A 55,294-nucleotide genomic window follows, 5' to 3' on the forward strand; every position below is an offset into this window, starting at 1 on the left:
GCCCGCATGCAGACGAACACTCCGCCACGGAGCACGAGGAGCACGGTCCGACTGACGCGCCGGGGCCGTATCGTCCTGATCGCGACCGGAGCCGTCGTGGCCGGCACCGCCGTGGCGGTGCCGCTGCTGTCCCCGGCGGACGAGGGCGACAGCCGTCCCAGGACCCTGGCCGTCCCGGCGGGCCGGCGGGCGAGCCAGGTCTACGCGGCCGTCGACAAGGCGCTCGCCCTGCCCGCCGGCACCACCGGGAAGTCCCTCGCGAAGGCCCGGCTGAGACTGCCGGACGAAGCCGGGGGCAACCCCGAGGGCTACCTCTTCCCGGGAACGTATCCGCTCGACGGGAAGACGACGCCGGAGCGGCTGCTGTCGGCCATGGCCGACACCGCCGGCAAGAAGTTCAACGGCGCCCCGATCGCCGCCGGCGCGCAGCGCAACGCGATGAACGTCTACCAGGCGGTCATCATCGCGAGCATCGTGCAGGCCGAGGCCGCCACCGAGGCCGACATGGGCAAGGTGGCCCGGGTGATCTTCAACCGCCTGGAGCGGGGCATGCCGCTGCAGATGGACTCCACCGTCAATTACGCGCTGGGCCGCGCCCCCCGCGGGACGCCCCGGGGCGACACCCGCGTCGAGAGCCCGTACAACACCTACCAGCGCATGGGACTGCCGCCCACGCCCATCGCCAACCCCGGCGAGGAGGCGCTGCGCGCCGTGATCAACCCGACGCCGGGCGACTGGCTGTACTTCGTCACGGTCAGGCCGGGCGACACCCGCTTCACCGCCGACCACGCCGAGCACCGGCGCAACCTCGCCGAGTCCGACCACGGCCGCCGGAGTTCGCCCGCCCCCCGCTGACCCGGCGGGACCTCACGCGGCGGCGGGCTCCCCGGCCAGCAGCCTCCTGATGTCCCGCACGGCCGCGCGGCCCGCCCGGTTGGCGCCGACGGTGCTGGCCGAGGGGCCGTATCCGACGAGGTGGATCCGCGGGTCGGCGGCCACCCGCGTCCCCTCCATGCGGATGCCGCCGCCCGGCTCGCGCAGCCCGAGCGGGGCCAGGTGGGCGAGGGCGGGCCGGAACCCGGTCGCCCACAGGATGACGTCGGCGGACACGTGCCCGCCGCCCTCCCACGCGACCCCGTCGGGCGTGATCCGGTCGAACATGGGCTGCCGGTCGAGCACTCCGTCCGCGATGCCCTGCCGGATCGCGTCGTTCAGCGGCAGCCCGGTCACCGACACCACACTCCTCGGCGGCAGCCCCCGCCGCACCCGGTCCGCCACGAGCGCGACCGCCGCCCGGCCCGCGTCCTCGTCGAAGGGCCCCTCGCGGAACACCGGCGGCCGCCTGGTCACCCAGGTGGTGGCGGCCGCGTACGGCGCGATCTCCAGCAGGTGCTGGGTGCCGGACGCGCCCCCGCCCACCACGACCACCCGCAGCCCGGCGAACTCCTCGGGCCCGGTGTACTGCGCGGTGTGCAGCTGCCGCCCGCGGAAGGTCTCCTGGCCCGGGTAGCGCGGCCGGAACGGCCGGTCCCAGGTGCCGGTCGCGTTGATCAGCGCCCGCGCCGCCCAGTCCCCGGCCGAGGTCTCCACGACCAGCCGCCCGCCGGTCCCCTCGCGCACGGCGCGCACGTCGACGGGGCGCCGTACCCGCAGGTCGAAGGTCTGCTCGTAGGCCGCGAAGTACTCGGCGACGACCTCGGAGGACGGGCGCGCGGGATCGGCGCCGGTCAGTTCCATGCCCGGCAGGGAGTGCACGCCGTGCACCTTGCCGTAGGTCAGCGACGGCCAGCGGAACTGCCAGGCGCCGCCCGGTCCGGGGGAGTGGTCCAGCACCACGAAGCCGCGCCCCGGCTCGAACCCGGAGCGCCGCAGGTGATAGGCGCCGGCCAGACCGGCCTGGCCGGCGCCTATGACGACGACCTCGGTGTTGTTCACATGTCCGCCAACCCCGCCGGGGCCGTGGATCTTCCCGCGGGGTCGGCGTCCGCCCGCGGCCGGCAGCGGAACACCGGCCCGGACGGGTCGTGCCCCGGGCGGTCCCGAACCGGCCGCCTCGGCCCCCGGCGGAGGCGCGCGGTCGTGTCAGGAGCCCTCCGAAGGGCGGGCCGGGGTGGTCGACGGCGGCAGGTCGCCGTTGAACCGGGTGTCGGTGAAGTCGCCGAAGTCGACCTTGCGCGGGATGAGCTCCAGCTCGGCGAACGTGTCCGCGATCTCCTGCTCGGAGGCGATGAGCGGCTCGTCGACCGCGACCGCGATCCGGGTGGCGTAGGTCCGCTTCACCGCGGCCAGCGCCACGTCCTCGGGCAGCCCGGTGTCCTCCGCCCAGACCTTCGCCCACTCCTCCTGGTGGCCGTACACCCACGCGTAGGCGCGCCGCAGCCGTTCCAGGTAGTCCTCGACGGCGGCGGCCTTCTTCTCGTCCCGCAGCGCGCTCGGCGCCGCCACCTGGAAGGTGAGCCCGTTGGTCACCCCCTCGCCGGTGGTCAGGACCCGGCCCTGCTTCGCCTTCAGCACCTGCGAGGTGTACGGGTCCCACACCGCCCAGGCGTCGACCTTGCCGGAGGTGAACGCGGCGAGCGCGTCGGCGGGCTGGAGGTACTCGACCTCGACGTCGCCGAGGCCCAGCCCGGCCTTCTCCAGGGACGCCACCAGCTGGTAGTGCGCGGAGGAGCCCTGCGCCACGGCGACCGACCTGCCCTTCAGCTCGGCGGGCTCCCGCAGCGGCGAACCGTTCGGCACGAGGACGGCGTCGCCCGCGGACGTGCCGTGCCACGCGGCCACCACCGAGATCCTCGAGCCGGCGCCGGCCGCGAAGACCGGCGGCGTGTTGCCCACGCCGCCGATGTCGACGGCCCCGGCGTTGACGGCCTCCAGCAGCGGCGGACCGGAGGTGAACGTGGACCACTCGATCCTGTAGTCGAGGTCCTTCAGCTCCCCGGCGGCCCGCAGGACGGCCTCCGAACCGCCCTTCTGGTCACCGACGGTGAGCGTGACGGAGCCCCGGCCGTCGGTCCCGTCGCCCGGGGAGGCGGTGGCGGCCGGGTTCCCGCCGCAGGCGGTGAGCAGGAGGGCGAGGGGCAGGAGCAGGGCGGCGGGGACGAGGCGTCGTCGCATGGCGGATCCGTTCGGGTAGGGGGAACCGGAGGTCGGACGGGGCGCGGGGAGTTCAGGCGGCTTCGGCGGCGGTCTCGACGCCGAGGCGTTCGAGGAGCCCGGCGCGCAGGCCGGCGAAGCGGGGGTCGGTGATGTCGCGGGGGCGGTCGAGGCCGACGCGCTGCTCGTGCGCGATGACCCCGCCGTCCATGACGAGGACGCGGTCGGCGAGCAGCACGGCCTCCTCCACGTCGTGGGTGACGAGGAGGACGGCGCATCCGCGGCGCTGCCACACCTCGCCCACCAGCCGCTGGGCTCTGATCCGGGTGAGCGCGTCGAGCGCGCCGAACGGCTCGTCGAGCAGCAGCAGATCGGGCTCGCGCACCAGGGCGCGGGCCAGGGAGGCGCGCTGGGCCTCGCCGCCGGACAGCGTCTTGGGCCAGGCGTCCGAGCGGTGGGCGAGGCCCACCTCGGAGAGCGCCTGCTCGGCGACGGCCCGTTCGGGTCTGCCGGGCAGGCCCAGCAGGACGTTGCGCCACACCTTCTTCCACGGCATCAGCCGCGGCGCCTGGAAGGCGACGGCCCTGCGGCGGGGCACCAGGACGGTGCCCTCGATGTCGCGGTCGAGGCCGGCGAGGACGCGCAGCAGGGTGGACTTGCCGCAGCCGCTGCGGCCGAGCAGGGCCACGAACTCGCCCGCCCGGATGTCGAGTTCCAGCCGGTCGATGACGGCGCGGCCGTCGAAGGAGCGGGTGAGCCCCTCGACGTGCACCGCCTGCGGGATCACCGGCCGGTGAACGTCGGTCGCCATTGCAGCAGCAGCCTTTCGAGGGAGCGGACGACGAAGTCGGCCAGCAGGCCGAGGAAGGCGTAGACGATCAGGCAGACCACGATCACGTCGGTGCGCAGGAAGTCCCGTGCCTGCACCATGAGGAACCCGATGCCGGAGTCGGCGTTGACCTGCTCGGCGAAGACGAGCGCGAGCCAGGCGATGCCGAGCGAGTAGCGCAGCCCGGTCATCGCGCCGGGCAGCGCGCCCGGCAGGACGACGTGCCGCACGAGTCCCCACCGCGACAGCCCGAGGGACTCCCCGGCCTCGATCAACTGGGCGTCCACGCCGCGGATCCCGGCGTAGACGTTGAGGTAGAGCGGGAAGGTCACGCCGAGCGTGATGATGGCGACCTTCGGGGCCTCCCCGATGCCGAACCAGATGATGAACAGCGGGATGAGACCCACGAACGGCACGGTCCGCAGCATCTGCAGCGGTGCGTCCACCAGGTCCTCGCCGACCCTGAACAGGCCGGAGAGCAGGGCGAGTCCGGTGCCGACGACCAGGCCCAGCAGCAGCCCGGCCGCGACCCGCCGGAGCGAGGTGCCCATGGCGGACGGCAGGGACCCGTCGGCGATCAGGTCCCCGGCGACCTGCGCGATCCGCCCCGGCGAGGCGAGCACGTCGGCGGTCAGCACACCGGTGCCGCTGAGGAGTTGCCACAGCGCCAGCAGCAGCACCGGGCCGGTGGTGCGGCGCAGCCAGCGGGGCACGCGGGCGCGGCGGGAGGAGGCGGGGTCGAGGGGCTGGAGGCCGGGGGAGGAGCCGTCCTCGGGGACGGGGGGCGCACCAAAGGCGCCGGATGCGCCTATGGGTGAGATGTCCGGCTCGGGGGAGCCGGGCGGGGCATGGCCGATGCTCATGAGTGCTCCACGAGGGGGTGGGCGGCACAGGGGGACCGCGCCTCGCCGCCGCGGCCGCCCGTCCGGCCGGAAGCGGCCGGCGGGCGCGCGGGGCGGCGGGCCGGAGGCGGGGAAGGAAGCGGGAGAACGGGTGGGAGAAGGCGTCAGCGGCCGCGGCGACACGCGGCGGAGGCCACCCGCAGCAGGTCGATGTGACCGCGCGTGGTGAGCAGGGCTGAACGCGACATGCCGCCGAACGTAGCCAGCTGACAGGTGCACGGTCAACGGGTGTCTCGTGAAGTGGAACGCCGTGTCACATCCCGGACGGCCCCTTCCGGCCGGAACCCGGCGCGTACGTCACCATGGGAGCATGTCAGACGCCTTCACCACGCGAGTCCTGGACATCACGACCGGTTCGACCGAGACCGTCTTCGACCTCACCCGCGACTGCGAGTCCTTCCTGCGGGAGGTGGCGGCCGGCCGCGACGGACTCCTCAACGTCTTCGTCCCGCACGCCACGGCGGGCATCGCGATCATCGAGACGGGCGCCGGCAGCGACGACGACCTCCTGGCCGCCCTGCACACCCTCCTGCCCGCCGACGACCGCTGGCAGCACCGCCACGGCAGCCCCGGCCACGGCCGCGACCACGTCCTGCCGGCCCTCGTCCCGCCGCACGCGACGCTCCCGGTGCTCGGCGGCCGGCTGGAACTCGGCACCTGGCAGTCGGTGTGCCTGGTGGACACGAACGTCGACAACGCCGACCGTCAGGTCCGGTTGTCGTTCCTCGGATAGGGCTCCGTCCGCCGCCACCGCGGGAGCGGCCCCGGGCCGCGGCGGCGCGTGATCAGTGGTGGCGCTCCGCGCCCGGTGCCTCGGGCGGGCCGGGAGCGGCGACGGCGCGCAGGGCGTCGAGCAGGCCGCGCAGGGCGGGCTGCGCCAGGGCGACCCGCCGTACCACGGCGGAGATCACCCTGAGCGGCGTGGGGTTGCGGACCTCGCGCACGACGACACCCGGATGGGTGTTCCGCAGCCCCAGCAGGGGCATCAGGCCGATGCCCAGACCGGCCGCCACGAAGCCCTGCGCGGTGGCGTAGTCCTCGCTCTGGAGGGCGAACTCGGGGCTGAACCCCGCCGTGGCACAGGCGTCGAGCACCGGGGCGAGGCAGGGGCCGGGCGGCTCGCTGCCCACCCACCGCTCGCCGGAGAGCCGCGCGAGGTCGAGGACCGGCTCGGCGGCGAGCGGATGGGACGCGGGCAGCACGGCGGCGTAGGGGTCCTCCAGGAGGCGTACCAGACGGACGGCGGGGTCGGCCGGGTCGCGGTCCTGGACGACCACGGCCAGGTCCGCCGAGCCGCGCACGACCGCCTCCACGGACTCCTCCCGGTCGGCCAGTCGGAGCTCGACCCGGACGTCGGGATGCGTGTCCCGGAGCCGGGCGAGCGCGGGGGCCATCAGCGGGGAGCCGACCGTGGCGAAATAGCGGACCGACAGCCGACCGGTGCGCCCGGCCCGCAGGTCGGCCAGCGCGCTCTCGGCCCGGGCGACCGCCGCGCCGATCAGTTCGGCGTGCTCGGTGAGCAGCAGGCCCGCGGCCGTGGGCCGCACGCCCCGGCCGACCCGCTCCAGCAGTTTCGCCCCGGCTTCCCGCTCCAGGGCCGCCACCTGCTGGCTCACGGCCGACGGCGTGTACCCCAGGTGCGCCGCGGCGGCCGTCACCGTGCCGCTGGTGACCACGGCGCGGAGCACTTGCAGACGTCTCACATCAAGCATGCAGCAGAGCTTAACGATCCGTGCAAAATCTTTTGCTTGTCCTCAAGAGGCGCTCGATGCACCGTCATAGGGCCGAGCAGGGAACCGAGCAGGGGAGAAGCGTGTGAGCGGCCGGGTGCGGAGTCTGCTGGGATGGGGACGGCTGGGGCTGCTGGCCCTGCTGTGGGGGTCGACCTTCCTGTGGATCGAGCTGGCTCTCACGGGCCTGTCCCCCCTCCAGGTGACCGCCGCGCGCTGCGCGCTGGGGGCGCTCGTCCTCACGGCCGCCTGCTACGGCACGGGGCGGCGCCTGCCACGGGGCCGCGGGGTCTGGGGCCGTCTCGTCGTGGCCGCGTTCTTCTGCAACGCCCTGCCGTTCGCCCTCTTCGGCCTGGGCCAGCAGACCGTCGACTCGGGGCAGGCCGGTGTGCTGAACGCGACGACCCCGCTGTGGTCCCTCGCCCTCGGCCTCGGCACGGGCGCGGAGCGCCCGCTGCGTCCGGTCCGCCTGGCCGGGCTCCTGCTCGGCTTCGGCGGAACGGTGGTGATCTTCGCCCCGTGGCAGCGGTCGGGCTCCCTCGGCTGGGGCGCCCTCGCCGTCCTCGCCGCCGCGGCCAGCTACGCCGTCGCGTTCGGCTACATGGGCCGCACCCTCGCCGGCAAGGGGATCCCCACCCTCTCCCTCTCCGCCGCCCAGCTCGTCTGCGCGACCGGACTCGCCGCCCTGGCCCTGCCGGCCGACGGCCTGCCACCGGTCCGGGCGGATCGCACCGCCCTGATCGCGGTCGTCGTCCTGGGCGTCCTGGCCACCGGCCTCACCTTCCACCTCACCTACCGGATCATCGCGGACGAGGGCGCCACCGACGCCGCCGCGGTCGGATACCTGCTGCCGGTGGTCTCCCTGGCCCTGGGCGCGATCGTGCTCGGGGAGGACGTCGGCCTCCGGGTCGGCGCGGGGATGGCCGTCGTCCTGGCCGGTGTCGGCATGACGCGCCGCGGCAGCGGCCGGCCGCCGGGCCCTGCCGCCGGGAGCGCCGGGGCCGGCTCCGCCACGGCTGTGGGGGCCCGGTGACGCGCCCCGACTCCCCGTGGCGGGAGCCCGACTTCCGCACGCTGTTCACCGCGTCCGCCCTCAGCCAGCTCGGCGCCAACGTCAATTACGTCGCCGTGCCCCTGGTCGCGGTGGCGGCGCTGGACGCCGGGCCCGGCCAGGTCGGAGCCCTGTCCACCCTGAGCACGGTGGCCTTCCTGCTCATCGGGCTGCCGGCCGGGGCCTGGGTGGACCGGCTCAGCCACCGGCGGGTACTGATCACGGCGGACCTGGTCAGGGCCCTGCTGTTCGCCTCCGTCCCGGTGGCCTGGTGGCTCGGCGTGCTCTCCCTGGGGCAGCTGTACGCCGTGGTGCTGGTCACCGGCTGCGCCACCGTGTTCTTCGACGTGGGAGCGCAGAGCGCGCTGCCCCGGATCGTCGACAGGAGCGGGCTGGTGCGGGCGAACGCGGACATCGGCACGCTGGTCGCGGCCGGGAACGTGGTGGGGCGCAGCGCCGGCGGCGCCCTCGTCGCGCTGCTCACCGCCCCGGGGGCCGTCCTCGTCGCCGCGGGCGCCCATCTGGCCTCCGGCCTGGGCCTGACCGCCGTCCGGCGCACCCGCCCGGCGGCCGGACCGCCGTCCGGGCCGGCCGGCCGGTTGCGCACCCGGATCGCCGAGGGGGTGCGGCACGTGGCCGGCGACGAGGAGCTGCGGGCGCTCGCCCTGACCGCGGCGCTGGCCAATCTCGGCTCGGCCGTCGTCAACACGATGCTGCCGATCCGGTTCGTGCGCGGGCTCGGCCTCTCCACCACCGCGCTGGGACTGTTCTGGGGCGCGGGCGGTGTCGGGCTGCTGGTCGGCGCGCGGTGCGCGCGCTTCGTCGCCGCCCGGCTCGGACACGGCCGCACGCTGGGTGTCGCCGGGCTGTGCCTGGCGCCGTCCGGACTGCTCGTCCCGCTGGTCGACCGCGGTCCCTGGCTGTTCGTGGCCGGTGCGGGGTGGTGCCTGGCCATGTTCAAAGTGGGAATGGACAACGTGGTGGGTGTCAGCCTGCGTCAGCACATGACCCCCGACGCGCTGCTCGGCCGCATGAACGCCACGTTCCGGTTCCTGCTGACGGGTGCCCTGGCGGTCGGCGCCGCGGTGTCCGGCGCGCTCGGCGAGCTGATCGGTGTCCGGGCCACGCTGTGGGCGGGCGGTGCGATCATGGCGGTGGCCTTCCTGCCCGTCTTCCTCTCGCCGCTTCGCGCACGGCGCTCCCTGCCGGAAGCGCCGGCCCGGGGCGCCCGGGAGGAGGAGCGGAAGCCGCTCTGAAGCGATGACCGCCCCGTTCGCGCCCCGGCCCGGTGCGGGGCCGGGGCGCCGGGCGTCAGCTCACGGTGCAGGCGGCGCCGTTGAGGGTGAACGCGGTGGGGCTGGGATTCGCGCTGCCCCGGGAAGCCGTGAAACCGAGGGTGACGGAACCCGCCGCGGGGACGGCCGCGGTGTACGGGGCGGAGGTGACGGTGACCTCCGCGCCGTCCTGCGTCGCCGTGCCGCCCCACAGGCTGGTGACGCGCTGGCCGTCGGGGAAGGTCCAGCGCAGGGTCCAGCCGTTGATCGCCGACGTGCCGGTGTTGCGGAGGACGATCTCGCCCTGGAAGCCGCCGGGCCACTGGCCCGTCACCTTGTAGCCGACCGCGCAGGCGGCCTGGGAACCGCCGGAGGACGTGGTCACCGCCACCGTGCCGGACCGCTGCGAGCGGTTGCCGGCGGCGTCGCGGGCGTAGACGGCGAAGGTGTACGGGGTGGCCGGGGCCAGGCCGGTGACGGTGGCGGAGGTGCCCGTCGTGCTGGTGACGACGGTCTCCTCCCCGCCGCTCACCCGGACCACGTCGTAGCCCGTGACGCCGGTCGCGTCGGTGGCGGCGGCCCAGCTCAGGGTGACGGACGAGGACGTCACCGCCGAGGCGGCGGGGGTGCCGGGGGCGGTCGGGGCGGTGGTGTCGCCGCCGGAGGCGGAGTAGACGGCCGCTTCCCTGGCCGTGGCGGCGATGCCGTTCGGGCCGTTGAAGATCCGCTGCCCCCACGAGGTGAGCCGGTCCGGGTCGAAGTTCGTGACCATGTCCAGGTACTCGACCCCGCCGCCGTTGCCGCTCCAGGACCAGCCGAGGTAGCCGAGGCCGAGCTGCTGCGTCACCGCGAGGATCGCGTCCTCGTCGGGGTTGCCGTCCGAGTGGTCGTGCCCGAACTCGCCCACCACGATCGGGAGTTTCGCGGCGACGAAGCGGTTCAGGTAGTCGCCGACCTCGGCTGCGGTGTCGAAGACGCCGTACATGTGGATGGAGAAGACGGTGTTGCGGTCCGGGTCGGCGGCGAACACCGAGGCGGCGTTGTCGCGCATGGTGAACGCCCAGTCCTGGCCCCAGTTGGGCGCGTCCGCCATGATCGTGTGGTCGAACCCGGCGTCCCGCAGCTTCCGGATCGCCGCCTTGGTGTCGGCGGTCCAGGCCGTGTGGTTCGTGTTGCCGTACGGCTCGTTGCCGATGTTGACGATGACGTAGTCCTCCTGGCCCGCCAGGGCGCTGCGCACGCTGATCCAGTAGTCGGCGGCGCGGGACAGCGTGACGGCTCCGCTCTGCTCGCCGTAGCCCGTGGTGTCGTGCACCTCCAGGACGCAGATCAGCCGGTTCTGCTTGCACTGGGCCACGACGTTCGCCACGTCGGCGGTGTCGTTGCGGGTCCAGCGGTCGCCGCTGGAGAGGACCACGCGGACCGTGTTGGCGCCCTTGGCCTTGATGTGGGCGAGGGAGCTGATCCGGTCCGGATACCAGGTGTGCGCGTGGTTGACGCCGCGCATCACGAAGTCGTTCCCGGACGCCTCCAGCAGCCGGCCGTTCTCGACGCGGAAGCCGGTGGGCGCCGCGTGGGCCGGGGCGCCCAGGGCCAGCAGGGGCAGGAGCAAGCCCAGCAGACCGGCCGTGACGGCGGCCAGGCGGGGGAGGACGACGGTGGGGGATCTCATGGCGGCTCCAGGGGAAGAAGCGGAAACGGTCTCAGGAAGCGGCGGCCCGCGCCGTGCAGCCGACGGCCGCCGCCGGGGTGCCGGCCGTGCTCGATGTGGTGGCGACGAATCCGAAGACGGCGCTCGCTCCCGGCGCGAGGGAGCCGTTCCACGGCGCGTTGACGACCGTGGCCGTCCCGTCGGCGGCCGTGCCGAGGCCGCCGTTCCAGACCTGCGTCACCCGTGCGCCGCCGGCGGGTACGACGGTGGCGGTCCAGCCGGAGACGGGTGCGGCGGACGCGTTGGTCACCGTCACCTCGCCCTGGTAGCCGCCCTGCCAGGCGGCGACGGCCCGGAACGTCGCGGAGCAGGCGGGTTCGCCGCCGCCCGGGTCACCGGGGCCGCCCGGCGACCCCGCGTCGAGCAGCGCGGCCAGGGCCGGGTACCAGCGGGCGGCTATCTTGTCGTCGCCGGAGGCGTCGGGGTGCACGCCGTCGTAGGTGTCGGCGGCCGTGCTGAAGCCCGTCCACTGGTCGACGACGGTCACCGGGGAGCGGCCGGTGCTCGTCGCCCGCGCCCAGCCGGGAATCCGCGCGTTGAGGTCGACCACGCGCTGGGCGCACGCCGCGCAGGTGGCGGGGTTCATGGGGATGAGCTGCGCGACGAGGACCTTCATGTCGGGGTTGGAGTCCCGCATCTGCTGCACCAGCCTGGTGTAGGCGGCGAGGATGCGGTCCGGGGCGACGTCGCTCCAGACGTCGTTCGTCCCGAAGTGCATGACAACGATGTCCGGCCGGGTCGCGGCCAGCCGTGCCGGAAGCAGATTCCGGTCGGCCACGTGGGTCACCAGCTCGCCGCCGTGACCTTCGTGGTCGCCGTCGTACTCCTGGCCGCAGCCCTGGGGGCCGAGGGTGCCGACGAAGTCGACGTCCGTGTACCCGGCGTTCCGCAGCCGGTTCCACAGCACCGCTCGCCAGCAGCCCGGCGAGCCGGTGATCGAGTCGCCCAGCGGCATGACGCGCACCGCCTCCGCCGCCGTCCCCGTCGCCGGCGCGGCCGCGGCGTGCGGGGCGAGCGTCGTCCAGAGCGGCAGGAGGAGGGTGGCCAGCAGGCCGAGGACCGGGAGGGTCCGTGAACGTGTGGGGCGGGTGCTGCGCATGGTGGTCCCTTCTCCGAACGAGATATGGGAGCGCTCCCACAAGACATCAAGCCATCGTTGTCATTTACGCGTCAAGACTGCTGCGGCGGGCAGTGTGCCGGGACGGGGGAACGAGGAGCGGACGCGGCCGGGGCGCGCGGACGGCGCCGGCGTCCGCGGCGGGCACGCCGTCCGTCGCCGTCCGGTTCCACGCCGGCCCGCCGCGCCGCTCCCCGACCCGCCCGGCGGCCCGCGCCCCCCGCGCGGGAAGGACGCCGCCGGCGGACGAGGAGCCGCGGTGGGCGGGGAGCCCGGCTTCCCCGCACCTCCCACCAGAGGGTTTGCCCGAGCGGAGCGGACTGTGCAAGCCTCTTCCGTCATCTCTCCGAAAGGACTGGTCGTGACGCTCGGCATGGTTCTCGGCGACTCCTCCTCCCGCGCTTCGACGCGGGAGCGGCCGCCCCGTCTGCCCTGACCCGCGCACCCGTGCCCGGCACGGGCCGTTCCTCCCGCTCCTCGTCGAAGTGCTCTTCGTGCCCCCCGCACGTTCGATCACGAGGAGTACGTGGTGTCCACGATCCACTGGACCGAGGCGAACACCCCCCGTTCCGCCCGCTGGCATTCCGAGAACGCGACGCCGCCTCCCCGCCGGGTCGCCGGCGCGGACGACCGGACGAGAGCCGACGTCGCCCACCGCCTGGCCTGCGAGGGCACCGCCCTGCTGTGGCGGGGCGACTTCCACGGCGCACGCCTGCTCCTGCGGGCGATGGGCCGCCGCATCGACCGGAAGCCTCCCCGGCGGGGCGACGGCCCGGCGGAGTCCTTCCACCTGTACCGCCGGGCCCGCGGCCACCGTGCCCGCGTGCTGGGCAGGCTCCTCGTCCTGCTGGACGAGAACCACCGCCTGGACCTGCGCAGAGCCCCCGATGTGCGCCAGGCGTGCACCGAGGCGTACGGGCCGCCGTCCGAGCCGAAGGCGGTCTCGCTCACGGAACTGCTGGGCGTGATCGGAGCGCACCAATGGCGCATGAAGGGCGTGGAGATCCCGGCCCTCGACGCCCGTGTCATCCGCACTACGGCGTGTTCTCCCCGGTCAGGGGCGAATACGTCGACCTCGTCGCACAGGCGCCGCTTCCCGCGCCGGCGGGCCGCCGCACCGCGTTCGACCTCGGGACGGGCACGGGGGTGCTCGCCGCCGTCCTGGCCCGCCGGGGGATCGACCACGTCGTGGCCACCGACATCAGTCCGCGTGCCCTGGCCTGCGCGCGTGACAACGTCCGCCGGCTGCGCCTCGCCGGGCGCGTCGACGTCGTGGGGCCCGGCCTGTTTCCCGACGGGCGCGCGGACCTCGTCGTCTGCAACCCGCCCTGGATCCCGGCCCGGCCCACCTCCACCCTGGAGCAGGGCGTCTACGACCCGGGCGGCAGCATGCTCCGCGACTTCCTGGCCGGACTCGCCGCCCACCTCGCACCGGGAGGCGAGGGGTGGCTGGTCCTGTCGGACCTGGCCGAGCGCCTCGGACTCAGGACGCGTGGCGAGCTGACGGCCGGCATCGAGGCGGCGGGCCTGCGCGTGGTGGACAGGATCGACACCAGGCCGCGGCATCCACGAGCGGGAGACACCGCCGATCCCCTGCACGCCGCCCGCGCCGCGGAAGTCACGTCGCTCTGGCGTCTCGCCGGCGGATGACGTCCGGCGCCGCCCGGCCGCCGGTCAGCGGCCGGGCGCTCCCGCGCGCAGGCCGTCCATGACCAGGTCCAACAGCCGGGCGGCGCGCGGCTGCCAGTCGCCGCGGGGGTCGATCTGCCACAGGCCGCCGATGGCGAGCAGGAAGTCGTCCCCGCTCACGCCCGGGCGGATGGTGCCGGCCTCCTCCGCGGCCCGGAGCAGGAGTTCGGCCGCGTCGAGCAGCGGGGTGTGCCCCGGCTTCGCCGGGCTGCCCGGTCCGCTGGTGGCCTGGCGGATCGCGTCCGCGAGACCGGCCTTGGCCATGGCGAACCGGGCCAGGTGGTCCATCCACGCGCGCAGGGCCTGGTCCGGTGCCCGAGTGCCGAGCAACTGGGTGGCGCTTTCGGCCACTTGCTGCATCTCGTGACGGTAGATCTCCAGGACGAGCGCCTCGCGGTTGGGGAAATTGCGGTAGAACGTGCCCTGTCCGACGCCCGCCTTCCTGGCGATCGCGCTCAACGGCGCGTCGGCGCAACGGGTCAGTTCGGTCAGCGCCACTTCCAGGATGCGTTCGCGGTTGCGCTGCGCGTCCGAGCGCACGGGCGCGGCCTTCCTCTGCTGCACTCGTCCTCCTCGCGGGCTCTGGCCGAATCCCGTGCTTGATAACCGGACAACTGTCCGTTACGTTTCCGGTGAGCGGACAGCTGTCCGGTTGCGTCCACGATAGCGGTGGACGCGCCCGGCGCCGGCCGCCGATGGCCCTCGTCACCGGCGTTCTCCCCGCATCTTTCTGCTTCCGGGCCGAGACCGCCACGCACAGCCCCCTTCGCCCACCGAGCCGTCCCGCCGAATGGTTTCCCGACCTGGCCGATGCGCCCGACTCGTCCGACCCGCACGGCACTTCCGACACCTGACGATTCCCCGACTCGTTCGACTCCTTACGAATCCCGTGACGCTTGAGACTCCTGCGACCTGTGCGACTTCTGCGACCTGTGCGACTCCTGCGACCTGTGCGACTCCTGCGGCTCTCCTGAGCCCTCCGTCCCGTCGCCCCGACCCGTCTGCCCGCCGGACCGTCCCTCCGGCGCCCTCCGGCCACGCGAAAGAAGGCTGACCATGGCCCCAGCCCCCACCTCGACGTCCAGCGCCGTCACCCTCCACGTCAACGGCGAGAAGTACCCGCTCTCCGTGGACCACCGCACCACCCTGCTCGACGCCCTGCGCGAGCGGCTCGACCTGACCGGCACCAAGAAGGGCTGCGACCAGGGGCAGTGCGGCGCCTGCACCGTCCTGGTCGACGGCCGCCGGACCGTGGCCTGCCTGCAACTCGCGGTGGCCGCCGAGGGACGGGAGATCACCACCGTCGAGGGCCTGGCCGAGGGCGAACGGCTGCACCCGGTGCAGCAGGCCTTCCTCGACCTCGACGGCTACCAGTGCGGCTACTGCACGCCCGGCCAGATCTGTTCGGCCGTCGCGGTGATCGAGGAACACGCGGCCGGCTGGCCGAGCGCCGCCACCGGCGACGTCCGGCCCGAGGCGGGAGTGCCGCCGCTGACCGCCGAGGAGATCCGGGAGCGGATGAGCGGCAACCTGTGCCGCTGCGGCGCCTACGTGAACATCGTCGAGGCGGTCGCCCGCGCGGCCGGGGCGCAGGCGGCACGGACCGGGGAGACCGCGGCATGAGGGAGTTCGCCTACCAGCGCGCCCACGACACCGCCGACGCGGTCGCCCTGCTCGGCGCCGACCCGCAGGCCCGGTTCCTCGGCGGCGGCACCAACCTCGTCGACCTGATGAAGACGGGCGTGGAACGGCCCGCCCGGCTCGTCGACGTCCGCGCGCTGCCGCTGGACCGCATCGAGCCGACGCGGGACGGAGGCCTGCGCATCGGCGCCACCGTCACCAACGGCGACCTCGCGGCCCACCCCGAAGTCCGGCGCCGTTACCCGGCGTTGGCGCAGGCCGTCCTGGCCGGTGCCTCCGGGCAGCTGCGCAACATGGCCACCGTCGGCGGGAACCTGCTCCAGCGCACGCGCTGCGGCTACTTCACCGACGTGACCCAGCCGTGCAACAAGCGCGTCCCCGGCAGCGGCTGTCCCGCGATCGAGGGCGAGCACCACAACCACGCCATCCTCGGCGCCTCCGGCCACTGCGTGGCCGTCCACCCCTCGGACATGGGCGTCGCGCTGGCGGCCTTCGACGCCGTCGTGGCGTACGAAACGACCGACGGGCCGGGGGAGTTGCCGCTCGCGGACCTCTACCTCCCGGTGGGCGACACCCCGCACCTGGAGACCGCCCTGCCCGCCGGGGCGCTGATCACCGGCGTCACCCTGCCGCCCGCCCCGGTCGCCGCCGTCTCGCGCTACCGCAAGGTGCGCGAGCGCGCCAGTTACGCGTTCGCGATCGGCTCGGTCGCCGCCGCGCTCGACGTGCGGGACGGCGCCGTGCACGACGTACGCCTGGCCCTCGGGGCGGTCGCGTCCCGGCCGTGGCGGGCCCGCGCGGCCGAACGCGTCCTGAGGGGGGCGCCGGCCGACGCCGGGACCTTCGCCGCCGCCGCGGACGCCGAACTCGCGGCCGCCGAGCCGCTGCCGCACAACGGATACAAGGTGACCCTGATGCGCAACCTGGTGGTGGCCGTGCTGACCGAACTCACCGAGGAGGCCGCCCGATGACCACGCTCGCCACACCGGCGGTGAAGGGCTCCGTCGGCACCGCGCACACCCGCGTGGAGGGCCGGGACAAGGTCACCGGAGCGGCCCGCTACGCCGGCGAGATCCCCTTCGCCGACCTCGCCCACGGCTGGCTGGTGCTGTCCACCGTCGCCCGCGGCCGGATCCGCTCGGTGGCGGACGCCGACGTGCTCGCCATGCCGGGCGTGCTCGCCGTCCTGCACCACGGGAACGCCCCGCGCGTCAGCACCGACTACGCCGGCATCCTGGGCGGGCCGCCGGACCCGACCGCGGCGGTCTTCCAGCACGACCGGGTGCCGCACCACGGCTGGCCGGTGGCGCTCGTCGTCGCCGAGACGCCCGAACAGGCCAGGGAGGCCGCCGAGGCGCTCGTGGTGACCTACGCGCGCGAACCGCACGACACCGAGCTCTCCGGCGACCGCCCGGACGCCTACGCGGTGGAGTCCGGGCCCGGGCCGGCGGTGGCGGAGAAGGGCGACCTGGAGGCCGAACTCGCCGCCTCCGCCGTCGTCGTGGACGCCGAGTACACCACCCCCGAGGAGCACCACAACCCGATGGAGCCGCACGCGGCGACCGCCCGGTGGGACGGCGGCCGGCTGGAGGTCGTCGACTCCAACCAGGGCACCGGCTGGGTCGCGACCGAGCTGGCGCGGATGTTCTCCCTGGACCCGTCGGCGGTGCGGGTGCGCTCCGAGCACGTCGGCGGCGGCTTCGGCAGCAAGGGCCTGCGCGCGCACCAGGTGGCCGCCGTGATGGCCGCGACCGTGCTCCAGCGGCCGGTCCGCGTGGTCATGACCCGCCGTCAGATGTTCTCGCTGGCCGGACACCGCAGCCCGACCGTGCAGCGGGTCAGGCTCGGCGCCGACCCCGACGGGCGGCTGCGCGCCCTGGAGCACCGCTCCGTGAGCCGCACCTCGACCGTGTACGAGTTCCTCGAACCGGCCGCCGGACCGGCCCGGGTGATGTACGACGCCGCCGCCCACCGCACGGCCAACCTGGTCGTACGGCTCGACGCGCCGTCCCCGACCTGGATGCGGGCGCCCGGCGAGGCGCCGGGGTCGTTCGCGCTGGAGTCGGCGCTCGACGAGCTCGCCGAGAAGACCGGCGTGGACCCGATCGAGCTGCGCGTCCGCAACGAGCCCGAGCGCGGCCCGGTCTCCGGGCTGCCCTTCGGCGGCCGCAACCTGATCGCCTGCTTCCGGGAGGGCGCGCGCCGGTTCGGCTGGGCGGAGCGGGACCCGCGCCCCGGCCTGCGCCGGGACGGGCGCTGGCTGCTCGGCACCGGCACGGCGGCGGCCTCCTTCCCGGCGCTGGCCCTGCCGTCCACCGCGGCCGTGACGGCGGAGGCGGACGGCACCTTCACCGTGCGGATCAACGCGGCGGACATCGGCACCGGCGCCCGGACCGCGCTCACCCTGATCGCCGCCGACGCGCTGCACACGGCACCGGACCGGGTCCGGGTCCGGATCGGGGACAGCGACTTCGGCCAGGCGTGGATCGCCGGCGGCTCGGGCGGCACCCGCTCCTGGGGGTGGGCGGTGACGGCCGCGGCCGAGGAACTGCGGCAGCGGCTCGTGCCCGGCGCCGGCATCCCCCCGGAGGGCATCACCGTACGGTCCGACACCACCGAGGCCGTCGGCGCCCTCGCGCAGAAGGAACGGCACTCCTTCGGCGCGCAGTTCGCCGAGGTCGCCGTGGACACCGCCACCGGCGAGGTGCGGGTGCGGCGCATGCTGGGCATCTTCGCCGCGGGCCGGATCGTCAACCCGCTCACCGCCCGCAACCAGTTCGTCGGCGGGATGGTGTGGGGCATCTCCATGGCCCTGCACGAGGAAGCGGTCCGGGACCGCGCCTCGGGCGGCCACTACGGCGCCGACCTCGCGGGCTACCACGTCGCCACGCACGCCGACGTGCCGCGCGTCGAGGCCGACTGGATCGACGACGCCGACCCGGACGACCCGGTCGGCATCAAGGGCATCGGCGAGATCGGCGTCGTGGGCGCCGCGGCGGCCGTCGCCAACGCCGTGTGGCACGCCACCGGGGTCCGCCACCGCAGCCTGCCGATCCGTCCCGACCGCGTCCTGCAGGCGGGGGCCCCGCGTGCTTGACATCGCCCGGGACCTGAGCCGCTGGATCGAGGAGGGCCGGGAGTTCGCCGTCGCCACCGTCGTGGCGGTCGGCGGCAGCGCGCCGCGCGGCCCGGGCGCCGCCCTCGCCGTGGACGGCGCGGGCACGGCCGTCGGCTCGGTCTCCGGCGGCTGCGTGGAAGGCGCGGTGTACGACCTGTGCGTCCAGGCGCTGCGGGACGGCGAGACGGTCGTCGAGCGGTTCGGCTACAGCGACGAGGACGCCTTCGCGGTCGGGCTGACCTGCGGCGGGGTCGTCGAGGTCATGGTCACGCCGGTCCGCGCGCACGCGCCGCTGCGGGCGGTGCTCGGCCCGGCGCTGTCGGCCGCCGCACGCGGCGGGCCGGCGGCCCTGGCCCGGGTCGTCCGCGGCCCGGCCGGACTCCTCGGCCGCGCGCTGCGGGTGCGCCCCGACGGCTCGTACGAGGGCGGCCTGGGCGGCCCGGCGGAGCTGGACCGGACGGCGGCGGCCGAGGCCCGGGCCCTGCTGGAGGCCGGCCGGACCGGCACCGTCGGCCTCTCGGAGGACGGATCGCGCTGTCCCGGCGGCGTCACCCTGCTCGTCGAGTGCAGCGTGCCGCCGCCCCGCATGATCGTCTTCGGTGCGATCGACTTCGCGGCGGCGCTGGTGCGCGCGGGCAAGTTCCTCGGCTACCACGTCACGGTGTGCGACGCCCGCCCCGTCTTCACCACGCGGGCCCGCTTCCCCGAGGCCGACGACGTCGTCGTGGACTGGCCGCACCGCTACCTGCGGCGGACGGCGACCGACGCCCGCACGGTGCTGTGCGTGCTGACCCACGACGCCAAGTTCGACGTCCCCCTGCTGACGGAGGCCCTCCGGATGCCGGTGGCGTACGTCGGAGCGATGGGCTCGCGCCGCACCCACGCCGACCGCGAGCGGCGGCTGCGGGAGGCCGGACTGACGGACCGGGAGCTGTCCCGGCTCAGGTCGCCGATCGGCCTCGACCTCGGGGCCGGTACGCCCGAGGAGACGGCCCTGTCGATCGCGGCGGAGATCGTCGCGGTCCGGCGGGGCGGGACGGGCGCTCCGCTGACCGGCTCGGGGACGCCGATCCACCGGCGGGGGCAGGAGCAGAGCACCGTGGCGGCGTGACCCCGGATGCGGACCCCGCACGTCCGACCACCTGCGGATCCGAGGGCACCGGCTCCGGTGAAAGGCGCGCGACGGGGTACGCGCAGGGACGGCCGCCGTCATGGTCGGCGATGGCGGCGGCCACCCGCGTCCGGCGGCACGACCCCCCCCGGGCGGGCCGGGTCCGCGTGCCGGCGGGGGCCGGTCCCGCCGTCCGGCCCGGGCACGGGCGGCCCGCTCCCGCGCCCCCTCCTCCCCGCCTTTTTCCGGCGGATTTCCCGGTGCGACCGTTTCCCCCGCCCGGGGGACGGGCACCCGGGAATCCCCCGTCGAAGGAGGATGCCGTGAGGATCGACGAGTTCCTGGCCCGGGTGCGCGACAACGGGGAGTACCACAGCCAGGAGGAGGCCGAACAGGTCAGCACGGCGGTCCTGCGGGTGCTCGCCTCCCGGATCACTCCGGAGGAGGCCGCCGATCTGGCGGCTCAGCTGCCCGCTCCCCTGGACGACGTGCTGCGCCCGGAACGCGGGCACCCCGAGACCTTCGGCCGCGAGGAGTTCCTGCGGCGCGTGGCCGAACGGACCGGGGCCCGGCCGCGCACCGCCGAGTGGGACGCCTGCGCGGTGCTGGCCACCGTCGCCGAGGCGGTCTCCGCCGGGCAGGTCGACCATCTCCTGGAGCAGCTGCCCCCGGACTTCGCCGAACTGTTCGGCCGGCTGCAACCGAGCTGACCACCGCGTATGGCACCGGCCGATCAGGGCACTCGGCCCCCGACCAGGACGGACGGTCCCGAGGGAGGCTGCCATGACGGACGGCGACCAGAGCTATGACGAGGGGAGCGAGGAGCCCCGCGGCGGATACGCCACGCTCGCGACGACCTTCGCGGCGGGCGCAGTCCTGTTCGCCGCGGTGGCGCGGCACCGGGGGCTGCGGCTGCCCGACCGGGTGCCGCCCTGGGACGTCGCCCTGCTGGGGACGGCCACGTTCAAGGCGTCCCGGCTGCTGACCAAGGCCAAGGTCACCAGCTTCCTGCGGGCGCCCTTCACCCGCCGCGAGGGCTTCGGAGAGGGCGGCGAGGTGATGGACACCTCCCGGGGCAGCGGCCTGCGCCGCGCCGTCGGCGACCTGCTGTCCTGCCCCTTCTGCACCTCCGCCTGGGTGGCCGGCGCCCTCGTCGGCGGCTACGCGTCCGCACCGAGGGCCGCCCGGCTGGTCTGCGCGGGCCTGACCGCGGTCACCGTCGCGGACTGGCTGCAGTACGCGTGGAGCTGGACCGGGCAGAAGGCCGAGGGCTGAACCCGGTGACCGAGGTGGCCGTCCTGGTCGGGCTGCAGGCGTCGGGCAAGACGACCTTCTACGAGCGGTGCCTGAAGGGCCGCTACGCCCTGGTCAGCAAGGACCTGTTCCCGCGCGGCGCCCGCAACAAGCAGGCCCGCCAGATGCGGCTGGTCGAGGAGGCGCTGGCCGCCGCGAGACCGGTGGCCGTCGACAACACCAACCCGTCCCCCGAGGAGTGGCGCCCCCTGGTGGAGGCCGGGCACGCCCACGGCGCGACCGTCGTCGCGTACTGGTTTCCCCCCGACCTCGCCGGCTCCCTGCGGCGCAACGCCCGGCGGACCGGCCGCGACCGCGTCCCCGACGTCGGCGTCCACGCCACGTTCGGACGACTGCGCCGCCCCTCGCCGGACGACGGCTTCGACGCCGTGCGCGACGTCCGCTTCGACGGACACGGAGGCTTCGACGTCCGCGCGCCGGCGCCCGGGGACGCCCCGGACTCCGCCGGGTGAGCGGCTCCGGGACGGCCGGCCGCCGGACGGCTCAGGACTCGGTCCCCACGGCGCGGCCCGTGGGGAGCAGTTCCCGGATGTCCGCGGGCAGCGTGCTCGCGAGCTTGGTCATCTGCTCGGGCGAGACGAAGGCGTCCAGCACGTTCAGCACCACGGCGGAGCGCTGGAGCGCCGCCTCCTCGGTGATGCCGGCGCGCCAGGCGATCCGGCCCGCGAACGCGGTGAGGTCGAAACGCTCGCCGGAACCGCGCGGCTGCTCGGCCCCGGCCGTGTCCGCCGGCCGCGCCACCCCGGCCAGTTCGTGCGGCAGCTGCGCGGCCAGATGGTCCGCCAGCCCTTCCGGGAGGCGCTCCGCCAGGGTGCGCAGCACGGCCGACACCGTCCGCTCGGCCTCGTCCCGGCCGATCGGACGGCTCTGCTCCTGAACGGTGCGGATCAGGTCGTCGTACTTCATGCGCGTCCACTCCCGTCGCCGGAACCGGTGCTCCACCGCCCCGGGTGTCCCGCCGGGGCACGGTGACACCGTCCGGGGCCCCGCGGGGGCCCCGGGAGCCTCAGACGGACGCCTGGTCGCTGTCCTTCAGCGCGCCCCAGCCGTGCCAGCGCTCGACCTCGATCCGGGCGCTGACCCGGGCGCGGACCCGGTCGGGGTAGGGCTCGGAGGTGTAACGCCGGGAGATGCGGTCGATGTCGGCCAGGTCCTCGTCGTCGTAGATCTCCACGGCCCGGCCGATCAGCGTGACGTGCGTGTACCAGTCGTCCTTGTCGAGGACGGTGAGCGTCACGCGCGGATCGCGGCGCAGGTGCTTCAGGCGCACCCGGCCCTCGTCGAAGTTGATGAGCACCCGGCCGTCGGCCCACTCGTACCAGGTGGGGGTGGAGACCGGTGTGCCGTCCGCCCGCAGGGTGGCCATGACGCAGGGATTGGGGCGCCGCAGCAGCGCGTCGGCCTCGGGCGGCAGGGGCGGCTTGGACATGGGGATCCTCCGTGTTCGGGAAAGCGGGACCGGGGCGGCGGGCCCCGGTGGACAGGGCCTCGGGGCAGGGCGCCGAGGGCCGGGGAACGGGGTCTTCAGGACGCGGGGGGCTCGTCGAAGCTGGCGAAGTAGGCGGCGGCCATGTCCTCGTCGCCGTGGCCCCGGGCGGCGGCCCGCGCCAGCCGCTGCGCGCCCGCGGCGGCCAGGTCCAGGCGGACGCCGTTGCGCTCGCCGGCCTCCACGATCAGCCGGGCGTCCTTGGCCGCGGTGGCCACCGCGAACTGGGCCGGCGACAGCCGGCCGTCCAGGACGAGTCCGGCCTTGGCCCGCAGGTAGCCCATGTCGAGGGGGCCGCCGGCGATGAGGTCGAAGAAGCCGTCCGGGTCCACGCCGAGGGCCTTCGCCAGGGCGAGGACCTCGCCGGCCGCGTTGGTGGCGGCGATGACCCAGCTGTTGGCCACCAGCTTCAGCCGGGTGGCGCTGCCCGCCGCCGCGTCCTCGCCGGTCCACACGGTCCGGGCGCCGACGGCGTCGAGGACGGGCACGACGGCGGACCGGTGCTCCTCGGGGCCGGCGGCGAGCACGGTCAGCTGTCCGGCCTCGGCGGGCCGGCGGGTGCCCAGGACCGGGGCGTCGAAGAAGACGAGCTGCCGCTCGCGGGCGAAGGCGGCCAGCTCGCCCACCGCCTCGACGCCCGCGGTCGTGGACTGCACCCAGGCGGCGCCGGGGCGCAGCGAGGCGGCGGCCTGCCGCATGACCTCCAGGGTGGCGGGACCGTCGTAGAGCATGGTGAGCACCACGTCGGCGCCCTCGACCGCCTCGGCGGGGGTGGCGGCGACGTGCGCGCCGTCGGCGGCCAGGGGCTCGGCCTTGTCGCGGGTGCGGTTCCAGGCCCGGACGGCGTGGCCGGCGCGGGCGATGTTGCGGGCCATCGCGGCGCCCATGATGCCGGTGCCCAGGACGCTCACGGTGAGCTTGTCGGTCATGACGTCGGCTTTCTGTTCCACGGCTTCCCGGTTTCCCGATCTCTCGGCTTCGTGCCTTCTCGGCGCGCGGTCGTGCTGTCGATCAGCCTGCCACCCGCTCGCGGGCGGCGCGCACCGGGCCCGCCGGCCGCGCCCGGTGGCCGGGGTCCGCCGGGCCGGCTCCGCCGCGGGCCGCCCGATCCGGGGTCTTCCGGGTGCGGATCCGCGCCCGGGAGCCGGGCAGGCCCGCACCGGCCGGGCGTGCAGCACGTCGAGCCGCTCCCCGGGCACCCGTCCCGCCGGGCCGTCCGGGACAGCCGCCCCGGCACGCCCTCGGCCGGGGCCCGGACCTCGGCGACGTGCCACGCCGGTGCATCCGGCCGGGCCCCCGCGACCGCGGTGCGTCCGCGTCCCGCCCGCGCTCGCGCCGCGGGTGGCCGCCGGGGTGCGGCCGCGCGTCGCGGGTCAGGCGTCCCGGTCGCGCTCGGCGTGGAGCTTCTTGATCCGGGCGGCCTCCTTGCGGACCTCGGCCTGGGTGGCGCGCTCCCGCTCCAGCCACTCGGGGCGCTCCCGCTTCAGCGCCTCGATCTGCTCCGTGGTGAGGGGTTCGGTCACGCCGCCCCGCGCCAGCCCCGAGATGGAGACGCCCAGCTTCGCCGCGACCACCGGCCGGGGGTGCGGGCCGTCGCGCCGCAGCTCCCGCAGCCACTCGGGCGGGTCCGCCTGCAGCGCGTCCAGCTCGGCGCGTGAGACGACACCCTCCCGGAACTCGGCGGGTGTGGCCTCGAGGTACACACCCAGCTTCTTCGCCGCGGTCGCGGGCTTCATCGTCTGGGTGCTCTGGTGCGACGTCATGCCGTCCAGGGTATCGAGCGGGTGCGCGACCCCCGACCGCGGCCGGTAACCTGGCCGGGTGACAGCCTCGGAAGAACCCCCCTCGTTCCGGCTCGCCTACGTCCCGGGGGTGACGCCCGACAAGTGGGTGCGCGTCTGGAACGAGCGGCTGCCCGACGTCCCGCTGGCCCTGGCCCAGGTGCCCGCCGCCGAGGCGGGCGGGCTGCTGCTGGACGAGGGCGCCGACGCCGGCTTCGTCCGGCTGCCCGTCGACCGGACCGTGCTCAGCGCGATCCCCCTCTACACCGAGACGACGGTCGTGGTCGTCCCCAAGGACCACCTGGTGACGGCGGCCGACGAGGTGTCCGTCGAGGACCTCGCCGACGAGATCGTGCTGCACCCCCTCGACGACGTCCTCGACTGGGAGCGCCTGCCGGGACGGCCCGCCCTGGAACGCCCCGCCACCACGGCCGACGCCGTCGAACTGGTGGCGGCCGGGATCGGCGTCCTGGTCGTACCGCTGTCCCTCGCCCGGCTGCACCACCGCAAGGACCTCACCCACCGGCCCGTCCGGGACGCCCCGCAGTCGAGCGTGGCGCTGGCCTGGCCCCAGGACGCGACGACGGACCTCGTGGAGGACTTCATCGGGATCGTCCGCGGGCGGACCGTCAACAGCACCCGGGGCCGCAGGCCGGCCCCGTCCGAGGAGAAGCCGAAGGGCGCCGGCCGGGACACCGGCCGGCGCAAGCCGGCGGGCAGGTCGGCGGCAGGCAAGCCGGCCGGCGGAGCCCGGCGGACGGGCGCCGGCGGCGCCCCCCGGGGCGGGAAGCGCGGCCGGCCCCGCCGCCGCTCGTAGTCCCGCCGGGGCCGCGCGGCCCCGGCCCGCGGACGGAGCCCGGCGGTCAGGGGGCGTACGAGGCGGCCCGCGCGGTCCTCACCACCTGCTCCGCCTCGGCCCGCCCCAGCAGCCCGGCCGCCGCCCACGCGTCCACCGTGGCCCGCACCCGCGCCACCAGCGCGCCCTTGCCGCCGAACGGCGCCCCGGCCCAGATCTCGTCCAGCAGCGTGGTGCCGTCCTCCTTCACCGGGTTGGCGACGCCGGAGTCGGTGCCGCCGAGGACCACCGCCGGTTCGGTCCGCCGGAAGTAGGCGTGCGCCGGCTCCTCCGTGCCCTCCAGGAACGGCGCCAGCTCGATGCCGTCGAGGGTGTGGTGGAGCGGTCTGCCGGGCACGGGAGCGAGCGTCGGCAGCAGGTCGCCGGACAGGCCGGCGTTGCGGTACAGGCCGAACTCCAGCAGACGCGTGGCCGGGTCGCGGGCGACCAGGTTGACCGGGCCGAGGAACAGGGTCTGCAGGGACGGGTCGTCCAGCGCCTTCTCCACCCGCAGCCGGAAGGGCAGGGACACGCGCACGGTGTCCCCCGCGCGCCAGGTCCGGGACACGGTGAAGTACGTGCCCGGCTTCGGCGTGCCCGGCACCGCGCGCCCGTTGACGGTCACCCGGAATCCGGCGGTCGCCCACGCCGGCACCCGCAGCCGCAGCGCGAACCGGGCCCGGGCGCCCCCGAAGGCGAGCGTGCTGCCCTGCTCCCTCGGATAGTCCGTGGTCTGCGTGACGGTGACGCCCTTCTCGGCCCAGGTCAGCGTGGACGGGCTGTAGAGGTTGACGTACAGGGCGCTGCCGTCGGCCTGCGCGAAGTACACCGAGTCCTGGTACTTGGTGGCGCTCTCCAGGCCGGTGCCCTCGCAGCAGGTCGTGCCCTGCTTGGGCGTGTAGTCGCGCACATGGCCGGGCGCCAGCCCGATGAAGTACGTGACCAGCGGCCTCTCCGCGTCCGGCCGGTCCTGCTTGGAGCCGAGCACCTGGTTGTACAGGGCCCGCTCGTAGTAGTCCATGTACGCCGGGTCCTGCTCGTGGAAGAACAGCGTCCGGCTCAGCTTCAGCAGGTTGTACGCGCAGCAGGTCTCGGCGGTCGTGGCGCCGATCGTGCCCGCGATCACGCCCCGGGCCCGCCAGAACTCGCCGGTGCTGGTGCCGCCGATGCCGTACATGCGGTGCGGTACGACCATGCCCCAGAAGTTCTTCGCGGCGGTGAGGTAGCGCTCCTCGCCCGTCGCGTCGTACAGCCGGACCAGGCCGGTGAAGATCGGTATGTGCTGGTTGGCGTGCAGGCCGTCGAGGACGTCGGTGTCCGCGGCGCAGGCGTCGATGAGCCGGTCCAGGTCGAACAGACGGGCCAGCGCGAGGTGCTCGGCCCTGCCGGTGAGGGCGTGCAGGTCGACGATCGCCTCGACGATGCCGCCGAACTCACCGCTGGAGAAGATCCCCCACATCCGCTGCAGGGTGGCCGCGGGCAGCTTCGACAGCCGGGAGTGCATCCAGTCGCACATGCCGGACGCGAGGTCCAGCGCCCGGTCGTCGCCGAGGGCGAGGTGGGCGTCCAGCAGGCCGCGCAGGATCTTGTGCGCGGTGTAGTAGGGCGCCCACACCTTGGTGTAGTCGGGGCTGGTCCGCGACTCCAGGTCGATGAACTGCGTCTCCGGGTACGCCGCGAGGAAGCCGGGGTGGCTGGGCCCGCCCCAGGTGCGGCGCAGGGTGGCGGTCAGGCCCCGGCCGGAGGCGTCGGCGAAGGTCCCGCCGGACGTCTCGTCGAAGGCGTACGACGCGAGGTCGCCGCGCCCCGCCGGGGTGTCGGCGGGACGGCGCTCCTGCAGGCGCGCCACCTCCGCGGCCGTCAGGACGCGCGACCAGACGTCGAACCCCCCGAAGGCGCCCGCGAAGACCGGGTCGGCGGAGTAGCCGGACCGGCCCAGCCAGTGGTGGGTGAGCGTGCCGAGGGCCGCCGGGGTCAGGGTCATCGCCTCGTTCCGCGCGACGGCGGTGCCGTCGACGTAGAGGGTGCCGGTGCCGCCCCCGATCGTCACGGCCAGATGACTCCACCGGTCCAGCGGCAGCGCGGCCGTGCCGTCCAGGCCCTGCTCGCCGCCCGCGCCCGAGGCGGTGACGGCGAAGCGCGGCGCGCCGTTCGCGCCCCGGGCGGCCAGGTACAGGTACCGGGTGGTGCCGTCGCCGAAGTCGAAGACACGGGCCCAGGCGCCGTCGTGGGCGGGTCTGACCCAGGCGGCCAGCGTGATCGCGGCGGCTCCGCCCGGCACGGCGGCCGGCAGGTCGACGTACCGGTGGGAGCCGCGCACGTTCTCCACGGCCGTGGAGAACCTCCCGGCGACGTTCAGGACGGCCGGATCGTGCCGCAGCGCCTCGCGCACCTCGGCCAGCGCGCCGACCATCGTGCGGATCTTCTCCGCGAAGACCCGCTCCCCCGTGCTGCGGTACGCCTGCGCCAGCATCGTCAGGAAGTGCCCGGTGTAGTGCCCGCGGAGGTTGCCGTTGGCCTCGCCGTCCAGCCCCTCCCAGCCGCCGGGGGCGACCGCGCCGAGCGTGGGGAGACCGGCGTTGGCGCGGAAGACCTGCAGCAGCCGGTCGACGTCGTAGCCGCGGGCGTGGTCGAGCATCAGCCGCCGTTTGTCGGCGAAGACGCCCCGGCCGAGCGTCACGTCCTCCAGCCGGAAGGGGCGCACGGTCCAGGCGGGCGGCGCCTCGGGCGCGGCGGCGCGGGCGCGCCCGGCCGCCGCCGGGGGGAGGGCGGGCGCGGCGGACGCGAGCGCCGCCGCGCGGAGGAGGAGTCGTCTGGAGAGGGGCGGTGCCATGGGTGCTCCTCTGCTGTTCGATATAGCGAACAACGTACGAATTAGCGACCAGACGATAGGGAGGGGGCCGGGGGGCGTCAACGGGTCGGGAGCGGCCGGTTCCGGCCGCTCGGTCCACCGGCCCCCGCCGGAGGGCGCCGCCGGCGGGCACCGCCCCTGGTGGCCGGCGGTGCCCGCGTCCCCGTCGCCGGCCGGCGGCCCGGGCCGGATCAGGCGGAGCGCAGCAGCCAGTCGTGGGCGGCCCGGGCCGTGAACTCCCGCTGGCCGCCGCGCAGCAGCAGGCCGGCGGTCGCGAACTCCGGTGCGTCGGCCTGCTCGGCGACGTACGGGATCGCGATGCAGCGCATCCCGGCGGCGTGCGCGGCGACGGCGCCCGGAGCGGCGTCCTCCAGCACCACGCAGTCGGCCGGGCGCGCGCCCAGCCGGCGGGCGGCCTCCAGGAAGACGTCGGGGGCGGGCTTGCCGTGCGCGACCTCGTCGGCCGAGACGACCGTGGTGAGATACGCGTCCAGGCCCGTGCCGGCCAGGACCGCCCCGATGGCCTCGGGCGACGAACCCGAGGCCACGGCCATCGGCACCCCCTCGGTCGCCAGCAGCTCGACGAACTTGCGCATCTCGGGATAGGCCGGGGTGGAGGCGCGGGCCAGCTCCAGATAGCGGCGGTTCTTGGCGGTGAACAGCTCCTCCACCGAGGCCCGCAGCCCGTACCGCTCCTTCCAGTCGGCGACCGTCTCCCGGGTGCTGATGCCGACGTACCGCTGGTGCTCCGTCCAGGAGAAGTCCGGGACGCCGTGCTCGGCGAGGACCTGCCGACTCGCTTCGTAGTAGTTCGGCTCGCTGTCCACGAGTGTTCCGTCAAGATCGAAAAGGACCGAGAGGGTGCCGAGTTCGCTCATGACCTCAGCATGTCAAAGGCACGCGCGGTCAGGTGCCGCATCCGGGACCCGGGCGCCGGGGACGTCACTTCCGGACGGTGCGGCCGATCGACTCCACCAGCGGCAGCAGCCGGTGCGGGACGCGCTCGCGCAGGGCCACCTCGGTGCGGGTGCGGACCACGCCGGGCAGGCTGATCAGCTTCTGGATGACGTCCTCGAGGTGGGCGTTGTCGCGCGCCACGACCCGGGTGAGCAGGTCCCCGCCGCCCGTGATGGAGAACGCCTCGACGATCTCCGGGACCTCGGCGAGCGCGTCCCCCACGTCGTCCAGGTGCCCCTGGGTGACCTCGATGTGCACGAACGCGAGCACCGGGTGGCCGAGCGCGGCGGGGGAGAGGGCGGGACCCGTGCCGGTGATCACCCCGTCGCGTTCCAGGCGGTCCAGGCGGGCCTGCACCGTGCCGCGGGCGACGCCGAGGATGCGGGCGTACTCGCGCACGCTGGTGCGCGGCTGCTCCAGCAGCAGCCGCAGGATGCGGGTGTCCAGCTCGTCCACGGCCACGGCGGCCCGGCCTCCTCGCCTCTCGACGATCACCGGCGACTGTACCAACGGCTCACCGGGGCGGGAGCGGTCCGGCCGTCCGCCGTGAGCCGTTGGCTCGCCCGTGGCCCTCCTGGAAAGGAATTCACTGTGCCAATGGCTCATTGAAAAAGAGAGCCCTTGAGCCACTGGCGGCAGGAATGCTGATATGGACGCGTCGATGGCGCTGCGGATCCCGCGGCGCCTTTCTCATGCCGGATCCATGTCAGAGCCGGGCCGGGCCGTACCGGTGCCCGGCCGGCGCCCGAAGGGGGCGGTAAGCAGTGCTGAAAAGGGTGTTCACGGCTCCGGACCCGGGGCGGACGCGGCTGCGCTTCGCCGCGCGGGCCGTCCTCGGCATCGGGCTGGCCGTCGTCGTCTGCGGCCTGGCCGGACACTCCCTCGCCGGTGTCGTCACCGGCGGGCTCGCCGCGCTGCTCGCCCTGTTCACCGTCACCGACGCGACGGTCCGCGGCCAGGCGGTCACCACCGCCCTGCTCCCGGCCGTCGGCCTGCCCGTGCTGGCCGCCGCGGCCGGACTGCACGACCACCCGGTCGCCCGCGACCTCGTCTTCCTCGCCGTGGTCGGCGCCGGCGTGTACGCGCGGCGCTGGGGCCCGCGCGGGCACAGCCTCGGCGTCTTCGCGTTCATGACCTTCTTCGTGGCGCAGTTCCTGCACGCGACCACGGACCGGCTGCCCGAGCTGTACGCCTCCGTCCTCCTGTCCGTGCTCGCCGCCGCCGCGGTGCGCTTCGGACTGTGGTGCTACGAGCGCCGGCTGCCGCCGCCCGCCGTGCCCGCCTCGCCGCCCGGCGGCACCGGCCTCGCCCGGGTGACCACCCGCCAGGCGGTCCAGGCGACCGCCGGCGCGGGCTTCGCCCTGGTGGTGGGCCAGCTCGTGTCCGGACAGCGCTGGTACTGGGCCGTCGGCGCCACCTGGTGGATCTTCGTCAACACCACCTCGCGCGGCGAGACCCTGGTCCGCGGCTTCCGCCGGGTCCTCGGCACCGTCCTCGGCATCGGTCTCGGCCTGGTCGTCGCCCTGCCCGTGCAGGGGGCGGCCGTGCCGACCGCCGTGCTCGCCGCCCTGTGCGTCTTCGGCATCTTCTACACGGCCGCCGTGTCCTACACCTGGATGATGCTCTGCGTGACCCTGCTCGCCGAGCTGCTCTACGGGTTGCTCGGCGTGCTCGACCCCGGCCTGCTCGCCGTCCGGCTCGCCGAGACCGGCGTGGGGGCGCTCGGCGCCGCGCTGGCCGTGCTCTTCGTGCTGCCCGTCACCACCCACGCCGTCACGGACGCCTGGATCCGGCGGGCCCTGCGCTGCGTCCGCGCCTGCGCCGCCGAGACCGCCGCCCGCCTGGCGGGCTCCCCGACCGCCGACCCGGCGACGCGCCTGGCGGAGCTGGAGCAGCTGCTCGGCCGGGTACGGCTCTCCGTCGCCCCGCTGGTGCACCCGCTGAACCCGATGCGGGAGCGCAAGCGGCGCGCCCGCCGGGTGCTCGCCCTGCTCGACGACTGCGCCCGGGAGATCCGGGACCTGGTCGAGATCGCCGAGGGCCGCGGGGCGGCGGCCGAAGAGGGGCAGGGCCGGACCGGCGGACGCCGCCACGACCGCGTCCCGGTGGCCTCGGGCGCGTCCGGACCCGCCTGACCGCGCCCGGCACGGGCCAGGGCTGCGGTCCCCGCGCGGCACCGGTCCCCGGGCAGTCCTGTACGGGGGCCGGAAGGCCGTACGGGGTGGTGGAGGGCATCGCCCGGCCGGGGCGCGCGTCCGTGGCGCCGCACGGCTCGCCGGGACGGCTGCCGCCGGAGGCGATGCCGCTGCCGCCCTGGCCGAACCCGTGCCGGACCGCCCGCGCGGCCCCCGGACGCGCCCCGTGGGCCTCCTCGGGCCCCGTCGGCCGGCGCCCGGGAATCCCGCCGGAAGGACCGTCTCCCCAGCCTGGTCTAGACCTAACTGCTACCGTCGGCCCCACAGCACCGGACGAGAGGGGACAGCGGTGGCGAACGGCGGCAGGCGGCGACGGGCGTTCGTCGGATCGTTCACGGCGGCCGGCGGCCCCGGGATCGTGACGGCGGCCGTCGCCCCCGACAGCGGGGCGCTGACCGTCCTGAGCAGCGTGAACGGCGTGCCCGACCCCTCGTACCTGGCCCTCGCGCCCGACGGGGACACGCTCTACGCGGTCAGCGAGACGGCCGAGGGCGCGGTGGCCGCGTACCGTGTGCCCGGCGACCGGCCCGAGCCGGCCGGACCGCCCGTGTCCGTCCACGGCAGCGGGCCCACGCACCTCAGCCTCTTCGCCGGACACGTCCTGACCGCCAACTACGGCTCCGGCAGCGTCACCGCCGTCCCCGTCCGCGCCGACGGCACCCTCGCCCGGACCGCCTCCGGGGTCCTCCGGCACACCGGTTCCGGCCCGCACACCTCGCGCCAGCGGGGCCCGCACGCCCACCAGGTGCAGCCCGACCCGAGCGGACGCTGGGCCGTCAGCGTGGACCTCGGCACCGACTCGGTACGGGTGTGCACGCTGGCCGACGGCACCCTCCGCGTGCACCGGGAGATCGCGCTGCGGCCCGGCTCCGGCCCCCGGCACCTGGCCTTCCATCCGGGCGGCGGGGCCGCGTACGTGCTCAACGAACTCGCTCCGACCGTCACCGTCTGCCGCTGGGACGCCGCCGACGGCTCGCTGCGGCCGCTCACCGAGACACCGGTGCTGCCGGGCGCCCCGGCCGGCGACGCCTATCCGTCGGGCATCGCCGTCTCGCCCGACGGCCGCTTCGTGTGGACCGCGACCCGCGGCGAGGACGTCCTGTCCGTGTTCGCCGCCGAGGGGGACGGGCTGCGGCTGCTCGCCACGGTGCCCTGCGGCGGCCACTGGCCCCGGGCGATCACCGTGGCGGACGGCTTCCTGTACGCGGCGAACGAGCGCTCCGGGAACGTCACCTGGTTCGCGCTCGACCCCGCGACCGGCACACCGCGGCGCGGCGGCTCGGTCGAGGTGCCCGCGGCCTCCTGCGTGGTCCTCGGCTGAACCGGCCCGCACCGTCCCGGCCCGCTCGGCGGCGGACGCCTCCTGCGGAGAACCCGCGCACGGCGAGGAACTCCTGCACGGCGGAGAACTCGCGCACGACGAAGGGCCCGCTCCCGGAGCGGGCCCTTTCGGGTCGTGCGGCGGTCGCGCCCGCGCGCGTTCAGCGGGCCGGCACGCCCTGCGGCTGCTGCGGGGTGATGCCCAGCGCCGTCGTGTACTTGGCCAGGGCGAGCTTGCCGATGGCCGGGTACGGACCGAGCGCCTCGGACGCGGGGCAGTCCGCCTCCTTGGCCGCCTCCTCGATCAGGGACGCGTCGATCTCGGGGCCGATCAGGTACGGCGCCAGCGCCAGCTGCTGCGAGCCCGCCGAGCGCAGCTGCTCGGCCACGGAGGCGATCGAACCCTCCTGGTCCAGGGCCGCCGCCATCACCGGCACGGCGAGGCGAGCGGCGAGCAGCATGCCGGTGATCCCGGCCGCCTGCACGGCCTCCTCGCCGCCCACGGAGGCCAGGATGATGCCGTCCGCGGCGGTCGCCACGGTGAACAGGCGGGCCCGGTCGGCGCGCGCCAGCCCGGCCTCCGACAGGCGCACGTGCAGGGCCTCGGCGAGCAGCGGGTGCGGGCCCAGCACATCGGTCAGCTCGGCCGCGACCCGGCTGTCCATCACGGCCTGGCGGACCTGGCGCAGGAGCGCGCTGTCCGGGCCGGCCAGCAGCGGCACGACGACGGCGACGGGACCCTCGGGCTCCTTCGCCTCCAGCCCGGCGGCGAGCGCCTGCTCGTAGCGGGCGGTGCGCTCGTCGGCGGCGCGCGCGAGCACGGACTGCAGGGTGGGGAAGTCGGCGCCGTCCCCGTCGAGGTACCCGATGCGGGCGTCCAGGCCGGGCAGCTCGGAGCGGGCGATGCTCACGACCTCCTCGGCGAGGCTGCGCGTGGCGCTGCTGGGCGTGCCCGGTACGGCGAGGACGAGCGCGGGCGCGCCCTCGGGAGCCACCAGGGGTTCGGGACGGCGGTGCCGTCCGGGCTGGCGGGGGCGCGGCATTCGTACTGGCAGGCCGGACGCGGGCCCAGTGGGGGAGCTCATGGCGCCGCATGTTACTGGCTTCCTGGGCTCTCTTGTTCGGGGAGGGTGCAGGTGAGCGGTATCCGTCCGGTTTTGTCTGATGAGGTACGTCCGGATTGGGCGATGTGCGGGCCGTGAGCGGTCATCGGGAGGAATCACCCCGGGGAGCGGGGGAGGGGCGGGTGGGACCGGCGGGTGGCCGACGAGCGGATCGGGCGCGGGACGGGACGAGCGGAGGCCGACCGGGGGCGGGCCGGGGACCGCCCGAGGCCGGCGGGGGATCAGGGGGGCCGGTCGCCGGGCGCGGTGACCACGTGCAGCATCGCCGGGTCGTCCGGCAGGGTGAGCGCACCGGACGCCAGATCCGTCGCGATCCGTACGGCGCCGTGCAGCGGGTCGCCGGCGGCCGCCACCCGCCGCGCGTGCGGCAGCCGCCTCGCCAGCTCCTCGTCCAGCGGTGCGGCCAGAGGGGCGCCCATCCGCAGCAGGCCGCCGGTGACCGCGATGCGGGGCTCGTCCCCGGCCGGGCAGACGGCGGCCATCGAGTCGGCCATGTGCCGGGCGGCCTGCCGCAGGATGTCCGCGGCGACCGGGTCGTCCCCGGCGCAGGCGGCCACCTCGGGCGCGAAGGACGCGAGGACGGCGGGGCGGTCCGGGCGCGGGTACAGCAGGGCGGGCAGCCCCGGGACCGGCCCGAACCGCTCCTCGGCGCGGGCCAGCAGCCGGGCCGAACCGCCCTGCCGTCCGTCGTGGGCGCGCAGCGCGGCCTCCAGTCCGGCCCGCCCGATCCAGGCGCCGCCCCCGCAGTCGCCCAGCAGATGCCCCCAGCCGTCCGCGCGGCGCCAGCGGACCAGGTCGGTGCCGATCGCGATCAGCCCCGTGCCGGCGGCGACCACGGCACCGGGCCGTGCCCCGAGAGCCCCGGCGTACGCGGTGACGGCGTCGGCGGCGAGCGCGACGGTCCGCACCCCCAGCTCCCGCGCCAGGGCCCCCGGCAGCTCGGCGCGCAGGGCGTCGCCCAGGGTGGCGAACCCGGCGGCCCCCACGACGACCGCCGCCGGCCGCACCACCCCGGTCTCGGCCGCCAGCGCCCGTGCCAGGGGCAGCAGCCGTTCCCTCAGGTGCCCGGGATCGATCCCCCGCGCACCCGTGCGGACGGGCTCCGGGGACGCGCGCCGGGCCAGGGGGCCCCGCCCGAGGGTCCCGGCGACGACCCGCAGACCGGAGCCGCCCGAGTCCACGGCGAGGTAGCCGGAGCCGTCCCCGGCCCCCGCCCCGGTCACGGCAGGCGCCAGTCCACGGGCCGGCCGCCCTGCCGGACCAGCAGGTCGTTGGCGCGGCTGAACGGGCGGGAGCCGAAGAAACCGCGGTCGGCGGACATGGGGGAGGGGTGGGCGGACTCCACGGCGGGCAGGTCGCCGAGCAGCGGACGCAGATTGCGGGCGTCGCGGCCCCACAGGATGGACACCAGCGGCTTGCCGCGCGCGGCCAGGGCGCGGATGGCCTGCTCGGTGACCTCCTCCCAGCCCTTGCCGCGGTGGGCGCCGGGGCTGCGCGGGGCCGTGGTGAGCGCCCGGTTGAGCAGCAGCACGCCCTGCTCGGTCCACGGCGTCAGATCACCGTTGGACGGCTGGGGCACGCCCAGGTCGGCGGTCAGCTCCCGGAAGATGTTGACGAGGCTGCCGGGCAGCGGACGCACGTCGGGCGCGACCGAGAACGACAATCCCACCGCGTGCCCCGGGGTCGGGTAGGGGTCCTGTCCGACGATCAGGACGCGGACGTCGTCGAAGGGCTGCTGGAAGGCCCGCAGGACGTTCGGGCCGGCCGGGAGGTAGGTGCGTCCCGCGGCGATCTCCGCGCGCAGGAAGTCCCCCATCGCGGCGATCCGCCCGGCCACCGGTTCCAGGGCCTTCGCCCAGCCCGCTTCGACGATCTCATGCAACGGTCGTGGTGCCACGGGCGTCACCCTACTGCCGTCCGGGCGGCGGTGATCGACCGGTGGCCGGGGCCGGTCCGCGCACCCGCCCGGCGATGCGCCCGGCGAGCGGCCGGCCGGCCCGTCCGGGGACGTGCCGGGCGGCTCATGCGACGACCGCGGCCCGCACGCACAGCACGTCCGGCAGGTGCGACACGAGCAGGTGCCAGCTGTCGCCGTCGTCGGCCGACGCGAACACCTCGCCGTTGCGGTTGCCGAAGTACACGCCGGCCGGGTCCGCGTCGTCGGTGCACAGGGCGTCGCGCAGCACCGTGCCGTAGTGGTCCTCCCGGGGCAGGCCCGCCGACAGCGGCTCCCAGCTGCCGCCCGCGTCCGCCGTCCGGTAGACCCGGCACCGCCGGCCGGCCGGCACCCGGTCCGAGTCGGCGTTGATCGGGAACACGTACGCGGTGCCGCCGCGGTGCGGATGGGCCGCCGCCGCGAAGCCGAACGTGGACGGCAGGCCCTCGCCGATGTCGGTCCAGTGCGCGCCCGCGTCGTCGCTGCGGTACACCCCCCAGTGGTTCTGCAGGTACAGCCGGTCGGGGTCGGCCGCGTCCCGGACGACCTTGTGCACGCACTGGCCGAACTCCGGGTGCGGATCCGGCAGGAACACCGCCGAGACGCCGGAGTTGGAGGGCGCCCAGCTCGCGCCGCCGTCGGTGGTGCGGAACACGCCCGCGGTCGAGACGGCGACCGTCACGGCCTTCGGGTCGCGCCGGTCGGTGAGCACGGTGTGCAGGCCCTCCCCGCCGCCGCCCGGCATCCACCGGGACCGCGTGGGGTGCTCCCACAGGGGGCGGACGAGCGCGAAGCTCTCCCCGCGGTCCTCGGAGCGGTACAGCGCGGCCGGTTCCGTGCCCGCGTAGACCACGTCCGGCTCCGCGGCGGCCGGGTGCAGCTGCCACACCCGCTCCAGCGACGCCCCCGTGTCCTCGGGGAACCTGACGGCCGGCCGGGGCGGTTCGGTCCAGGTCCGCCCCAGGTCGTCGGAGTGGAACACCGACGGGCCCCAGTGCGAGCTGTCGCCGCCGGCCAGCAGCCGCGGGGTGTCGCCGCGGGTGTCGACGGCGACCGAGTACACGGCCTGCGCGGTGAAGCAGGGACTCTCGTCGAACGTCCAGGCGCCGTCCCGCCGGCGCCCGATGAAGAGGCCTTTGCGCGTGCCCACGGCGAGCAGTACCTCGGTCATGCCGATCACCTCCGCGACGTCCTCGTCGACGTCTTCGTCCCGGACACCGGCCAGTCTGCACCCCGGCACTGACAGTCACCTCCGGACGGAGCGTCGGGGCAGGTCACAGCGGTGCCGGCACCCGGTCACCGGGCGGCGCGGTCCGCGGGGCCGTCCGGCGGCCGTACGGAGCGCCGTGCGGGGACGCTCGGTACGGCCGCCTTCACCGTGGGGGGATCACTCGCGGGTCCCCGGGGGGATCACTTGTAGGTGATGTCGGAGGAGGCGTACTTGCAGTAGGTGCCGTCGGGACCGCTGCCGTTCGTCGTCGGCTCGTCGCCGTCGTCGTTGCCGATGTACTTCTGGCAGGGGACGATCTTCCTGCCGCTGTCCCCGACGATGGTGACGGCCCGCAGGGTCGCGCTGTCGCCGTAGTTGGTGTTGATGCCGACGAGCCGGCTGCCCTTGTACGTCGCCTCGATCGTGTTGAGGTTGATCGTCCGCTTGTACTGCGTGGAGCAGTTGCCGCACGAGCGGACGAAGGTGCCGAAGTTCTGCACCGCGAAGTTCGACACGTTGAGCGTGCCGGCGCCGTTGAACTGGAACACCTTGTCGCTGGCCTCCTTCGCGCCGCCGCCGGAGACGGTGTAGACGTTGGACGACGAGGAGCCCTTGAAGGTCGCCGCGTCCTCGCCGACGTCCTCCCACCAGACGTTCTGCAGCGTGCAGCTGCCCTCGCAGTGGATGCCGTCCGCGGCGGGGGAGCCGATGATGACGTTCTTCAGGACGGTGCCGGCCGCCAGCTTCAGGATGGGGCCCTGGTCCTCGTCCTGGCCGCCGCTGCCCAGGTCGCCGGTGCCGTAGAGACGGGTCATCCCGTAGTCCTTGGTGCCGGACAGGGAGATGGTGGAGGAGACCGCCTGGCTGCCCTTCGCGGTCGGCCAGGTGGCGGCGCTCGCCGGGGAGGCGTTTGTGGTCATGATCATGCCAACGGAGAGGCCGAGGGTGGCCAGTGCTCCGGTCAGCGCGCGCCTGCGGGCGCGCGGGGGAGTCGCAGAAGTCATGTCCCGATTCCTTCTGTCCTTGTCGAGCTGTCGGGGGTGTCGTGGCTTTCCGGCGCCCGCGTCCCGCGTCACCGGGGCGACGGCGGAGGGGGCGGGCCGGCCGGGTGGCCGTGGGGCGGGCCGGCGGGAGCGCCGGCCCGCGGGGATCCCGGTCACGGCTCCGCCGGGATCCCCGCCGCGCGGGCCGGCGTGTCCGCCGACGGCGCCGCCGCGGTGCGCGGCGGCCGCGGCCCTCGTCGGGCGGAAGGCGTTCCGAAGGCGTCCGGCGGGGAGCTTCGCGCGTGTGTACGTGGGGGGTGGGCGCGCATGCGGGTGGGTCCCTCCGGGATCGCCTACGGGTCATGTACGTGAACTTCGTACGCCATGGTGCTTGCCGCGCGGAGCAGGGTGACCGGGATGGAGCCCTCTCGGATCCGAAGAGTGCACTTCTTCGGGGTGAGAAGGGTCCAACGGGCGTCGGCGCCAAGCGTTCGACGGCCCCGACGGGTCACGCTGCTGAACGGACGGTAGAGGGCAAGCGCTTTCTAGTCAACGCCTCGCGCAACGGGTCCCCGATCGCCCCCGGTCGGCGCGGCCGACCGGGTTCGCGGGGTGGGAGCGCTTCCATGACGGCCGTGTCCATGTCACGATGCTCGCCCGGGCGTTTCCCTTCCGTCGCCCGGTCGCCGCACCACGTCCCGGAGCCGCGACCAGAAAGGGACAGGACGTGCACCCCACCCCCCACACCCCCGCCCGCGGACCGCTGCGCCCCCTGCTCGCGGCGCTCCTCGCGGCACTGGCCCCGCTGCTCGCCGCGGCGGCCCTGGCCGCGCCCCCGGCCGCCGCCCGCGCCCAGGCGCCCGCCGCGGCGCTCACCGAGGTCACGGACTTCGGCGCCAACCCCAGCAACCTGCGGATGCACCTGTACGTGCCGGACAGCGTCACCGAGAACCCGGCGGTCCTGGTGGCCGTGCACTACTGCACGGGCTCCGGCCCGGCGATGTACTCTGGCACCGAGTACGCCTCCCTGGCCGACCGCTACGGCTTCATCGTCGTCTACCCCTCGGCCACCCGGGCCGGCAAGTGCTTCGACGTCTCCTCGCCCCAGGCGCTGCGCCGGGGCGGCGGCAGCGACCCGGTCGGCATCAGGTCGATGGTCGACTGGGTCGTGCGCGCCCACGGCGCGGACACCGGCAGGATCTTCGCCACCGGCATCTCCTCCGGCGCGATGATGACCAACGTGCTGCTGGGCAACTACCCGGACGTGTTCGCCGCCGGGGCCGCCTTCGCGGGCGTCCCGTTCGGCTGCTTCGCCACGACCGACGGCTCGGAATGGAACAGCGCCTGCGCCGGCGGCACCGTGACGCGCACCCCGCAGCAGTGGGGCGACCTGGTCCGGGGCTCCTACCCGGGCTACAGCGGCCCCCGGCCCCGGATGCAGCTGTGGCACGGCACCCAGGACGACGTGCTGCGCTACCCCAACTTCGGGGAGGAGATCGAGCAGTGGACGAACGTCCACGGCGTCGGCCAGGTCCCGGCCGCCACCGACACCCCGCAGCCCGGCTGGACCCGCACCCGCTACGGCGGCACCGGTGACCGCGCCCCCGTCGAGGCGATCAGCCTCCAGGGCGTCGGCCACAACCTCTACGCCCCCGGCATGGGCGCCCGCGTGCTCGCCTTCTTCGGCCTGGACGCCCCGGGCCCCGCGCCCCAGCCGCCGGCCGGCGCCTGCAGGGTGACCGTGGCGACCAACGCCTGGAGCACGGGCCTGACCGCCTCCGTGACGATCACCAACACCGGCACGGCCACGGTGAACGGCTGGAAACTCGGCTTCACCCTCCCCGCCGGGCAGATTGTCACCGGCGGCTGGGGCGCCACCTACACCCCGGCCTCCGGCGCGGTGACGGCCACGAACGCCGCCTACAACGGCACGCTCGCCCCGAACGCGAGCGTCACCGTCGGCTACCAGGCGAGCCACACCGGCGACAGCACGGCGCCGCGCGCCTTCACGCTCAACGGAACGGCCTGCACGACCGGTTGACGGCCCGCGCGCCCCCTCCGGCGCACGGCCGGAGGGGGCGCCCGGGGTCAGACGGACCGGTGGTACTGGTCCGGCACGTGCACCTCGCCGCCCAGCTCGCGCGCCACGTGCCGCGCCCACGAGGGGTTGCGCAGCAGCTCGCGCCCGAGGAGCACCGCGTCGGCCTCCCCGTTGACCAGGATCTTCTCGGCCTGCTCGGCCTCGGTGATCAGGCCGACGGCGGCGACCGGCAGCGTGGTCCCGGCCTTCACCCGCGCGGCGAAGGGCACCTGGTAGCCCGGGCCGGTGGGGATGCGGACACCGGAGACGTTGCCGCCGGTGGAGACGTCGAGGAGGTCGACGCCGTGCGCCTGGAGGTCGCGGGCGAAGCGGACGGTGTCGTCGGGCGTCCAGCCGCCCTCGTCCAGCCAGTCGGTCGCCGAGATCCGGAAGAACAGCGGCTTGTCGTCCGGCCACACCTCCCGCACCGCGTCGACGACTTCGAGGGCGAAGCGGGTGCGGTTCTCGTAGGAGCCGCCGTAGGCGTCGGTGCGGTGGTTGGAGTGCGGGGAGAGGAAGTTGTTGATCAGGTAGCCGTGGGCGCCGTGGATCTCGGCGACCTCGAAGCCGGCGGCGAGGGCCCGGCGGGCCGCGTCCGCGAACTGACCGACGATCTCCTGGATCTGGCCGGCCGTCAGCTCGGCGGGCACCGGGTGGCGCTCGTCGAACGCGAGCGCGCTGGGCGCCAGCGGCTGCCAGCCCAGCGCGTCCGGGCCGAGCGGCGCGCCGCCCGTCCAGGTCCGGTCGGTCGACGCCTTGCGTCCGGCGTGCGCCAGCTGGATCGCCGGCACCGTGCCCTGGCTCACGAGGAAGCGCGTGATCCGGCGGAACGCCTCGACCTGGGCGTCGTTCCAGATGCCGAGGTCGTAGGGGGAGATCCGGCCCTCCGGCGAGACCCCGGTGGCCTCGACGATGATCAGGCCGGTGCCGCCGGCCGCGCGGGCCCCGTAGTGCGTGAGGTGCCAGTCGCCGGGGACGCCGGTCGTGGGACCTTCCGGGTCGGCGGAGTACTGGCACATCGGGGGCATCCACACCCGGTTCGGAATGGTCAGCTCACGCAGGGTGAGGGGCTCGAAGAGGGCGGTCACGGCGGTGCTCCGTTCGTCGCGGGCCGGGAAACTCCTCGTACGGTAATCCTCGTAGTACGGGAGATGTCAAACTACGATACCTCTCGTACGATGGAGTGCCCCCGGACGAACTGGAGCCACCGTGACCCCCGCCACCTCCGCGATCAGCAGCCGTGACCTGCCGCACCCGGCGCGCGAGGAGATCCGGCTGGAGGCCGTGCTGCACGCGCTCGCCGATCCGATGCGGCTGCGGATCGTGCGCGAGCTCGCCGCCGACGGCGACGAGCTCTCCTGCTCGCACTTCGCTCTGCCGGTCACCAAGTCCACCACCACGCACCACTTCCGGGTGCTGCGCGAGGCCGGGGTGATCCGGCAGGTCTACCGGGGCACGGCCAAGATGAACGGCCTGCGCCGGGACGACCTAGACGACCTCTTCCCGGGGCTTCTGGACAGCGTGCTCGTCTCCGCCGCCCGTCAGGCCGCCCGGCTCGGCACCGGCTGAACCGGCCCTCGCCGGCAGGTGGTTGAAGAGCAGGTTCAGCACGATCGCCGTCACGCAGCCCGCGCTGATGCCGCTGTTCATCACCGTCTGGAACCAGTCCGGGAACTTCTCGTAGACCGTCGGCACCCCGACCGGCAGCACGCCCACCGCGACCGAGACGGCCACCACCGTCAGGTTGTGGTTGCCCCGGAAGTCGACCCGGGCCAGGGTGCGCAGCCCGCTCGCGGCCACCGTCCCGAACATCACCAGGCCCGCCCCGCCCAGCACCGGCGCCGGGATCGCCGCGACCACCGCGCCCAGCTTGGGCAGCAGCCCGAGCAGGACGAGGATGCCGCCCGCGGCGGCGACCACCCAGCGGCTGCGCACCCGGGTCATGCCGACCAGGCCGACGTTCTGCGCGTACGCGGTGTACGGGAAGGTGTTGAAGACGCCGCCGAGAACGGTCGACAGGCCGTCGGCGCGCAGGCCGTCCGCCAGCGACCGCGGCTCGGCCTTCCGCCCCGTCAGCTCGCCGACCGCGATGAAGTCGCCGGTCGTCTCGGTCATGGACACCAGGGCCACCACCAGCATCGAGACGACCGCCGACGCCTCGAACACGGGTGCGCCGAAGTGGAACGGCGTGCTGATCCCGACCCAGCCGGCGTCCGCGACCCCGCCGAAGTCCGTGAACCCGAACGGCACCGCGACCGCCAGCCCGGCGGCGATGCCGATCAGCACCGCGATCCGGCTCAGGAACACCGGCGCGAACCGCTGCACGCCCACCACCACGACCAGGACGAAGGCCGCGAGCGCCAGGTTCCCCGGCTCGCCGAAGTCCGCCGCGCCGGCTCCGCCCGCGACCCAGTCGCCCGCCACCGGCAGCAGCGAGACGCCGATGATCAGGATCACCGTGCCCGTGACCAGCGGCGGGAAGAAGCGCAGCAGCCTGCCGAAGACCGGCGCCAGCAGCACGATCGCGAGCCCGGCGACGATCACCGAGCCGTAGATCGCGGGCAGTCCGCCGCCCGTCGTCCCGATCAGCACCATCGGCGACACGGCCGCGAACGTGCACCCCTGCATGACCGGCAGCCGCACGCCGAAGCGCCAGAAGCCCACGCACTGGACGAGCGTGGCGATGCCGCACACCAGCAGGTCGGCGGTGATGAGGTACGCCAGGTCCGCGGCGGACAGCTTCATCGCCCCGCCCACGATCAGCGGAACGGCCACCGCGCCCGCGTACATCGCGAGCACGTGCTGCAGACCGAAGGCGGCGAGCTGCCGTACGGGCGGGACCTCGTCGACGGGATGGGCGACGGGAGGCACGGGTGCGGTCGTTGCCATGGGCGCTCCAGAGCGGGGGCGGGCGGGGAGATCCGGACAGCACGAGACCGTAAGCGGTTTAAACAGTTTGTTGATTTCCGGGTCGTTGCCGCTGTGTGTCCGGTCCGCCGGACGCCCGCCGGTCCCGCTACGGGGCGGCCGCCCGCGCCGCCGCCAGCAGGGAGTCCCAGTCCGGCAGCTTCACCACGCCCCGCCCGAGCGAGGCGCCGAGTTCCGCCTCGGCCCGCTCGATCGCCCGCCACCCGGCCCACTCCACCGGTTCGATCCCCTCGGCCCGCAGCGCAGCGAGCGGGTCCCCGGGCACGTCCCCGCGCACCAGCACGGGGGCGTCCTCCAGCAGCGACAGCACCGTCTCCTTGGCGCACGGCCGGTTGGTGCCGATGACCCCCGTCGGACCGCGCTTGATCCAGCCGGCCACGTACTCGCCAGGCGCCACGACCCCCGCGCGCAGCACCCGCCCGGCCAGGTGCGGCACGGTGCCGCGGTCCGCGTCGAACGGCAGCCCCTCCAGCGGCACCCCGCGATAGCCCACCGACCGCAGCACCAGCTGGGCCTCGATCTCCTCGTACCGCCCGGTGCCCGTCACCCCGCCGCGCCCGTCCGGTGCCGTCCGCTCGAAACGCACGGCGCCGACGCGGCCCCCGTCGGCCAGCAGCTCGACGGGGCGCAGGAAGAAGCGCAGCCGGATCCGGCGGGCGGCGCCGGACGCGGGCGCCCCGGCCCAGCCGCGCAGCACCTCGACGTTGCGGCGCTGGGTGCCGGGCAGCGCCGCGGGGTCGGCGCAGTCCGGGTCCAGGGCCAGCTCCGCCGGGTCCACCACCACGTCCGTGTCCGGCAGCGTGCCCAGCTCCCGCAGCTCCTTGGTGGTGAAGCGGGCCTGGGAGGGGCCGCGCCGGCCGACCATGTGGATGTCGGCCACCCGGCTGGCGGCGAGCGCGGTGAGCGCCGCCTGGGGTATGTCGGTGCGGCTCAGCTCGGCCGGGCCGCGCGCCAGCATCCGGGTGACGTCCACGGCGACGTTGCCCACGCCGACGACCACCGCCTGCCGCGCGTCCCGGACGAAACCGTCGTCGGCGGCGTCCGGATGCGCGCTGTACCAGGACACGAACTCGGTCGCCGACCAGCTGCCCGGCAGGTCCTCGCCGGGGATGCCCAGATGCCGGTCGGTGGCGGCGCCCACGCAGTACACCACCGCGTGGTACAGCTCCCGCAGCCGGGCCGGCGGCACCCCCCGGGAACCGATCGGCACACCGCCGAGGAACCGCACCCGCTCGTGCTCCAGGACCGCGCGCAGGCTGTCCTGCAAGGACTTGATCTTCTCGTGGTCCGGCGCCACGCCGTACCGGACCAGGCCGTACGGGCACGGCAGCCGGTCCAGGACGTCGACGTACGCCTCGGGTTCCCGCTGGACCAGGCTCTGGGCGGTGTAGCACCCGCTGGGCCCGGAGCCGACGACGGCGACACGCAGCACGGCGGAACTCCTTCCGGGGAGCGCCCGCGGACCGCCCGGAGGTGCCCGGGCGGTCCGCAGGAGACCGCTGGTGCTTCCAGGATCGCACCGCTCCGGCTCCGTCGGCAGGGCCGCTCCGCTGACAGGGTGCTGTGCGCGCCGGGGAACGCGTGTGTCGTTCGTATGGAATGTGATCATGCGGATACGTTCCGCGTGTGCTGGAAGCATCCTTTCTCGATCTTTCCGATCGCTGCCCGGCGGACGGCGAGGTGTCCGTGCGGCCCGCGTGGACAGTGCGGGAGGGCGGCGCCACCACGACGTGGTTCGACGTGCGGCTGGCGTTCGCCGACGGCGCCCGGGTCGACGCGCTCGCCGTGGTGTCCGCCGGGTGCCTGACCGTCGAGGACGTCCGGGCGCGGCCGGCGCTCTGCCTCGACGACCTGGCGGTGCTCGCCGAGTGGATCGAGGGGCCGCTGGCCGAGGCGTGCGGGGCCGGCCCGCCCGCCGCCTCGCGGCATGCCCGGCCCGCCGCGCGGCCGCGCGGCGGCCAGGAGCGGTGGCTCGTCGCGCAGGAGTACCGCGCGGCCCAGCAGCGGGGCGCCGACCCCGTGCTCGCGGTGATGTGCGCGACCGGGCGCAGCCGCCGCGGGGCGTTCAGGCTGATCGGCCGGGCGCGTGACGCGGGCCTGCTGGCGCCCCGTCACGCACGGCGCTGAGGCCGCGCCGTCACAGCAGGCCGCGCATGCGGGTGATCTCGCTCGTCTGCTGGGCGACCACGTCGTCGGCCATCTCCTCGATCCGCACGTTGTTGCCCTGCGCCTTGACGTCCGTGGCCATCGTGACGGCGCCCTCGTGGTGCGTGATCATCAGCGTCAGGAAGAGCTGGTCGAACGCCTTCCCGCGCGCGGCGCGCAGCTTCTTCAGCTGGGCCTCGGTCGCCATCCCGGGCATCGCGGCGTGCGTGTGCCCGCCGCCGGACTCCTTCTCGCCGTACGTCTTCAGCCAGCTCCTCATGGCCTTGATCTCGGGCCCCTGTGCGGCGGCGATGCGCTCGGCGAGCCGCTTGACCCCGGTCGACCCGGCGTGCTCCAGGGCCAGTTCCGTCATCTCCAGGGCCTGGGAGTGATGCTCGATCATCATCCGCGCGTAGGCGACGTCCGCCGAGTTGGGGGAGTCGTCGTCGGCGCGCCGCCGTTCGGCGTCATCGGCCGACAGGGTGCGGTTCGCCTCGCCGGGACGGCCCGGCACGAGCACCGAGGGCCCGCTCTTCCCGGCCGTGTCGGGGTCCGGCCCGGAGTCGCAGGCCCCGAGCCCCAGCACGGCCAGGACGGCCAGTGAGGCCGCGGCGAAGCGGGCGCGGGACGTGCGGCGGAAGAGCACGGAAGCCTCCTGTGGCAGGCGGATCGGGAGGGCACCTCGTGAGTGCCGTGACTGTTTCTGTCCGTTCGGGTGCCGGAATCAATCATCGAAAAACTTGATTGCAGCTGTGTTGCCTCCTGTTGGTATGTGCATGTCCAAGACCATACTTCGTGGGTGCCTACACCGTTCCCGAGCGAACGGAACCAGGGAGGAAGCAGTGATCCTGTTGAACGATCCCCGCACACGGCGCAGACGCCTGGGAGCCGGCGCGGCCGTGGCCGGGCTGCTGGCCGCACTGCTGACGGCCGGACCGGCGGTCGCCACCCCCGACCCCGGGGACGCCCCGGCCACGTCGAAGGAGGTGTCCCCGAAGACGCGGGCCCAGGTGCGGGAGGCCGTCGCCGAGGGCGGGATACCGGGACAGGACGAGATCGTCCACTCCGCCAACATCGAGCACCTCGCCAACATCCCCAAGGACGCGCTGCCCGGCACCAACACGGACCTGGCCTTCCAGGGGAAGTACGCCTTCGCGGGCAACTACGACGGCTTCCGCATCTTCGACATCGCCAACCCGAAGGCGCCGAAGACGGTCGCCCAGGTGCTGTGCCCCGGCTCGCAGAACGACATCTCCGTCTCCGGGAACCTGCTGTTCCTGTCCACCGACTCCTCGCGCAGCGACAGCAGTTGCAACAGCACCACCCAGCCGGCGACCGAGAAGTCCTCGTGGGAGGGCATGAAGGTCTTCGACATCAGCGACAAGAGGAACCCCAGGTACGTCGCCGCCGTCGAGACCGCCTGCGGCTCGCACACCCACACCCTGGTGCCCGAACGCCGCAACGTCTACGTCTACGTCTCCTCGTACGCGCCGAGCGCCGCCTACCCCGACTGCCAGCCTCCCCACGACGGCATCTCCATCATCAAGGTGCCGCGCAACGCCCCCGAGAAGGCCGCGGTCATCGACTTCCCGGTGCTGTTCCCCGGTGAGGGACCGGACGGCGGCGGCAACCCGGGCGCGCCCGTCAACCCCGGTGTCTCCAAGACCACCGGCTGCCACGACATCACGGTCCTGCCCTCGAAGGACCTGGCCGCGGGCGCCTGCATGGGTGACGGCATCCTGTTCTCCATCAAGGACCCGGAGCGCCCGAAGGTCATCGACCAGGTGCAGGACAACGTGAACTTCGCGTTCTGGCACTCGGCGACCTTCAACCAGAAGGCGGACAAGGTCGTCTTCACCGACGAGCTGGGCGGCGGCGGAGCGGCCACCTGCGACGCGGCGGTCGGCCCGAACCGCGGCGCCGACGGCATCTACGACATCGTCGGCAAGGGCGACGCGCGCAAGCTGGTCTTCCGCAGCTACTACAAGATCCCGCGCCACCAGGCGGCCACCGAGAACTGCGTGGCCCACAACGGGTCGCTGATCCCGGTCAAGGGCCGCGACCTGATGGTCCAGTCCTGGTACCAGGGCGGCGTCTCCGTCTGGGAGTTCACCGACTCCGAGCACCCGAAGGAGATCGCCTACTTCGAGCGCGGCCCGCTGAGCACCGACCGGATCACCGTCGCCGGTTCCTGGTCGGCGTACTACTACAACGGCTACGTCTACTCCAACGACATGGCCAAGGGCCTCGACGTCCTGAAGATCGACGACCGGCGCACGGCCCCGGCCGAGCGGGTCCGGCTGAGCGAGCTCAACGTGCAGACGCAGCCGGACTACTTCGACTGACGGTCCGGCGGACACTCGGCCGCCGCCCCCGTCGCGAAGAAGCGCGACAGATCCGTGTCGCAGGTCCCGCCGGGCGCCTCGGCGTCCGGCGGGACGCCCATCTCCCAGTCGAGCCGGTAGCGCTTGAACAGCTCGGCGCGCAGCGCCGGCACGGGCATCGGCACCCCGGGCACCAGCGCGGCGTAGACGGCGCCCATCAGCAGGGCGCGCAGCATCGGGTAGTCGTGGTCGACGTCGCGGGAGCCGTGCCGGGCGACCGTGTCCCGCAGCAGCTCGGCCAGGCGGCGCTGCTCCGGGCACTGCAGGAAGCCCTGCTCCTGCAGCAGCCCGGCCATGTGCTGGCGCATCAGCACCGGCTCGTCCCGTGCGAGTCCCAGGATGGCGTCGATGGCCCGCGCCAGCCGCTCCGGGCCGTCCCCGGTGCGCGGCTCGCGTTCCAGGGCCTCCTCCAGGGTGCGGTGCATCAGACGGTGCACGGCGGACTGCAGGAGCTGGCGCTTGCCGGGGAAGTAGTACGACACCAGGCCGCGCGCGGAGCCCGCCCGGTCGGCGATGTCGCCGAGCGTCGTCGCCTCGTAGCCGCGCTCGCGGACCAGCTCGACCGCGGCCTGCAGGAGCCGCTCCTTCGAACGCCTCCGCAACTCTTCATTGACCGAGGCGCTACGAGGGGACATGCTGTAACTCCTGCGTTGACTGGCTGCCAGCCAACTATACTCAGCGCTCCACGGGCCCTCCGGGTCCGACTCGGAACTGCCGTCCGCCCTGGGCGACGCGGGGGATCGTCCAGGGCGGACGGTCATGCCCGTCAGCGGTGTCCGCGAACCGCTTCCCGCCGCGGCCGCCCCCGTGCCCCCGTCGACGGATCCGGGCTCTTCGGCCGGGTGGCGGCCACCGCGCCCCCGGAGCGGGCGGCCGATCCGGGCCGGGGGGCGTACGGGCGGGGGCGCGCCCGGCGGATCCCGCACGGGACACCGGGGCCGACCGGCGGCCGCGGGCTCAGCCCACCAGGTCCAGCACCGGCCGCAGCCCGTCCGGCCGCTCGGCCACGGGCAGGTGGTCGACGAAGTGCACCCCGCAGCCCAGCGCCGCGGCGCCCCCGTCGGCCCGCCGGCTGTCACCCACCATCAGCGTGTCGCGCGGCTCGGCGCCGAGGGCCGCGCAGGCGGTCGCGAACAGCCGCGGGTCCGGCTTCTGGACGCCGTGTTCGTACGACAGGACGTACGTGTCGACGTACCGGTCCAGGCCGTGCTCGCGGAAGACCGGGCGCAGGTCCCAGCCGATGTTGCTGACGATCCCGACGGCGACCCCGCGCCCGCGCAGCGTGCGCAGCACCTCGGCGGCGTCGGGGTAGGGGGTCCACGCGGCCGGCGTCATGTGCCGGTCGTACAGCGCGTCGTGCAGCCGCGGCGAGGGCAGCGGCACCTGGCGGGACAGGCCGGTGTACGCGGCCCGGTGCAGTTCACGGCTGCGGTCCCGGTCCTCCCAGACGGCGGCGAGGTGGTCCGGGATCCGGGCGGGAGCCGCGCCGCCGGGCAGCGCGCCCGCCGCCTCCAGGGCCCGCGCGGTCCGGACCAGTTCCGGCTCGTCGAGCGTCGTACCGGTCCCGGCCAGCGCCGCGCGCAGCCAGGACTCGGCGGACTCGACGCGGAAGAGGGTGCCGGAGAAGTCGAACAGAACGGCGGGCATGGGGGGATCCTACGGGGCCGTGCGCCGCCCCGGGGGCGGATCGCCGCCGTGCTCACGCCCGCCGGCGCCGGTGGACCAGTACCGCCAGCGTCACCACCAGCGCGCCCAGCAGCCAGCCACCGACGACGTCCGAGGGCCAGTGCACGCCGAGCCACACCCGGGTCAGCCCGACCCCGGCCACCGAGACCGCGGCCACGGCCAGCGCCGCGCGGAACACGGCGCGACCGGCGCCGTAGTGGTGCAGCAGCCACAGCAGCAGGCCGCACACGACCGCGGCGGTCATGGCGTGGCCCGAGGGGAAGGCCGCGTAGTGCGCGGTGTCCACGGGGTCGGGCCAGACCGGGCGGGGGCGGTCGACGGCCGCCTTGAGGCCCTGCTGCAGCAGGGTGCCGAGCGCGCACGTCACCGCCAGCCACCCGGCCGTCCAGCGGGCCGCGGGCCGCCGGGCCAGCCACAGCACGACGCCGGCGCACAGCAGGCGCATCGTCCACGGGTCCCAGACCCAGTCCGTCAGGATGCGGCACGCCTGGGTGACGCCGCGTTCGCCGACCGCCCAGCGGTGGGTGGTGCGGGAGATGCCGCCGTCCAGGGCGAGCAGCGGACGCCACTCGGCCGCGACCAGGACGAGCAGCAGGCCCGAGCCCAGCGCCAGGGCCCAGGCGGAACGGACGGCGGCGCGCCGCCGGGGCGCGCGGGGCGGTGACTCGACGGGCTGGGTGTGCATGGTGCGATCCTCACCGACTGAGAGGGACTGGGGCCACCACCCGTCTACCCCGGTGCCCGCCGCCCCGGTACGGAATTCGGCGGACCGGCGTACGGCGCCGGCCGGGCCGGGGCGCCGCGGACGCGGCGGTGCGCGGCGCTTTCGCCGTCTCAGAGGGTCAGCAGCATGGTGACCATGGCGATCCCCATGGACAGCCGGCACGCCCGGGCCAGCTCCGGCCGGTCCGCCCATCCGGCCGCCGCCGTACCGCCGCCCGGCACGGCGGCGGCCGGCACCAGCCGCACGCCGGTCAGCAGCACGTACCCGGCGAAGTAGAGCAGCAGCGTCCCGGTGACCAGGGGGATCCCCGAGCCGCCGTGGCGGTGCGCCCCCGCGGGGGAGGACGCCATCACCACCGCCATGTAGACCATGGCCGCGGCGCCCGCCAGGTGGTGCAGGTGGTGCGGGCGGGTCCGCGCCGCCCACACGGCGTGCAGCCCGGCCGCGCCGAACACGACGGCGTAGCCGGGCCAGGCCCACGACGGCGGGGTGAACACCGTGCCGGGCACCGCCATCGCGGCCATGCCGAAGCCCATCAGCGCCTCGCCGCCCGCGGCGTGGCGCTCCTCCCCGGCGCTGCCGCGCATCCGCAGCAGGCAGTAGGCGCCGGCCGCCGCGCACAGCGCCACCAGCAGCCAGCCCGACGAAGCCGGTCCGTGCATCCGCGCCTCCCCGCTCGGCGTTCGGTCAAGGGATGCCCGGACCGTGCGGGGGACACGCGAGCGCAAGGGGGTGCGCGGGGAGCGTTCGGCGGAGCGCGTGCACCGGGGTACCCGTCCGGGCCGCCGGACGCGACATTTCTTTCACATGTAAAACACTTGCTAAGGTAATGCTCATGAGCAGTGCGACCCCCACCCCGGACACCCCGCTCGTCCGACGCCTCCCGCTCGCCGGCGTGCTGCGTCCGGGCCGCCCCTCCGACATCTGGTTCAAACCCGCCCTGAGCTCGGTCGCCGCGGTCGCCCCGCCCAACCTGACCCTGCTGGCGCTCGGCCGCCTCGACCTGGCCATGTACACGATGGCCGGGTCCCTGTGCGCCCTCTACGCCCACAACCGCCCCTACGCCGCCCGGGCCCGCGCCCTCGCCTGGGTCGTGCTCGGCATGCTCGGCGGCGTCGCCGTCGCACTGGTCGCGGCGTCGCTGACCCGCGACGCCGTCGTCCTCGTCACCGTCGGCGCCCTGCTGGCCGCCGCGCAGAAGGCGCTGTGCGACGCCACCCGCATCGGACCGCCGGGCAACGTGGTCCTCACCTTCATCAGCTCCGCCACCCTGTTCGCACCGCAGACCCTCGCCCAGGTCCCCGGTCACCTCGCGCTGGGCGCCGCGGCGGGCGCATGGGCCTGGCTCGTCGGCATGGCGCCCGGACTGGTCCGCCCCCACGGCCCGGAGCGCCGCGCCACCGCCCACGCCCTGAACGCCACCGCCGCCTGCGCCGAGGCCCACCGAACCGGGGACGACGGCCGTGCCCGGGCAGCCCGCGCCGCCGCCTACGCCGCCGTGCACGCCGCCTGGCAGGCGCTGCTGTCGGTGCCGCCGGCCCGGGGGCGCGCCGCGACCCGGCGCGCCCTGGAACGCCTCGTCGTCCGCGCCGAGGTCGCCCTCGCCGCCCCCGCGGACACCGATCCGGAGCGGCTGCGCGCCTGGGCGCGCGCCCTGCGCGGCACCGGCCCGGTCCCCGAGGCCGACGACCTGCGGGCCGACGACGACCCGCGGGCCGCCGACGAACTCCTCGGCATGGACGCCGAACGCGCCACCGGACGGCAGCCGCTGTGGCAGCGGCTCGGCCCGCTGACCCCGATCGCCGCGCGCACCGCCCTCGGCTGCGCCCTGGCCGGGTACGCCTCCCTCGCGCTCGGCATCGGACGCCCCTACTGGGCCCTGGTCACCGCCGCCTCCCTCTACCAGGCCAACATCACCCTCACCTGGAACCGGGCCGTCCAGCGCGTCGTCGGCAACCTCGTCGGCGTCCTCCTCTTCGCCGCCGTCACCCCGCTCGCCCACCTCGGACCGGCCGCCCTCGTGCTGTGCTGTCTCGCCTTCAACTTCGGCGCCGAGGCCCTCATCAGCCGCAACTACTGGCTCGGCAGCGTGTGCGTGACCCCGATGGCGCTGCTCATCACCGAGTTCGCCGGATACCAGGAGCCCGGGCGGCTGATCACCGAGCGGATCGCGGACACCCTCGTCGGCGCCCTGGTCGGCTTCGCCGCCGCCCTCGCCGTCACCAACCGGCGCGCGGCCGACCGGGTCGAGCGGGCGCTGGCCGCCGCCGACCGCGCCCGGGAGCACGCCGCCCGCCTGCTGGCCCGGCCGGACCCGGCGCCCGGCGCCCTGGAGTCCGCCCGCCGCGCCCTCGCCGCCGCCCTGGTCGACCTGCGGGCCACCGCCGACGCCGCGGCCGGGGAGTGGTGGCAGCGGGCCCTGCCCCAGGAGAGGGTCGTGCGCGCCGAGCAGTCCGGACACCGTACGCTCGCCGCGACGGTACGCCGCCAGGGACACCGCCCGCGCGCGGGCACGACAGCGCAGAAGACGGAGGACGTACAGCCATGACGGCACCCCACGGACGGGCAGGGACCCCGGCGGACGCGACGCCCGGCGACACCGTCGCCAAGGTCGTGCGGCAGTGGCGGGCCGTCCACCCCGACCTGGACACCGGCCCCATGGAGATCATCGGCCGCATCAACCGCTGCGCGGCCCTCCTCCAGCAGGCCGAGGACGCCCCGCTGCGCCGCGCCGGGCTCAGCCGCCCGGAGTTCGACCTGCTCGGCGCGCTGCGCCGCACCGGACACGAACTGACCCCCGGAGAGCTGGCCCGCGAGACCTTCTCCTCGGGCGCCGCCGTCACCAAGCGCCTCAAGCAGCTCACCGAGCGCGGCCTGGTGGAGCGCCGCGGCGACACCCGCGACCGCCGCGTCGCCCACGTCCGCCTCACCGACACCGGCCGCGCCCTGGTCGACGGCGTCCTGCCCGAACAGCTCGCCTACGAGACCGCCGTCCTGTCCGGCCTGGACGCCTCCGACCAGGGGGAACTCGCCGCCCTGCTCGGCCGGCTCCTGACCCTGCTGGAGGGCCGCCCGGGCGTGCTGGGCTGAGGCCGCGGCCCCCGCCCGGAGCGCGTCACGGACCGAGCGGCGGCGGGGGGAGCGGCGGTCGTCGACGCCGGACCAGCGGTCGCCGCGGACCCTGCGGGCCCGCCCCCGGCCCCGGTCGCCGCCGGCGGCGCGGCGCGGGCCCGCCCCCGGCGGCCTCAGATCCCCGGCCGGTACCGCAGCGGGTGGTCGGCGGGCACCTCCACCAGCACGATCGGCGTGCCGTCCGGGTCCGCGATCCACATCTCCACCAGCCCCCACGGCTCCCGCACCGGCTCCCGGACGATCTCGACGCCCTTCGCGCGCAGTTCCTCGTGCGCCGCGGCCACGTCCTCGACCTGCAGCCACAGCCGCACGGGCGGGGACGGCGGGCCGGCGGAGGGATCGGCTCGGCCCGAGACCTCCAGGAAGCCGCCGCCGAGGAAGTAGACGACGCCCCGCTCCGGCCCCGTGCCGAACTCGCGGTAGACGGCGAGGCCCAACTGCTCGCCGTAGAAGGCCCGGGAGCGTTCGGGATCGGTGGGGCGGAGCAGGATCCGGCCGCTGAGCACATGCACCATGCCCCCGGAGCCTAGCGGCAGGGTTACCCTCTTTTCCGGCCGAGCCGCGCCCAGGAACCCCCAGGAGTTCGGAGACACCCCATGAGCACCTCCACCGCCGGACTGACGTTCCGCGACGCCACCGACGCCGACGTGGACGAACTGGTCGCGCTGATCGAGTCGGCGTACCGCGGGGAGTCCAGCCGGGCCGGGTGGACCACCGAGGCGGACATCCTGGAAGGACGGCGGACCGATCGCGAGGGCGTGCTGGAGGTCGTCGAGTCGCCCGGCAGCCGGCTGCTGACGGTCGAGCGGGAGGGCCGGATCGTCGCCTGCTGCCAGCTCGAACACCGCGGTGACCACGCCTACTTCGGGATGTTCGCGGTCAGCCCGCGGCTCCAGGGCGGCGGCCTCGGCAAGACGGTCCTCGCGGAGGCGGAGCGGCAGGCCCGCGAGACGTGGGGCGTCGAGGAGATGCACATGACCGTGATCTCCGTACGCGAGGAGCTCATCGCCTGGTACGAGCGGCGCGGCTACCGGCGTACGGGACGGATGACCCCGTTCCCGTACGGCGACGAGCGCTTCGGCGTTCCGCAGCGCGCCGACCTGCGGTTCGAGCTGCTGGTCAAGGAGCTGGCCTAGGCGTATCGCCCCGCCGGACCGGAACGCGCCCGGCGGGTGGGCGGCCTGCGGGCGCGGTGCGTCCGCGGCGGTGACCGCGGGCGCGCGGCCGGCCGGGCGACGCCCCGCGTCGTCCGGCGCCCGGCCGGGCCGCGCGCAGCGGCACGACGGCCCCCGGCGCCCGGACCACGGCCCTCACCGGCGCGGGACGCGGGAACCCGCCGGAGCGCCCGGGCCCGCCGTCAGGCCGCGGAGCGGCCGGCGCGTTCGATCCCCGGATAGTCGGTGGTCGCGCCGTCCAGCTCCAGGGCCCGGACCAGACGCAGGTGGTCCTGGGTGTTCACCACCCAGCCGATGACCCCCAGGCCCGCCTTGCGCGCGTACTCCACGACCTCCAGGGTGAGCCGGCGGACGTTCAGGCAGACGGTCCGGGCGCCGGCCTCGACCGCGCGGTCCACGACCTCGGGGCCGTAGCGGCCGGCGACGAGCGCGGTCCGTACGCCCGGTACCAGACGGGCGATCTCGGCGATCGCCGCGTCGTGGAACGAGGACACCTCCACCCGGTCCGCCAGGTTCCGCGCGTGCATCACCTCGGCCAGGGCCCGGGCCGCCGCCACGTCCTTGATCTCGGCCTGCAGCGGCACCGACACGGCGTCCAGCACCTCCTCGAAGACCGGGATCCGCTCCCCCTTCCCCGCGTCCAGGGCGCGCAGCTGCGCGAGCGTCTTCTCGGCGATCGCGCCGGTGCCGTCGGTCGTCCGGTCCACCTCGGCGTCGTGCATGACGACGAGCGCGCCGTCCTTGCTCAGATGCAGATCGAGTTCGACGGCGTCGAGACCGGCCCGCTCGGCGGCGACGAAGGACCGCAGGGTGTTCTCGGGCTCCACACCCATGACTCCGCGGTGACCGATGATGAGGAGGTTCACAGCTCAACTCGCTTCCGTCGACGGCTGCGGTGGCGGATCCGCAGCCTAACGGCCCCGCCCGGGCCCGTCCCGGGTGTACACGCGGATCCGGTCGCCAGGGGGTGCCGGGCGCCGTAGCCACCGTCACACCGGCAAGCGGCAGGAAAAAGTGCGGTGAAAGGCGGGGTTGGACAGGATGATTTCCCGATGTTCCTCTTGCTGGGGGAAACCCCGTGTGTATACGGTCTCCTTACGAGAGGTTCTCCTGTGGAAGGTGGGACATGACGGAAATTCTTGTGCAGGTGGGCGCGGAGGTGGAGGTTCCTCCGGCAGTCAGGGTGGTGGAGCACCCGGCATGGCCCGTGCTCAAGGATGCCGTGGAGCGGATCCGGCCCTGGCAGTCCAAGGACGGATCGATCGACTTCGACGCCGAGGACGCCCCGGACCCCGCCGACGCCGAACTCGCCGTCCGGCAGGTCGCCGACGCCGTCCGGGAGCTGTCCCCGCTGCTGCCGCACGACCGCGCCTACCACGAGGCCCTGGTGGAGGACCTGCGCCGCTGGTCCGACGGCGGCTTCCGGGTGCCCGACTTCCTCGACTCGCTGCTGGCCTTCCAGCCCGCCGCGAACCGCCGGGACGGCCTGCAGCACCTGGTCGTCTTCCCGATGTACACCCAGAACGGCAACCCGGACCGCAACCTGGAGGCGGTCGTGCTGCGCATGGTCTGGCCCGACTGGCTGGCCGAGCTGGAGCGCACCCGCTACGACAACCCGCTGTTCTGCGGCATCGCGTTCGAGGACTTCACGGCCGGTTACGACACCAACTCCGCCGTCCTGTTCCCCGAGACCATCGCCGTGCGCGAGGCCCCCGAGCGGTTCACCTGGGGCGGCATCTTCTGCGACCGCGAGGCCGCCCGCTTCCGCCGCGTGACCGCCGC

The 55,294-nt window shown here is 75.0% G+C and carries 52 protein-coding genes and 2 pseudogenes (1 of these 54 only partly in view); 23 read left to right on the forward strand and 31 right to left on the reverse strand.

Features of this window, described 5'->3' with window-relative positions:
• The first annotated feature begins 6 nt into the window (after positions 1 to 6).
• Complete coding sequence (gene mltG, locus ACIBAI_RS06920) at positions 7 to 855, forward strand: endolytic transglycosylase MltG (protein WP_399031643.1); 849 nt, start codon at positions 7 to 9, stop codon at positions 853 to 855.
• Between the two features lie 12 nt (positions 856 to 867).
• Here the strand turns inward: mltG and ACIBAI_RS06925 are convergent, their stop codons facing one another.
• From ACIBAI_RS06925 to ACIBAI_RS06945, 5 genes are all read right to left on the reverse strand, one after another.
• Positions 868 to 1,935, reverse strand: coding sequence for an NAD(P)-binding domain-containing protein (locus ACIBAI_RS06925; RefSeq protein WP_399031645.1), 1,068 nt, complete (start codon positions 1,933 to 1,935; stop codon positions 868 to 870).
• Between the two features lie 147 nt (positions 1,936 to 2,082).
• A complete protein-coding gene (locus ACIBAI_RS06930) occupies positions 2,083 to 3,114 on the reverse strand; it encodes an ABC transporter substrate-binding protein (RefSeq protein WP_399031646.1) in 1,032 nt (343 codons plus the stop codon).
• 52 nt (positions 3,115 to 3,166) lie between these two features.
• Positions 3,167 to 3,904 carry an ABC transporter ATP-binding protein gene (locus ACIBAI_RS06935; RefSeq protein WP_399031648.1) on the reverse strand — a complete coding sequence of 246 codons (738 nt, stop codon included), beginning with the start codon at positions 3,902 to 3,904 and terminating at the stop codon, positions 3,167 to 3,169.
• Positions 3,877 to 4,785 carry an ABC transporter permease gene (locus ACIBAI_RS06940; protein WP_399031649.1) on the reverse strand — a complete coding sequence of 303 codons (909 nt, stop codon included), beginning with the start codon at positions 4,783 to 4,785 and terminating at the stop codon, positions 3,877 to 3,879. The genes ACIBAI_RS06935 and ACIBAI_RS06940 overlap by 28 nt, the downstream gene beginning before the upstream one ends.
• Positions 4,786 to 4,928: 143 nt before the next feature.
• Complete coding sequence (locus tag ACIBAI_RS06945) at positions 4,929 to 5,012, reverse strand: putative leader peptide (RefSeq protein WP_356129427.1); 84 nt, start codon at positions 5,010 to 5,012, stop codon at positions 4,929 to 4,931.
• Positions 5,013 to 5,134: 122 nt separating this feature from the next.
• Between ACIBAI_RS06945 and ACIBAI_RS06950 the strand changes: the two genes are divergently transcribed.
• Positions 5,135 to 5,557, forward strand: coding sequence for a YjbQ family protein (locus ACIBAI_RS06950; RefSeq protein ID WP_399031651.1), 423 nt, complete (start codon positions 5,135 to 5,137; stop codon positions 5,555 to 5,557).
• Between the two features lie 52 nt (positions 5,558 to 5,609).
• On the opposite strand, the gene ACIBAI_RS06955 is transcribed toward ACIBAI_RS06950, so the two are convergent.
• Positions 5,610 to 6,536, reverse strand: coding sequence for a LysR family transcriptional regulator (locus ACIBAI_RS06955; RefSeq protein WP_399031652.1), 927 nt, complete (start codon positions 6,534 to 6,536; stop codon positions 5,610 to 5,612).
• Between the two features lie 103 nt (positions 6,537 to 6,639).
• On the opposite strand from ACIBAI_RS06955, the gene ACIBAI_RS06960 reads away from it, so the two are divergent.
• Positions 6,640 to 7,587: a DMT family transporter gene (locus ACIBAI_RS06960; RefSeq protein WP_399031653.1), complete on the forward strand. Its 948-nt coding sequence runs from the start codon at positions 6,640 to 6,642 to the stop codon at positions 7,585 to 7,587.
• Positions 7,584 to 8,861 carry an MFS transporter gene (locus ACIBAI_RS06965; protein ID WP_399031655.1) on the forward strand — a complete coding sequence of 426 codons (1,278 nt, stop codon included), beginning with the start codon at positions 7,584 to 7,586 and terminating at the stop codon, positions 8,859 to 8,861. The genes ACIBAI_RS06960 and ACIBAI_RS06965 overlap by 4 nt, the downstream gene beginning before the upstream one ends.
• Before the next feature lie 55 nt (positions 8,862 to 8,916).
• Here ACIBAI_RS06965 and ACIBAI_RS06970 read toward each other — a convergent pair whose 3' ends face one another.
• Positions 8,917 to 10,551: a cellulase family glycosylhydrolase gene (locus ACIBAI_RS06970; RefSeq protein WP_399031657.1), complete on the reverse strand. Its 1,635-nt coding sequence runs from the start codon at positions 10,549 to 10,551 to the stop codon at positions 8,917 to 8,919.
• Between the two features lie 31 nt (positions 10,552 to 10,582).
• Positions 10,583 to 11,689 carry a GDSL-type esterase/lipase family protein gene (locus ACIBAI_RS06975; RefSeq protein WP_399031659.1) on the reverse strand — a complete coding sequence of 369 codons (1,107 nt, stop codon included), beginning with the start codon at positions 11,687 to 11,689 and terminating at the stop codon, positions 10,583 to 10,585.
• 547 nt (positions 11,690 to 12,236) lie between these two features.
• On the opposite strand from ACIBAI_RS06975, the pseudogene ACIBAI_RS06980 reads away from it, so the two are divergent.
• A pseudogene (locus ACIBAI_RS06980) lies at positions 12,237 to 13,357 on the forward strand (methyltransferase).
• 24 nt (positions 13,358 to 13,381) lie between these two features.
• Here the strand turns inward: ACIBAI_RS06980 and ACIBAI_RS06985 are convergent.
• Complete coding sequence (locus ACIBAI_RS06985; RefSeq protein ID WP_399031660.1) at positions 13,382 to 13,960, reverse strand: TetR/AcrR family transcriptional regulator; 579 nt, start codon at positions 13,958 to 13,960, stop codon at positions 13,382 to 13,384.
• A gap of 492 nt (positions 13,961 to 14,452) precedes the next feature.
• Here ACIBAI_RS06985 and ACIBAI_RS06990 point away from each other — a divergent pair, with 492 nt between their 5' ends.
• From ACIBAI_RS06990 to ACIBAI_RS07020, 7 genes are all read left to right on the forward strand, one after another.
• Positions 14,453 to 15,019 carry a 2Fe-2S iron-sulfur cluster-binding protein gene (locus tag ACIBAI_RS06990; protein ID WP_399031662.1) on the forward strand — a complete coding sequence of 189 codons (567 nt, stop codon included), beginning with the start codon at positions 14,453 to 14,455 and terminating at the stop codon, positions 15,017 to 15,019.
• Entirely contained in the window at positions 15,016 to 16,008 is a 993-nt protein-coding gene (locus ACIBAI_RS06995; RefSeq protein ID WP_399031664.1) for an FAD binding domain-containing protein, read from the forward strand. The genes ACIBAI_RS06990 and ACIBAI_RS06995 overlap by 4 nt, the downstream gene beginning before the upstream one ends.
• Positions 16,005 to 18,134, forward strand: coding sequence for a xanthine dehydrogenase family protein molybdopterin-binding subunit (locus ACIBAI_RS07000; protein ID WP_399031665.1), 2,130 nt, complete (start codon positions 16,005 to 16,007; stop codon positions 18,132 to 18,134). Before ACIBAI_RS06995 ends, ACIBAI_RS07000 begins: the two co-directional genes overlap by 4 nt.
• Positions 18,127 to 19,266 (forward strand): XdhC family protein, encoded by a 1,140-nt coding sequence (locus ACIBAI_RS07005; protein ID WP_399031666.1) that lies wholly within the window; start codon positions 18,127 to 18,129, stop codon positions 19,264 to 19,266. The genes ACIBAI_RS07000 and ACIBAI_RS07005 overlap by 8 nt, the downstream gene beginning before the upstream one ends.
• A 323-nt stretch (positions 19,267 to 19,589) precedes the next feature.
• Positions 19,590 to 19,976: a DUF2267 domain-containing protein gene (locus tag ACIBAI_RS07010; protein WP_399031668.1), complete on the forward strand. Its 387-nt coding sequence runs from the start codon at positions 19,590 to 19,592 to the stop codon at positions 19,974 to 19,976.
• Positions 19,977 to 20,049: 73 nt separating this feature from the next.
• Complete coding sequence (locus ACIBAI_RS07015; protein ID WP_399031670.1) at positions 20,050 to 20,541, forward strand: DUF1360 domain-containing protein; 492 nt, start codon at positions 20,050 to 20,052, stop codon at positions 20,539 to 20,541.
• A 5-nt stretch (positions 20,542 to 20,546) separates the two neighbouring features.
• The gene (locus ACIBAI_RS07020; protein ID WP_399031672.1) at positions 20,547 to 21,032 is read left to right on the forward strand and encodes an AAA family ATPase; all 486 of its coding nucleotides are present in this window, start codon (positions 20,547 to 20,549) and stop codon (positions 21,030 to 21,032) included.
• Positions 21,033 to 21,063: 31 nt separating this feature from the next.
• Here ACIBAI_RS07020 and ACIBAI_RS07025 read toward each other — a convergent pair whose 3' ends face one another.
• From ACIBAI_RS07025 to ACIBAI_RS07040, 4 genes are all read right to left on the reverse strand, one after another.
• Positions 21,064 to 21,486: a DUF2267 domain-containing protein gene (locus tag ACIBAI_RS07025; RefSeq protein WP_399031674.1), complete on the reverse strand. Its 423-nt coding sequence runs from the start codon at positions 21,484 to 21,486 to the stop codon at positions 21,064 to 21,066.
• Positions 21,487 to 21,586: 100 nt separating this feature from the next.
• Positions 21,587 to 22,009 carry a PPOX class F420-dependent oxidoreductase gene (locus ACIBAI_RS07030; RefSeq protein WP_344601417.1) on the reverse strand — a complete coding sequence of 141 codons (423 nt, stop codon included), beginning with the start codon at positions 22,007 to 22,009 and terminating at the stop codon, positions 21,587 to 21,589.
• Positions 22,010 to 22,104: 95 nt separating this feature from the next.
• On the reverse strand, positions 22,105 to 23,340 hold the full coding sequence (locus ACIBAI_RS07035) for an NAD(P)-dependent oxidoreductase (RefSeq protein WP_399031676.1): 1,236 nt from the start codon (positions 23,338 to 23,340) through the stop codon (positions 22,105 to 22,107).
• 99 nt (positions 23,341 to 23,439) lie between these two features.
• Positions 23,440 to 23,829 (reverse strand): DUF5997 family protein, encoded by a 390-nt coding sequence (locus tag ACIBAI_RS07040; protein ID WP_399031677.1) that lies wholly within the window; start codon positions 23,827 to 23,829, stop codon positions 23,440 to 23,442.
• A 58-nt stretch (positions 23,830 to 23,887) separates the two neighbouring features.
• On the opposite strand from ACIBAI_RS07040, the gene ACIBAI_RS07045 reads away from it, so the two are divergent.
• Entirely contained in the window at positions 23,888 to 24,664 is a 777-nt protein-coding gene (locus tag ACIBAI_RS07045; protein ID WP_399031678.1) for a LysR family substrate-binding domain-containing protein, read from the forward strand.
• 46 nt (positions 24,665 to 24,710) lie between these two features.
• On the opposite strand, the gene ACIBAI_RS07050 is transcribed toward ACIBAI_RS07045, so the two are convergent.
• The 3 genes from ACIBAI_RS07050 to ACIBAI_RS07060 form a co-directional block, all read right to left on the reverse strand.
• Positions 24,711 to 27,515, reverse strand: coding sequence for a beta-L-arabinofuranosidase domain-containing protein (locus tag ACIBAI_RS07050; protein ID WP_399031679.1), 2,805 nt, complete (start codon positions 27,513 to 27,515; stop codon positions 24,711 to 24,713).
• 209 nt (positions 27,516 to 27,724) lie between these two features.
• Complete coding sequence (locus ACIBAI_RS07055; protein WP_399031681.1) at positions 27,725 to 28,411, reverse strand: HAD family hydrolase; 687 nt, start codon at positions 28,409 to 28,411, stop codon at positions 27,725 to 27,727.
• 64 nt (positions 28,412 to 28,475) lie between these two features.
• Positions 28,476 to 28,952 (reverse strand): Lrp/AsnC family transcriptional regulator, encoded by a 477-nt coding sequence (locus ACIBAI_RS07060; RefSeq protein ID WP_399031683.1) that lies wholly within the window; start codon positions 28,950 to 28,952, stop codon positions 28,476 to 28,478.
• Between the two features lie 302 nt (positions 28,953 to 29,254).
• On the opposite strand from ACIBAI_RS07060, the pseudogene ACIBAI_RS07065 reads away from it, so the two are divergent.
• Together ACIBAI_RS07065 and ACIBAI_RS07070 are read left to right on the forward strand one after the other, a co-directional pair.
• A pseudogene (locus ACIBAI_RS07065) lies at positions 29,255 to 30,526 on the forward strand (FUSC family protein); the annotation flags it as partial.
• A 448-nt stretch (positions 30,527 to 30,974) separates the two neighbouring features.
• Positions 30,975 to 32,006, forward strand: a complete 1,032-nt coding sequence (locus ACIBAI_RS07070) for a lactonase family protein (RefSeq protein ID WP_399031685.1) — start codon at positions 30,975 to 30,977, stop codon at positions 32,004 to 32,006.
• Between the two features lie 160 nt (positions 32,007 to 32,166).
• On the opposite strand, the gene ACIBAI_RS07075 is transcribed toward ACIBAI_RS07070, so the two are convergent.
• The 5 genes from ACIBAI_RS07075 to ACIBAI_RS07095 form a co-directional block, all read right to left on the reverse strand.
• Positions 32,167 to 33,090, reverse strand: a complete 924-nt coding sequence (locus tag ACIBAI_RS07075; RefSeq protein WP_399031687.1) for a sirohydrochlorin chelatase — start codon at positions 33,088 to 33,090, stop codon at positions 32,167 to 32,169.
• A gap of 260 nt (positions 33,091 to 33,350) precedes the next feature.
• A complete protein-coding gene (locus ACIBAI_RS07080) occupies positions 33,351 to 34,352 on the reverse strand; it encodes an N-acetylglucosamine kinase (protein ID WP_399031688.1) in 1,002 nt (333 codons plus the stop codon).
• Positions 34,349 to 35,026: a uracil-DNA glycosylase gene (locus ACIBAI_RS07085; protein ID WP_399031690.1), complete on the reverse strand. Its 678-nt coding sequence runs from the start codon at positions 35,024 to 35,026 to the stop codon at positions 34,349 to 34,351. Before ACIBAI_RS07085 ends, ACIBAI_RS07080 begins: the two co-directional genes overlap by 4 nt.
• Before the next feature lie 124 nt (positions 35,027 to 35,150).
• Positions 35,151 to 36,305, reverse strand: coding sequence for a WD40/YVTN/BNR-like repeat-containing protein (locus ACIBAI_RS07090; protein ID WP_399031692.1), 1,155 nt, complete (start codon positions 36,303 to 36,305; stop codon positions 35,151 to 35,153).
• Between the two features lie 170 nt (positions 36,306 to 36,475).
• The gene (locus tag ACIBAI_RS07095) at positions 36,476 to 37,279 is read right to left on the reverse strand and encodes a pectate lyase (RefSeq protein ID WP_399031694.1); all 804 of its coding nucleotides are present in this window, start codon (positions 37,277 to 37,279) and stop codon (positions 36,476 to 36,478) included.
• A gap of 706 nt (positions 37,280 to 37,985) precedes the next feature.
• Between ACIBAI_RS07095 and ACIBAI_RS07100 the strand changes: the two genes are divergently transcribed.
• Positions 37,986 to 39,299 (forward strand): PHB depolymerase family esterase, encoded by a 1,314-nt coding sequence (locus ACIBAI_RS07100; RefSeq protein ID WP_399031696.1) that lies wholly within the window; start codon positions 37,986 to 37,988, stop codon positions 39,297 to 39,299.
• A gap of 47 nt (positions 39,300 to 39,346) precedes the next feature.
• Here the strand turns inward: ACIBAI_RS07100 and ACIBAI_RS07105 are convergent, their stop codons facing one another.
• Positions 39,347 to 40,426, reverse strand: coding sequence for an NADH:flavin oxidoreductase/NADH oxidase (locus ACIBAI_RS07105; RefSeq protein ID WP_399031697.1), 1,080 nt, complete (start codon positions 40,424 to 40,426; stop codon positions 39,347 to 39,349).
• Positions 40,427 to 40,547: 121 nt separating this feature from the next.
• On the opposite strand from ACIBAI_RS07105, the gene ACIBAI_RS07110 reads away from it, so the two are divergent.
• On the forward strand, positions 40,548 to 40,907 hold the full coding sequence (locus ACIBAI_RS07110; RefSeq protein ID WP_399031699.1) for an ArsR/SmtB family transcription factor: 360 nt from the start codon (positions 40,548 to 40,550) through the stop codon (positions 40,905 to 40,907).
• Here ACIBAI_RS07110 and ACIBAI_RS07115 read toward each other — a convergent pair.
• Positions 40,827 to 42,227, reverse strand: coding sequence for a nucleobase:cation symporter-2 family protein (locus ACIBAI_RS07115; RefSeq protein ID WP_399031701.1), 1,401 nt, complete (start codon positions 42,225 to 42,227; stop codon positions 40,827 to 40,829). The two genes, ACIBAI_RS07110 and ACIBAI_RS07115, sit on opposite strands and share 81 nt — an antisense overlap.
• Positions 42,228 to 42,354: 127 nt before the next feature.
• Positions 42,355 to 43,698, reverse strand: coding sequence for an NADP oxidoreductase (locus ACIBAI_RS07120; protein ID WP_399031703.1), 1,344 nt, complete (start codon positions 43,696 to 43,698; stop codon positions 42,355 to 42,357).
• A 248-nt stretch (positions 43,699 to 43,946) separates the two neighbouring features.
• On the opposite strand from ACIBAI_RS07120, the gene ACIBAI_RS07125 reads away from it, so the two are divergent.
• Positions 43,947 to 44,393 (forward strand): DUF6214 family protein, encoded by a 447-nt coding sequence (locus ACIBAI_RS07125; protein WP_399032204.1) that lies wholly within the window; start codon positions 43,947 to 43,949, stop codon positions 44,391 to 44,393.
• A gap of 10 nt (positions 44,394 to 44,403) precedes the next feature.
• On the opposite strand, the gene ACIBAI_RS07130 is transcribed toward ACIBAI_RS07125, so the two are convergent.
• The gene (locus tag ACIBAI_RS07130; protein ID WP_399031705.1) at positions 44,404 to 45,057 is read right to left on the reverse strand and encodes a DUF305 domain-containing protein; all 654 of its coding nucleotides are present in this window, start codon (positions 45,055 to 45,057) and stop codon (positions 44,404 to 44,406) included.
• Between the two features lie 196 nt (positions 45,058 to 45,253).
• On the opposite strand from ACIBAI_RS07130, the gene ACIBAI_RS07135 reads away from it, so the two are divergent.
• Positions 45,254 to 46,756, forward strand: coding sequence for a hypothetical protein (locus tag ACIBAI_RS07135; protein ID WP_399031707.1), 1,503 nt, complete (start codon positions 45,254 to 45,256; stop codon positions 46,754 to 46,756).
• Here ACIBAI_RS07135 and ACIBAI_RS07140 read toward each other — a convergent pair.
• From ACIBAI_RS07140 to ACIBAI_RS07155, 4 genes are all read right to left on the reverse strand, one after another.
• The gene (locus tag ACIBAI_RS07140; protein ID WP_399031709.1) at positions 46,744 to 47,430 is read right to left on the reverse strand and encodes a TetR/AcrR family transcriptional regulator; all 687 of its coding nucleotides are present in this window, start codon (positions 47,428 to 47,430) and stop codon (positions 46,744 to 46,746) included. The two genes, ACIBAI_RS07135 and ACIBAI_RS07140, sit on opposite strands and share 13 nt — an antisense overlap.
• A 322-nt stretch (positions 47,431 to 47,752) precedes the next feature.
• Complete coding sequence (locus ACIBAI_RS07145) at positions 47,753 to 48,442, reverse strand: HAD family hydrolase (protein WP_399031711.1); 690 nt, start codon at positions 48,440 to 48,442, stop codon at positions 47,753 to 47,755.
• A 52-nt stretch (positions 48,443 to 48,494) separates the two neighbouring features.
• Positions 48,495 to 49,166, reverse strand: coding sequence for a phosphatase PAP2 family protein (locus ACIBAI_RS07150; protein WP_399031713.1), 672 nt, complete (start codon positions 49,164 to 49,166; stop codon positions 48,495 to 48,497).
• A gap of 149 nt (positions 49,167 to 49,315) precedes the next feature.
• Positions 49,316 to 49,867, reverse strand: a complete 552-nt coding sequence (locus ACIBAI_RS07155; RefSeq protein WP_399031715.1) for a DUF5134 domain-containing protein — start codon at positions 49,865 to 49,867, stop codon at positions 49,316 to 49,318.
• A 173-nt stretch (positions 49,868 to 50,040) separates the two neighbouring features.
• Between ACIBAI_RS07155 and ACIBAI_RS07160 the strand changes: the two genes are divergently transcribed.
• Positions 50,041 to 51,753, forward strand: a complete 1,713-nt coding sequence (locus ACIBAI_RS07160; RefSeq protein WP_399031716.1) for an FUSC family protein — start codon at positions 50,041 to 50,043, stop codon at positions 51,751 to 51,753.
• Positions 51,750 to 52,295: a MarR family winged helix-turn-helix transcriptional regulator gene (locus ACIBAI_RS07165; RefSeq protein WP_399031718.1), complete on the forward strand. Its 546-nt coding sequence runs from the start codon at positions 51,750 to 51,752 to the stop codon at positions 52,293 to 52,295. Before ACIBAI_RS07160 ends, ACIBAI_RS07165 begins: the two co-directional genes overlap by 4 nt.
• Positions 52,296 to 52,450: 155 nt before the next feature.
• On the opposite strand, the gene ACIBAI_RS07170 is transcribed toward ACIBAI_RS07165, so the two are convergent.
• Complete coding sequence (locus tag ACIBAI_RS07170) at positions 52,451 to 52,852, reverse strand: VOC family protein (protein WP_399031720.1); 402 nt, start codon at positions 52,850 to 52,852, stop codon at positions 52,451 to 52,453.
• A gap of 81 nt (positions 52,853 to 52,933) precedes the next feature.
• Here ACIBAI_RS07170 and ACIBAI_RS07175 point away from each other — a divergent pair, with 81 nt between their 5' ends.
• Positions 52,934 to 53,473, forward strand: a complete 540-nt coding sequence (locus ACIBAI_RS07175) for a GNAT family N-acetyltransferase (RefSeq protein WP_399031722.1) — start codon at positions 52,934 to 52,936, stop codon at positions 53,471 to 53,473.
• A 221-nt stretch (positions 53,474 to 53,694) separates the two neighbouring features.
• Here the strand turns inward: ACIBAI_RS07175 and ACIBAI_RS07180 are convergent, their stop codons facing one another.
• Positions 53,695 to 54,378, reverse strand: a complete 684-nt coding sequence (locus ACIBAI_RS07180) for a glycerophosphodiester phosphodiesterase (protein WP_399031723.1) — start codon at positions 54,376 to 54,378, stop codon at positions 53,695 to 53,697.
• Between the two features lie 260 nt (positions 54,379 to 54,638).
• Here ACIBAI_RS07180 and ACIBAI_RS07185 point away from each other — a divergent pair, with 260 nt between their 5' ends.
• Positions 54,639 to 55,294, forward strand: the beginning of a protein-coding gene (locus ACIBAI_RS07185) for a DUF6421 family protein (RefSeq protein ID WP_399031725.1). 742 nt of this gene lie beyond the right edge of the window; the window shows 656 of its 1,398 coding nt (coding positions 1-656); it begins with the start codon at positions 54,639 to 54,641; the stop codon falls past the right edge of the window.

This window comes from Streptomyces sp. NPDC051041, assembly GCF_044456065.1.
In the GTDB taxonomy this organism is placed as follows: domain Bacteria; phylum Actinomycetota; class Actinomycetes; order Streptomycetales; family Streptomycetaceae; genus Streptomyces; species Streptomyces glaucus.

What these genes read in the sequence shown, in the direction of transcription:
- ACIBAI_RS07075 (WP_399031687.1), bottom strand. Translation starts at nt 33,090, where the DNA reads ATGAGCTCCCCCACTGGGCCCGCGTCCGGCCTGCCAGTACGAATGCCG.
- ACIBAI_RS07170 (WP_399031720.1), bottom strand. Translation starts at nt 52,852, where the DNA reads ATGGTGCATGTGCTCAGCGGCCGGATCCTGCTCCGCCCCACCGATCCC.
- mltG (WP_399031643.1), top strand. Translation starts at nt 7, where the DNA reads ATGCAGACGAACACTCCGCCACGGAGCACGAGGAGCACGGTCCGACTG.
- ACIBAI_RS07145 (WP_399031711.1), bottom strand. Translation starts at nt 48,442, where the DNA reads ATGCCCGCCGTTCTGTTCGACTTCTCCGGCACCCTCTTCCGCGTCGAG.
- ACIBAI_RS07030 (WP_344601417.1), bottom strand. Translation starts at nt 22,009, where the DNA reads ATGTCCAAGCCGCCCCTGCCGCCCGAGGCCGACGCGCTGCTGCGGCGC.
- ACIBAI_RS06975 (WP_399031659.1), bottom strand. Translation starts at nt 11,689, where the DNA reads ATGCGCAGCACCCGCCCCACACGTTCACGGACCCTCCCGGTCCTCGGC.
- ACIBAI_RS07050 (WP_399031679.1), bottom strand. Translation starts at nt 27,515, where the DNA reads ATGGCACCGCCCCTCTCCAGACGACTCCTCCTCCGCGCGGCGGCGCTC.
- ACIBAI_RS07000 (WP_399031665.1), top strand. Translation starts at nt 16,005, where the DNA reads ATGACCACGCTCGCCACACCGGCGGTGAAGGGCTCCGTCGGCACCGCG.
- ACIBAI_RS06995 (WP_399031664.1), top strand. Translation starts at nt 15,016, where the DNA reads ATGAGGGAGTTCGCCTACCAGCGCGCCCACGACACCGCCGACGCGGTC.
- ACIBAI_RS07055 (WP_399031681.1), bottom strand. Translation starts at nt 28,411, where the DNA reads ATGAGCGAACTCGGCACCCTCTCGGTCCTTTTCGATCTTGACGGAACA.
- ACIBAI_RS07040 (WP_399031677.1), bottom strand. Translation starts at nt 23,829, where the DNA reads ATGACGTCGCACCAGAGCACCCAGACGATGAAGCCCGCGACCGCGGCG.
- ACIBAI_RS07150 (WP_399031713.1), bottom strand. Translation starts at nt 49,166, where the DNA reads ATGCACACCCAGCCCGTCGAGTCACCGCCCCGCGCGCCCCGGCGGCGC.
- ACIBAI_RS07115 (WP_399031701.1), bottom strand. Translation starts at nt 42,227, where the DNA reads ATGGCAACGACCGCACCCGTGCCTCCCGTCGCCCATCCCGTCGACGAG.
- ACIBAI_RS06935 (WP_399031648.1), bottom strand. Translation starts at nt 3,904, where the DNA reads ATGGCGACCGACGTTCACCGGCCGGTGATCCCGCAGGCGGTGCACGTC.
- ACIBAI_RS07175 (WP_399031722.1), top strand. Translation starts at nt 52,934, where the DNA reads ATGAGCACCTCCACCGCCGGACTGACGTTCCGCGACGCCACCGACGCC.
- ACIBAI_RS06990 (WP_399031662.1), top strand. Translation starts at nt 14,453, where the DNA reads ATGGCCCCAGCCCCCACCTCGACGTCCAGCGCCGTCACCCTCCACGTC.
- ACIBAI_RS06945 (WP_356129427.1), bottom strand. Translation starts at nt 5,012, where the DNA reads ATGTCGCGTTCAGCCCTGCTCACCACGCGCGGTCACATCGACCTGCTG.
- ACIBAI_RS06950 (WP_399031651.1), top strand. Translation starts at nt 5,135, where the DNA reads ATGTCAGACGCCTTCACCACGCGAGTCCTGGACATCACGACCGGTTCG.
- ACIBAI_RS07025 (WP_399031674.1), bottom strand. Translation starts at nt 21,486, where the DNA reads ATGAAGTACGACGACCTGATCCGCACCGTTCAGGAGCAGAGCCGTCCG.
- ACIBAI_RS07015 (WP_399031670.1), top strand. Translation starts at nt 20,050, where the DNA reads ATGACGGACGGCGACCAGAGCTATGACGAGGGGAGCGAGGAGCCCCGC.
- ACIBAI_RS06930 (WP_399031646.1), bottom strand. Translation starts at nt 3,114, where the DNA reads ATGCGACGACGCCTCGTCCCCGCCGCCCTGCTCCTGCCCCTCGCCCTC.
- ACIBAI_RS07160 (WP_399031716.1), top strand. Translation starts at nt 50,041, where the DNA reads ATGAGCAGTGCGACCCCCACCCCGGACACCCCGCTCGTCCGACGCCTC.
- ACIBAI_RS07155 (WP_399031715.1), bottom strand. Translation starts at nt 49,867, where the DNA reads ATGCACGGACCGGCTTCGTCGGGCTGGCTGCTGGTGGCGCTGTGCGCG.
- ACIBAI_RS07095 (WP_399031694.1), bottom strand. Translation starts at nt 37,279, where the DNA reads ATGACTTCTGCGACTCCCCCGCGCGCCCGCAGGCGCGCGCTGACCGGA.
- ACIBAI_RS07140 (WP_399031709.1), bottom strand. Translation starts at nt 47,430, where the DNA reads ATGTCCCCTCGTAGCGCCTCGGTCAATGAAGAGTTGCGGAGGCGTTCG.
- ACIBAI_RS06955 (WP_399031652.1), bottom strand. Translation starts at nt 6,536, where the DNA reads ATGCTTGATGTGAGACGTCTGCAAGTGCTCCGCGCCGTGGTCACCAGC.
- ACIBAI_RS06940 (WP_399031649.1), bottom strand. Translation starts at nt 4,785, where the DNA reads ATGAGCATCGGCCATGCCCCGCCCGGCTCCCCCGAGCCGGACATCTCA.
- ACIBAI_RS06970 (WP_399031657.1), bottom strand. Translation starts at nt 10,551, where the DNA reads ATGAGATCCCCCACCGTCGTCCTCCCCCGCCTGGCCGCCGTCACGGCC.
- ACIBAI_RS07165 (WP_399031718.1), top strand. Translation starts at nt 51,750, where the DNA reads ATGACGGCACCCCACGGACGGGCAGGGACCCCGGCGGACGCGACGCCC.